63 protein-coding genes (1 of these 63 only partly in view) are annotated in these 54399 nt (G+C 71.9%); 46 read left to right on the top strand and 17 right to left on the bottom strand.

Annotated features, from left to right (window positions below; all coding sequences use genetic code 11):
• From J2X36_RS23340 to minC (J2X36_RS23350), 3 genes are all read right to left on the bottom strand, one after another.
• On the bottom strand, nt 1-95 hold a 95-nt coding region (locus tag J2X36_RS23340), incomplete at its 3' end, for a P-loop NTPase (protein WP_310354346.1).
• Between the two features lie 12 nt (nt 96-107).
• Complete coding sequence (minC, locus tag J2X36_RS23345; RefSeq protein ID WP_132255904.1) at nt 108-800, bottom strand: septum site-determining protein MinC; 693 nt, start codon at nt 798-800, stop codon at nt 108-110.
• Nucleotides 801-1265: 465 nt separating this feature from the next.
• Nucleotides 1266-1922, bottom strand: coding sequence for a septum site-determining protein MinC (minC, locus tag J2X36_RS23350; RefSeq protein WP_245516697.1), 657 nt, complete (start codon nt 1920-1922; stop codon nt 1266-1268).
• Between the two features lie 388 nt (nt 1923-2310).
• Between minC (J2X36_RS23350) and J2X36_RS23355 the strand changes: the two genes are divergently transcribed.
• From J2X36_RS23355 to typA, 4 genes are all read left to right on the top strand, one after another.
• Nucleotides 2311-2610 (top strand): iron transporter, encoded by a 300-nt coding sequence (locus J2X36_RS23355; protein ID WP_132255902.1) that lies wholly within the window; start codon nt 2311-2313, stop codon nt 2608-2610.
• Between the two features lie 33 nt (nt 2611-2643).
• Nucleotides 2644-4248: a PepSY-associated TM helix domain-containing protein gene (locus tag J2X36_RS23360; RefSeq protein WP_310354253.1), complete on the top strand. Its 1605-nt coding sequence runs from the start codon at nt 2644-2646 to the stop codon at nt 4246-4248.
• A complete protein-coding gene (locus J2X36_RS23365; protein ID WP_132255901.1) occupies nt 4245-4592 on the top strand; it encodes a DUF3325 domain-containing protein in 348 nt (115 codons plus the stop codon). Before J2X36_RS23360 ends, J2X36_RS23365 begins: the two co-directional genes overlap by 4 nt.
• 158 nt (nt 4593-4750) lie before the next feature.
• Nucleotides 4751-6577 carry a translational GTPase TypA gene (typA, locus tag J2X36_RS23370; RefSeq protein WP_310354255.1) on the top strand — a complete coding sequence of 609 codons (1827 nt, stop codon included), beginning with the start codon at nt 4751-4753 and terminating at the stop codon, nt 6575-6577.
• Between the two features lie 82 nt (nt 6578-6659).
• Here typA and J2X36_RS23375 read toward each other — a convergent pair whose 3' ends face one another.
• The 8 genes from J2X36_RS23375 to J2X36_RS23410 form a co-directional block, all read right to left on the bottom strand.
• A complete protein-coding gene (locus tag J2X36_RS23375) occupies nt 6660-8120 on the bottom strand; it encodes a PAS domain-containing methyl-accepting chemotaxis protein (RefSeq protein WP_310354257.1) in 1461 nt (486 codons plus the stop codon).
• A gap of 321 nt (nt 8121-8441) precedes the next feature.
• Nucleotides 8442-8615: a hypothetical protein gene (locus J2X36_RS23380; protein ID WP_310354259.1), complete on the bottom strand. Its 174-nt coding sequence runs from the start codon at nt 8613-8615 to the stop codon at nt 8442-8444.
• Between the two features lie 27 nt (nt 8616-8642).
• Entirely contained in the window at nt 8643-8957 is a 315-nt protein-coding gene (locus J2X36_RS23385) for a hypothetical protein (RefSeq protein WP_132255898.1), read from the bottom strand.
• On the bottom strand, nt 8957-9280 hold the full coding sequence (locus tag J2X36_RS23390; RefSeq protein WP_132255897.1) for a hypothetical protein: 324 nt from the start codon (nt 9278-9280) through the stop codon (nt 8957-8959). Before J2X36_RS23390 ends, J2X36_RS23385 begins: the two co-directional genes overlap by 1 nt.
• Nucleotides 9281-9361: 81 nt before the next feature.
• A complete protein-coding gene (locus J2X36_RS23395) occupies nt 9362-10153 on the bottom strand; it encodes an ion transporter (RefSeq protein WP_310354262.1) in 792 nt (263 codons plus the stop codon).
• A 172-nt stretch (nt 10154-10325) separates the two neighbouring features.
• Nucleotides 10326-11303, bottom strand: a complete 978-nt coding sequence (gene cysK / locus J2X36_RS23400) for a cysteine synthase A (RefSeq protein ID WP_132255895.1) — start codon at nt 11301-11303, stop codon at nt 10326-10328.
• 196 nt (nt 11304-11499) lie between these two features.
• Nucleotides 11500-11676, bottom strand: a complete 177-nt coding sequence (locus J2X36_RS23405; RefSeq protein ID WP_165937943.1) for a hypothetical protein — start codon at nt 11674-11676, stop codon at nt 11500-11502.
• Between the two features lie 124 nt (nt 11677-11800).
• Nucleotides 11801-12304: an META domain-containing protein gene (locus J2X36_RS23410; protein WP_132255894.1), complete on the bottom strand. Its 504-nt coding sequence runs from the start codon at nt 12302-12304 to the stop codon at nt 11801-11803.
• A gap of 389 nt (nt 12305-12693) precedes the next feature.
• Here J2X36_RS23410 and J2X36_RS23415 point away from each other — a divergent pair, with 389 nt between their 5' ends.
• Entirely contained in the window at nt 12694-12969 is a 276-nt protein-coding gene (locus J2X36_RS23415; protein ID WP_132255905.1) for a helix-turn-helix domain-containing protein, read from the top strand.
• Nucleotides 12970-12975: 6 nt separating this feature from the next.
• Here J2X36_RS23415 and J2X36_RS23420 read toward each other — a convergent pair whose 3' ends face one another.
• Together J2X36_RS23420 and J2X36_RS23425 are read right to left on the bottom strand one after the other, a co-directional pair.
• Nucleotides 12976-14217: an FAD-dependent oxidoreductase gene (locus J2X36_RS23420; RefSeq protein ID WP_310354263.1), complete on the bottom strand. Its 1242-nt coding sequence runs from the start codon at nt 14215-14217 to the stop codon at nt 12976-12978.
• Nucleotides 14214-15176, bottom strand: a complete 963-nt coding sequence (locus J2X36_RS23425; protein WP_310354264.1) for a LysR family transcriptional regulator — start codon at nt 15174-15176, stop codon at nt 14214-14216. Before J2X36_RS23425 ends, J2X36_RS23420 begins: the two co-directional genes overlap by 4 nt.
• 215 nt (nt 15177-15391) lie before the next feature.
• Here J2X36_RS23425 and J2X36_RS23430 point away from each other — a divergent pair, with 215 nt between their 5' ends.
• From J2X36_RS23430 to ruvC, 8 genes are all read left to right on the top strand, one after another.
• The gene (locus tag J2X36_RS23430) at nt 15392-16450 is read left to right on the top strand and encodes a class 1 fructose-bisphosphatase (RefSeq protein ID WP_310354266.1); all 1059 of its coding nucleotides are present in this window, start codon (nt 15392-15394) and stop codon (nt 16448-16450) included.
• 44 nt (nt 16451-16494) lie between these two features.
• Entirely contained in the window at nt 16495-17355 is an 861-nt protein-coding gene (locus J2X36_RS23435; RefSeq protein WP_132255849.1) for a phosphoribulokinase, read from the top strand.
• 121 nt (nt 17356-17476) lie between these two features.
• Nucleotides 17477-18154, top strand: a complete 678-nt coding sequence (gene rpe / locus J2X36_RS23440) for a ribulose-phosphate 3-epimerase (protein WP_132255848.1) — start codon at nt 17477-17479, stop codon at nt 18152-18154.
• Nucleotides 18148-18909, top strand: coding sequence for an HAD-IA family hydrolase (locus J2X36_RS23445; RefSeq protein ID WP_310354269.1), 762 nt, complete (start codon nt 18148-18150; stop codon nt 18907-18909). The genes rpe and J2X36_RS23445 overlap by 7 nt, the downstream gene beginning before the upstream one ends.
• A gap of 324 nt (nt 18910-19233) precedes the next feature.
• Nucleotides 19234-19980 (top strand): YebC/PmpR family DNA-binding transcriptional regulator, encoded by a 747-nt coding sequence (locus tag J2X36_RS23450; RefSeq protein ID WP_132255846.1) that lies wholly within the window; start codon nt 19234-19236, stop codon nt 19978-19980.
• Nucleotides 19981-20132: 152 nt separating this feature from the next.
• Complete coding sequence (locus J2X36_RS23455) at nt 20133-20357, top strand: DUF2188 domain-containing protein (protein WP_310354272.1); 225 nt, start codon at nt 20133-20135, stop codon at nt 20355-20357.
• Nucleotides 20358-20370: 13 nt separating this feature from the next.
• Complete coding sequence (locus J2X36_RS23460; protein ID WP_310354274.1) at nt 20371-20994, top strand: hypothetical protein; 624 nt, start codon at nt 20371-20373, stop codon at nt 20992-20994.
• 25 nt (nt 20995-21019) lie between these two features.
• Nucleotides 21020-21583, top strand: coding sequence for a crossover junction endodeoxyribonuclease RuvC (gene ruvC / locus J2X36_RS23465; protein WP_132255843.1), 564 nt, complete (start codon nt 21020-21022; stop codon nt 21581-21583).
• Between the two features lie 7 nt (nt 21584-21590).
• Here the strand turns inward: ruvC and J2X36_RS23470 are convergent, their stop codons facing one another.
• Complete coding sequence (locus J2X36_RS23470; protein ID WP_132255842.1) at nt 21591-22226, bottom strand: YceI family protein; 636 nt, start codon at nt 22224-22226, stop codon at nt 21591-21593.
• Nucleotides 22227-22371: 145 nt separating this feature from the next.
• On the opposite strand from J2X36_RS23470, the gene ruvA reads away from it, so the two are divergent.
• Together ruvA and J2X36_RS23480 are read left to right on the top strand one after the other, a co-directional pair.
• Nucleotides 22372-22989 carry a Holliday junction branch migration protein RuvA gene (ruvA, locus tag J2X36_RS23475; protein ID WP_132255841.1) on the top strand — a complete coding sequence of 206 codons (618 nt, stop codon included), beginning with the start codon at nt 22372-22374 and terminating at the stop codon, nt 22987-22989.
• 474 nt (nt 22990-23463) lie between these two features.
• Nucleotides 23464-24147, top strand: a complete 684-nt coding sequence (locus tag J2X36_RS23480; protein ID WP_310354348.1) for a response regulator transcription factor — start codon at nt 23464-23466, stop codon at nt 24145-24147.
• A 75-nt stretch (nt 24148-24222) separates the two neighbouring features.
• On the opposite strand, the gene J2X36_RS23485 is transcribed toward J2X36_RS23480, so the two are convergent.
• Complete coding sequence (locus J2X36_RS23485) at nt 24223-25611, bottom strand: flagellin (protein WP_310354276.1); 1389 nt, start codon at nt 25609-25611, stop codon at nt 24223-24225.
• A gap of 327 nt (nt 25612-25938) precedes the next feature.
• A complete protein-coding gene (locus J2X36_RS23490) occupies nt 25939-26229 on the bottom strand; it encodes a PilZ domain-containing protein (RefSeq protein ID WP_310354278.1) in 291 nt (96 codons plus the stop codon).
• Nucleotides 26230-26435: 206 nt separating this feature from the next.
• Here J2X36_RS23490 and J2X36_RS23495 point away from each other — a divergent pair, with 206 nt between their 5' ends.
• From J2X36_RS23495 to J2X36_RS23575, 17 genes are all read left to right on the top strand, one after another.
• On the top strand, nt 26436-26999 hold the full coding sequence (locus J2X36_RS23495) for a hypothetical protein (RefSeq protein WP_310354279.1): 564 nt from the start codon (nt 26436-26438) through the stop codon (nt 26997-26999).
• Between the two features lie 139 nt (nt 27000-27138).
• Nucleotides 27139-28329 (top strand): DUF1217 domain-containing protein, encoded by a 1191-nt coding sequence (locus tag J2X36_RS23500; protein ID WP_310354281.1) that lies wholly within the window; start codon nt 27139-27141, stop codon nt 28327-28329.
• Nucleotides 28330-28333: 4 nt separating this feature from the next.
• A complete protein-coding gene (gene flgF / locus J2X36_RS23505) occupies nt 28334-29059 on the top strand; it encodes a flagellar basal-body rod protein FlgF (RefSeq protein WP_132255837.1) in 726 nt (241 codons plus the stop codon).
• Between the two features lie 16 nt (nt 29060-29075).
• Entirely contained in the window at nt 29076-30404 is a 1329-nt protein-coding gene (fliI, locus tag J2X36_RS23510; protein WP_310354350.1) for a flagellar protein export ATPase FliI, read from the top strand.
• Nucleotides 30405-30484: 80 nt separating this feature from the next.
• Nucleotides 30485-31723, top strand: coding sequence for a flagellar hook protein FlgE (locus J2X36_RS23515; protein WP_310354283.1), 1239 nt, complete (start codon nt 30485-30487; stop codon nt 31721-31723).
• A 27-nt stretch (nt 31724-31750) separates the two neighbouring features.
• A complete protein-coding gene (gene flgK / locus J2X36_RS23520; RefSeq protein WP_132255835.1) occupies nt 31751-33205 on the top strand; it encodes a flagellar hook-associated protein FlgK in 1455 nt (484 codons plus the stop codon).
• Nucleotides 33206-33210: 5 nt separating this feature from the next.
• The gene (locus J2X36_RS23525) at nt 33211-34263 is read left to right on the top strand and encodes a flagellar hook-associated family protein (RefSeq protein WP_310354285.1); all 1053 of its coding nucleotides are present in this window, start codon (nt 33211-33213) and stop codon (nt 34261-34263) included.
• 62 nt (nt 34264-34325) lie between these two features.
• A complete protein-coding gene (flaF, locus tag J2X36_RS23530; RefSeq protein WP_310354287.1) occupies nt 34326-34673 on the top strand; it encodes a flagellar biosynthesis regulator FlaF in 348 nt (115 codons plus the stop codon).
• Nucleotides 34670-35155, top strand: a complete 486-nt coding sequence (flbT, locus tag J2X36_RS23535; protein WP_310354289.1) for a flagellar biosynthesis repressor FlbT — start codon at nt 34670-34672, stop codon at nt 35153-35155. The genes flaF and flbT overlap by 4 nt, the downstream gene beginning before the upstream one ends.
• A 3-nt stretch (nt 35156-35158) precedes the next feature.
• Complete coding sequence (flgD, locus tag J2X36_RS23540; RefSeq protein WP_310354291.1) at nt 35159-35554, top strand: flagellar hook assembly protein FlgD; 396 nt, start codon at nt 35159-35161, stop codon at nt 35552-35554.
• Nucleotides 35555-35586: 32 nt separating this feature from the next.
• On the top strand, nt 35587-35853 hold the full coding sequence (locus J2X36_RS23545) for a flagellar biosynthetic protein FliQ (protein ID WP_132255830.1): 267 nt from the start codon (nt 35587-35589) through the stop codon (nt 35851-35853).
• Nucleotides 35854-35923: 70 nt separating this feature from the next.
• Complete coding sequence (gene flhA, locus J2X36_RS23550; protein WP_310354294.1) at nt 35924-38029, top strand: flagellar biosynthesis protein FlhA; 2106 nt, start codon at nt 35924-35926, stop codon at nt 38027-38029.
• Nucleotides 38026-38781, top strand: coding sequence for a flagellar biosynthesis protein FliR (fliR, locus tag J2X36_RS23555; protein WP_310354296.1), 756 nt, complete (start codon nt 38026-38028; stop codon nt 38779-38781). The genes flhA and fliR overlap by 4 nt, the downstream gene beginning before the upstream one ends.
• Nucleotides 38782-38785: 4 nt before the next feature.
• Complete coding sequence (locus J2X36_RS23560; RefSeq protein ID WP_310354298.1) at nt 38786-39190, top strand: hypothetical protein; 405 nt, start codon at nt 38786-38788, stop codon at nt 39188-39190.
• Between the two features lie 50 nt (nt 39191-39240).
• Nucleotides 39241-39690 carry a rod-binding protein gene (locus J2X36_RS23565; RefSeq protein WP_310354300.1) on the top strand — a complete coding sequence of 150 codons (450 nt, stop codon included), beginning with the start codon at nt 39241-39243 and terminating at the stop codon, nt 39688-39690.
• Nucleotides 39691-39696: 6 nt separating this feature from the next.
• On the top strand, nt 39697-40026 hold the full coding sequence (locus tag J2X36_RS23570; RefSeq protein WP_310354302.1) for a flagellar protein FlgN: 330 nt from the start codon (nt 39697-39699) through the stop codon (nt 40024-40026).
• Nucleotides 40027-40035: 9 nt separating this feature from the next.
• Nucleotides 40036-40482, top strand: a complete 447-nt coding sequence (locus tag J2X36_RS23575) for a hypothetical protein (RefSeq protein WP_310354305.1) — start codon at nt 40036-40038, stop codon at nt 40480-40482.
• A gap of 80 nt (nt 40483-40562) precedes the next feature.
• Here the strand turns inward: J2X36_RS23575 and J2X36_RS23580 are convergent, their stop codons facing one another.
• Nucleotides 40563-43205 (bottom strand): heparinase II/III family protein, encoded by a 2643-nt coding sequence (locus tag J2X36_RS23580; protein ID WP_310354307.1) that lies wholly within the window; start codon nt 43203-43205, stop codon nt 40563-40565.
• 537 nt (nt 43206-43742) lie between these two features.
• On the opposite strand from J2X36_RS23580, the gene flgB reads away from it, so the two are divergent.
• The 14 genes from flgB to J2X36_RS23650 all read left to right on the top strand — a co-directional run.
• A complete protein-coding gene (flgB, locus tag J2X36_RS23585) occupies nt 43743-44129 on the top strand; it encodes a flagellar basal body rod protein FlgB (protein ID WP_310354309.1) in 387 nt (128 codons plus the stop codon).
• A complete protein-coding gene (flgC, locus tag J2X36_RS23590; protein ID WP_310354311.1) occupies nt 44126-44542 on the top strand; it encodes a flagellar basal body rod protein FlgC in 417 nt (138 codons plus the stop codon). The genes flgB and flgC overlap by 4 nt, the downstream gene beginning before the upstream one ends.
• Before the next feature lie 7 nt (nt 44543-44549).
• On the top strand, nt 44550-44897 hold the full coding sequence (locus J2X36_RS23595) for a flagellar hook-basal body complex protein FliE (RefSeq protein ID WP_310354314.1): 348 nt from the start codon (nt 44550-44552) through the stop codon (nt 44895-44897).
• A gap of 13 nt (nt 44898-44910) precedes the next feature.
• On the top strand, nt 44911-45699 hold the full coding sequence (gene flgG / locus J2X36_RS23600) for a flagellar basal-body rod protein FlgG (RefSeq protein ID WP_310354315.1): 789 nt from the start codon (nt 44911-44913) through the stop codon (nt 45697-45699).
• Nucleotides 45700-45872: 173 nt separating this feature from the next.
• Nucleotides 45873-46256 (top strand): flagellar basal body P-ring formation chaperone FlgA, encoded by a 384-nt coding sequence (gene flgA / locus J2X36_RS23605; RefSeq protein WP_310354352.1) that lies wholly within the window; start codon nt 45873-45875, stop codon nt 46254-46256.
• A complete protein-coding gene (gene flgI, locus J2X36_RS23610) occupies nt 46256-47377 on the top strand; it encodes a flagellar basal body P-ring protein FlgI (RefSeq protein ID WP_132255155.1) in 1122 nt (373 codons plus the stop codon). Before flgA ends, flgI begins: the two co-directional genes overlap by 1 nt.
• The gene (locus tag J2X36_RS23615) at nt 47374-47952 is read left to right on the top strand and encodes a MotE family protein (protein WP_310354318.1); all 579 of its coding nucleotides are present in this window, start codon (nt 47374-47376) and stop codon (nt 47950-47952) included. The genes flgI and J2X36_RS23615 overlap by 4 nt, the downstream gene beginning before the upstream one ends.
• A complete protein-coding gene (gene flgH, locus J2X36_RS23620) occupies nt 47952-48665 on the top strand; it encodes a flagellar basal body L-ring protein FlgH (RefSeq protein WP_132255156.1) in 714 nt (237 codons plus the stop codon). Before J2X36_RS23615 ends, flgH begins: the two co-directional genes overlap by 1 nt.
• Before the next feature lie 23 nt (nt 48666-48688).
• Nucleotides 48689-49177, top strand: a complete 489-nt coding sequence (fliL, locus tag J2X36_RS23625) for a flagellar basal body-associated FliL family protein (protein ID WP_310354320.1) — start codon at nt 48689-48691, stop codon at nt 49175-49177.
• Nucleotides 49177-49953 (top strand): flagellar type III secretion system pore protein FliP, encoded by a 777-nt coding sequence (fliP, locus tag J2X36_RS23630; RefSeq protein WP_207919234.1) that lies wholly within the window; start codon nt 49177-49179, stop codon nt 49951-49953. Before fliL ends, fliP begins: the two co-directional genes overlap by 1 nt.
• Before the next feature lie 79 nt (nt 49954-50032).
• Nucleotides 50033-51736, top strand: coding sequence for a flagellar basal-body MS-ring/collar protein FliF (fliF, locus tag J2X36_RS23635; RefSeq protein ID WP_310354322.1), 1704 nt, complete (start codon nt 50033-50035; stop codon nt 51734-51736).
• Nucleotides 51736-52440, top strand: a complete 705-nt coding sequence (locus J2X36_RS23640) for a hypothetical protein (RefSeq protein ID WP_310354324.1) — start codon at nt 51736-51738, stop codon at nt 52438-52440. Before fliF ends, J2X36_RS23640 begins: the two co-directional genes overlap by 1 nt.
• Nucleotide 52441: 1 nt before the next feature.
• A complete protein-coding gene (locus J2X36_RS23645; RefSeq protein WP_132255159.1) occupies nt 52442-53719 on the top strand; it encodes a MotB family protein in 1278 nt (425 codons plus the stop codon).
• Nucleotides 53716-54399 carry the 5' portion of a chemotaxis protein gene (locus tag J2X36_RS23650; RefSeq protein WP_310354326.1) on the top strand. The gene runs 543 nt beyond the window's last position, so only the first 684 of its 1227 coding nucleotides appear in the window; the start codon lies at nt 53716-53718; its stop codon lies off the right edge, out of view. Before J2X36_RS23645 ends, J2X36_RS23650 begins: the two co-directional genes overlap by 4 nt.

Consider the following 54399-nt stretch of genomic DNA (forward strand, 5'->3'; position numbering starts at 1 on the left):
TTTCCGCTCTGCGCGATGGCGGCCCCGAGGGCCGCCGTGGTGGTCGTCTTACCGACGCCGCCCTTGCCCGATGTGACGACGAGAACCTTAGACATTCTCGTGACTCCTTAATCCAAGCTGGCCATTTTGATTGCGCCGCCGTCGAGCCAGATCTGCGCGGGGCGCCCGCGCAGGCTGGTGCCGATCTCTTCGGCCGTGCGGACGAAGCGATCGATGCCGAGGAGTTCGGGCTCGAACTTGCGGCAGAGAATTCGGGCGCGCGGGTTGCGGGCGGCGCCGGCGATGGCCCGTCCGCGCAGCGCGCCGTAGACGTGGATGGAGCCGCCCGCGAGGATCTCGGCTCCTGAGGAGACCGAGCCCATCACGGTGACGTCCCCGGTCGGGTGCACGATGGACTGGCCCGAGCGGACCGAGCCCTCGATCATCAGCGAGGTCGAGGGCGGGGCCTCGGGCTCGCCCGGCACCTCCGGGATCTCGACGGTGTCGACGGGGCGGCCGCCGACGAGAAGCGGTGGCCGGTCGCCCGGCATCGCGGCGGCCTCAGCCCCCTCGACGCCGAGGATCTTGATGCGGCGCAGCCCGAGATCGGTGAGCAGCGCCTGCAGGTCGTCCTTGCCGGGCTTGAGCGCCGCGACGTCGAGGATGACCGCGCGGCCATCGAAGAGCGTCGGGGAGCGCTTCAGCGCGGCATCGAGATCGGCGAGCCATTCGGCCAGCGGGGTCTCGGGTGCCAGGGCCAGGGCCTTGAAGGCTCGGCCACGCAGCGGAAGAGTTCGGCGGGGAGGAGTCTGGCTGGTCACGGCGGTGAACGATTCCTTACCGGACCATTGACGGTCGATATGGTTACCGAACGGTTAAGATTTTCGCTCGTCCGTTAAAGGAGCGCAGAAAACGCTCAAAAACCGCGCGCCGCCCTGTTTCGGATCGCGGGCAGGCGGTTGATAACGGGCAGAAGGCAGGATCCGAACGTTCGTTGTTCTTCGGGCCGGGCGAGTAATGCCTTCGGCGCGGCGATGCAGAGGCACGGTACACTTCGATACGGCGAGCCGTTTCGCATCGTGGTGCGCCGCGAATCTCGACCCGACATCCGGCAGCGGCCGCCGCTCCATTGTCGAAGGTCGGGATGGTGATCCGCGGATCCTTGGACGAAGCTTGCGCGAAGGACCCTCGGCCGCCCCGGCGGCGCCGCAAGAATGAATCCTTCGTGCGGCCGATGGGAGCCCCGGCGTGCCATTCCGGGACGCTGGCCGACCCGACGCGCGGCCTCAGTCGAGCTTCGTCACCTTGATCGCGTCCTCCACGAGCCGGGCCTCGATCGCCTGGCCGCGCAGGCTCGGGCCGAGGTCGTCCGCGGTGCGGTAGAGGCCGTCGATGGCGATGAGCTCGGGCTCGAAGCGGCGGCAATAGATGCGCGCCTGCGGGTTGCCCGCGGCCCCCGCGATCGCCCGACCGCGCAGCGTGCCGTAGACGTGGATCGAGCCGCCCGCGATCACCTCGGCGCCGGAGGCCACCGAGCCCATCACCGTGATGTCGCCCTCGAGATGCAGGATCGCCTGGCCCGAGCGGACCGGCGTGTCGAGGATCAGGGACCGGCTCGGCGCGGCCGGCGGCTCGGCGGGGGGCGGAGCCGGCGCAGCCGGGTCGGGCGGCTCGATGTCGGCCGCCGGGCGCCCGCCCGAGAGCGGCGGCGGCAGGCCCGCCCCGAGGATGCCCGCGCCCGCACCCTCGATGCCGAGGATCGCGATGTCGCGGGTGGCGAGATCCGCCACGAGGCCGGAGAGCGCCGACCGATCGAGCCCGAGGCCCGAAACGTCGAGGATCACGGGCCGCCCCGCGAAGAAGGCGGGCGAGCGCCTTGCCAGGGCGTCGAGGTCGGTGAGCCAGTCGGCGACGGGCTGCGACGGGGCGAGGACCATGGCCATGAAGGAGCGGCCACGGAAGCGGATCGGAGGGCGAGGCGCGGTCTCGGTCACGGGAATGCCAGGAAGCGGGAGTGCTGCGGGCGCCGAGGGCCCGGTCGGGCGAAGCGATGGCGCGAGCCAGGATTAGGCTTCGTTCCGGCCGGGCTCAAGCCGCGGCAGCGCACGCAAACGAGGATTGCACACCGGACGCGGTGCGCGCCCGCAGCCGTCCCGCGAGCAATCGAGGCTCTGTTCAAGTAAAGATCCGGCTTTAATCCCGACTTTCATATTGGAATGATTCCGAAACATAGACGTTGCGGCGCTGCGCGTCGTCTTGCTACTGCCCTGTCTCGCATGTCGATCAACGCTCGCCGACGGGCACGGAGCCGGCGCGGAGCACGGGGCTGCCATGGGCCAACCTCAACAGGGACGGGGCATCGCGTACCGGATGGGCGTCGCCGGCCGCGTCCTGCTCGCGGCGCTCGGCGGCTACGGGCTCGCCGCGCTGCTCACGGCGCTCCTCTCGGTGACCCTGCCGCTCCCCCGGTCGGAGGCGGTCGCCGCCGCGACCCTGCCGAGCTTCGCCGTCATGGTCGCGGCGGCCATCTTCGTGTTCGCGTCCCGCTCCCTCGCTCGCGCCGCCCTCGGCCTCGGGGCGCTGTGCCTCCTCCTCGGCGGCGGGCTCTGGCTCGTCCAGGGGCAGGCGTGAGGGCGGGCGGGGGCCGGGCATGAGGCAGGCAGGATGAGACAGGGATTCCGCCAGTCGATGGCGTGGCTGCACACGTGGTCGGGCCTCGTGGTCGGCTGGGTGCTGTTCGCGGTCTTCGTCACGGGAACGGCGACCTACTACCGAACCGAGATCACGCAGTGGATGCGGCCCGAGCTGCAGGCCGGGGCGACCTTCGATGCGGGCCGCGCGGCCGATCTCGGCGCGGATTTCCTGAAGGCCAGGGCGCCGGACGCGGTCGGGTGGTTCATCGGCCTGCCCCAGCCCGACAAGCCCCTCATCGAGGTGCATTGGTGGAAGGACCTCGCCGGCCCCTTCCACCACGCGCTCCTCGACCCCGCGACGGGCGCGCCGACGGCGGCCCGGGCGACAGAAGGGGGCGACTTCCTCTACCGGTTCCATTTCGAGCTCAACATGCCCCCGCTCTGGGGGCGCTGGATCGTCGGGATCTGCGCCCTGATCCTGCTCGTCTCCCTCGTCTCCGGCATCATCACGCACCGGCGCATCTTCGCGGATGTCTTCACCTTCCGCAGGACGAAATCCGCCCAGCGCGGCTGGCTCGACGCACACAACGTCACCGGGGTGCTCGCGCTGCCCTTCCACCTGATGATCGCCTATACGGGCCTCGTCACCTTCGCGCTGATGTACGTGCCCTGGGGCGTGACGGCGGCCTACAAGGGCGACGAGATCCGCTTCTTCGTCGAGGCCCAGCTGATGCCGGAGGTCCGCGCGCCCGCGGGCAAGCCGGGCGGCCTCGTCTCGCTCTCGCCCCTGGTGGCGCAGGCGCAGGGGCGCGTCTCCGAGACCCTGGAGCACGTCGCCGTCTACAACCCGGGCGACGCGGCCGCGACGATCGTGACGATCTTCGAGGAGCCCCACGGCCTCGCGCATCTCCACCCGCAGATCGCCTTCGACGGTGCCAGCGGCGCGGAGCTCGGCGCGACCGGGATCGCGAAGGCCGCGACCCACATCTCGGCCTCCTTCGTCGGCCTGCACGAGGCGCATTTCGCGGGACCCTGGCTCAAGGCCCTGTTCTTCCTGTGCGGCCTGATGGGCGCCGCGACGATCGGCACGGGCCTCGTCCTCTGGACGGTCGCCCGGCTGCCGAAGCCGGCCGAGCGGCCGGGCTTCGGCTACCGCCTCGTGCGCGCCCTCAACCTCGGCACGGTGGCGGGCCTGCCGGTGGGGCTCGCCGTCTACTTCCTCGCGAACCGCCTGCTGCCGGTCGGCCTCGAGGGCCGGGCGGAGACCGAGATCCGCCTCTTCTTCGGGGCCTGGGCCTGCGTCGCGCTGGCGGGGCTGCTGCGGCCCCACCGCGCCGCCTGGCGCGAGGCGTTCGGGCTGGCGAGCCTCCTGTTCCTCGCCGTGCCCCTCGTCAGCGCGGCGACGACCGGGCAGCACCCGTTCGACGGCGCGGCCCGCTTCCTCGGCTTCGACGCGGCGATGCTGGCCATCGGCCTGCTCCTCGCCGCCGCATCCTACCGCGCCGGCGCCCCCCGCCGGCGCCGGGCCGGAGCGGCCGAGCCGCGCCCCGCCCCCCGCCCGGCCGCGCACCGTGCCCAAGCGGCCGTCCCGCAGGCGCGGAGCGCGGAGGGTGCCGAGATCAGGCGACGCGCATGACCCCCCTCGTCCTGGCCCTCAACCTCGCCTTGAGCTTCGCCGCCCTCGCGGCGCTGGCGCTGAGCCTCGACCGGCACCACCGCGACGCCTTCCTGGTCCGCGTGCCGAAGGGCCGCGCCCGCACCCTCCGGCTCGCCGGCTGGGCGGGCATCACCGCCTCCTTCGCCGCCGCCGTGTCCTTCGAGGGCTGGAATTTCGGGCCCGTGCAGTGGATCGGCGCGCTCACCGGCGCCGCGCTCCTCGTGGTCGCGCTCCTCGCCTACCGCCCCGGCTGGCTGCGCCCGGCGGCGCTCGCGGCCCTGCCGCTGGCGCTCGCGGCCCTGCCGTTCGCGCTGAAGGGCTAGGCGCCCCGCTCCTCCGGCATGGCCCATCCGCGAGGACGGCCCTTGCCGGATGAGCCCGCACCTTCTATTGCAACGCAACAGCTCGAACCCGTACCCGGCGTGGCCGGCCGCGCCCTGCGGCCCGCCCCGTGACGGGTTCTACCCGCTTCGGATACCCCATGAAGCTGCGCAACATCGCCATCATCGCCCACGTCGACCACGGCAAGACGACGCTCGTCGACAAGCTGCTCCAGCAATCCGGCTCCTTCCGCGAGAACCAGCGGGTCGAGGAGCGGGCGATGGATTCGAACGACCTCGAGAAGGAGCGCGGCATCACGATCCTCGCCAAGGCCACCTCGGTGGTCTGGAAGGACACGCGCATCAACATCGTCGACACCCCCGGCCACGCCGATTTCGGCGGCGAGGTCGAGCGCATCCTCTCGATGGTGGACGGCGTGGTCGTGCTGGTCGACGCCGCCGAGGGCCCGATGCCGCAGACCAAGTTCGTGGTCTCGAAGGCGCTCAAGATCGGCCTGCGCCCGATCGTGGCCGTCAACAAGGTCGACCGGCCCGACGCGCGCATCAACGAGGTCGTCAACGAGGTGTTCGACCTCTTCGCGGCGCTGGACGCCACCGACGAGCAGCTCGACTTCCCGATCCTCTACGGCTCCGGCCGCAACGGCTGGATGGCGAACGCGCCGGACGGCTCGCAGGAGGACGGCCTCGCGCCGATGTTCGACCTCGTGCTGCAGCACGTGCCCCCGGCCAAGACCGAGGACGGCCCGTTCCGCATGCTCGGCACGCTGCTGGAGGCCAACCCCTTCCTCGGCCGCATCATCACCGGGCGCATCGCGTCGGGTACGGTGAAGCCGAACCAGTCGATCAAGGTGCTCGACCGCTCGGGCAAGGTGGTCGAGACCGGACGCATCTCGAAGATCCTCGCCTTCCGCGGCCTGGAGCGCCAGCCGATCGAGGTAGGCGAGGCGGGCGACATCGTCTCGATCGCGGGCCTCGTGAAGGGCACGGTGGCCGACACGTTCTGCGACCCGCAGGTCGACACCCCGATCCAGGCCCAGCCGATCGACCCGCCGACCGTGACGATGTCCTTCATCGTCAACGACAGCCCGCTCGCGGGCACCGAGGGCGACAAGGTCACGAGCCGCATGATCCGCGACCGCCTGTTCAAGGAGGCCGAGGGCAATGTCACGCTCAAGATCGAGGAGGCGGCCGACAAGGATTCCTTCTACGTCTCGGGCCGCGGCGAGTTGCAGCTCTCGATCCTGATCGAGACCATGCGCCGCGAGGGCTTCGAGATCGCGGTCTCGCGCCCCCGCGTCGTCTTCGAGAAGGGCGAGGACGGCGAGCTCCTGGAGCCCGTCGAGGAGGTCGTGATCGACGTGGACGAGGAGCATTCCGGCGTCGTCGTCCAGAAGATGTCCGAGCGGAAGGCCGAGATGCTGGAGATGCGGCCCTCCGGCGGCGACCGCCTGCGCCTCGTCTTCCACGCGCCGACCCGGGGCCTGATCGGCTACCAGGGCGAGCTGATGACGGACACCCGCGGCACCGCGATCATGAACCGCCTGTTCAAGGCCTACGAGCCCTACAAGGGCGAGATCGCCGGCCGCCGCAACGGCGTGCTGATCTCGAACGACAAGGGCGAGGCCGTGGCCTACGCCATGTGGAACCTCGAGGATCGCGGCCCGATGATGATCGAGCCCGGTGCCAAGGTCTACCAGGGCATGATCGTGGGCGAGCACAACCGCGAGAACGATCTCGAGGTGAACGTGCTCAAGGGCAAGAAGCTGACCAACATCCGCACCACCTCGAAGGACGAGGCCGTGCGCCTGACGCCGCCGATCAAGATGACGCTCGAGAAGTCGCTCGCCTGGATCCAGGACGACGAGCTGATGGAAGTCACGCCGAAGTCGATCCGCCTGCGCAAGACCGTCCTCGACCCGAACGACCGCAAGCGGGCCGAGCGCGCCAAGGAGACGGTGAGCGCCTGAGCCCGGAGACCCGCCGTCCCGGATGCCGGGGCGGCGCCGGATGCTGGGGCAGCGTCGGATGCTGGGGCGGCGGCCTCGCGCCTCAGCTCGCCTTGAGGAACGAGTCGATGCTGTTGCGCAGGCGGGCGGAGTGGGCCGCGAGGTCGCCCGACACCGTGCGCACGGCCTCGGAGAGCTGACCGGTGGCGTTCGCCGCCGCCGACACGCCGCCGATATTGGCCGACATCTGATGCGTCGAGACGGCCTGCTCCTCCACCGCGGTGGCGATGGAGCGGGTCAGGTTCGACAATTCCTCGACGGCGTTCGTGATGGTCTCGATCGCCGCGACCGCCTCCCGGGTCGCGCCCTGGATCGCCGAGACCTGCTGCGTGATCTCGTCGGTGGCCTTGGCCGTCTGGGCGGCGAGGACCTTCACCTCGCTCGCCACGACCGCGAAGCCGCGCCCCGCCGCCCCGGCGCGGGCCGCCTCGATCGTCGCGTTGAGCGCCAGCAGGTTCGTCTGATCGGCGATCGACTTGATCATGCCGACGACGTCGTCGACCTTGCGGGCGTTCTCGGCGAGGAGCCGCACGGTGGTGTCGGTCGTCCCGGCCTGCTGCGCGATCTGCTGCGCCCGCTCCGAGACCCGGCCGACCCGCGTCGAGATCTCCTGGATCGCGCCGCTCATCTGCTCGGAGCCGGCCGCCACGGAGGTGGCGCGCGTGCGCGCATCCTCGGCCGAGCGGGTCAGGCCCTCGGCGGAGCCCTGCATCTCCTGCGCGGCGGAGGTCACCGCCTCCACCACCTCGGAGACCTCCCGCGCCATGTTCACCTGCGCGGTGACGATCGACCACGTCAGCATCGGCGCGAGATAGGCCCCGTCCGCCCCGTTGATGGCCGAGACCTGCAAGTGCAGCACCTCCGGCCCGACCTTGATCTTGGTCTTCCAGGGCAGCCGGCTCGAATCGGCGAGCATCTGGCGCTGGTGCTTCGGGTTCTTGTGGAACACGTCGATCGACGAGCCGAGCATCTCGGAGACGCGGATCGGCAGGTGCTGCTCGATCGAGCCGAGCGTCCGCTGCGAGGTCGCGTTGAGATAGTTGATCCGGAAATCGTCCTTCGGGTCCGCCGTCATCACGGCGACGGGCATCTCCTCGATCATCTTGAGGAGGCGCCCGGTCTCGGTCTTCTTGGCCGTGATGTCGCTGGCGATCTTGAGGATCGAGAGGGTCCGCCCGTCCGCCGCGAGGACGGGGTTGTAGGTGGCGCTGAGCCAGACCGTGCGCCCCTCCTTGTTCTGCCGCTCGAACTCGCCTTGCGCGAACTGCCCGTTCTTCAGCCTCTCCCAGAAGGCGGCGTACTCTGCCTGCGCCGCCTCGGCGGGCGCCATGAAGATCCGGTGGTGCTTGCCCCGGATCTCGTCGAGCGCGTAGCCGACGACGCTGAGGAAATTGGCATTGGCCGAGAGGATGGTCCCGTCCGGCGCGAATTCGATGATGGCGAGGGAGCGGTCCAGGGCCTCCATCCGGGCCTGGACGTCGTCGTGGAGGGGCTTGCGAAACATGGGGCGAGACCTCGGGCCGGGCGGATGCCGCCTCCGGACGGGCGGCGGAAGCGGGGCCGGCGCCGCTCGCCCGTTCGGGATCGGGTGGGCCGAACGGGCCGGCCAGCGGCGCCGGGCGAGGTCTATACTGGGGAATCAGGGTAAAAGCGGCGTCGACACTTTGTATCGGAGCGCGACGATCAAGAGCAGATACGGATCGTTTCCGCCGCGATGAGCGTCGGATCTCGCCTCTGCTGATCGGGTCGTGAACCGTTTCGGTTCCACTGGGCCGGATCGCGGTTGCGGAGATCGCGCGAACAGGCCGCGCCGGGCCGGGCGGCGTCAGCCGCTGCCCGGATCCGCCTCGTCCTCGCGCGACGCGCCTCCTCCGCCGAGGCCGGGCTTGCCCTCGGTCTTCTCGTTCGGGTCCTTCACCGCGTCCGGCGCGATGTTGGCGGGCTTGCCCTTCGGCGGGTCGGCCGCCTCGCGATCGCCGCTCTGCTTCTCGTCGCCCATCCTCGTCCCCTGCCTGGTCGCGCCGGCTCAGTCGGCCTCGCGCTCGTAGATCGAGCCGCCGCCCGCGACCTTCCGGTCCGCGTCCGGTCCGCGGGAAGCCTGTTGGTCGGAATGCCCGGCCGAGGAGCCCCCGGGCGTCGGCGGGGCGCGGCCCGGCTCGCCCCGGGCCGCCTGCCATCCCGCGTTGCGCTCGGCGTCCGATCGGCCGCCGCCTTCCGTCCGGGTGATCGCGGCCTGCTCGTCCGTCTGGCGGCCGCCGCCGGCGGGCGGGCCGCCGGGGCTGCCGACATCGGCGTCGGGCTTGCGGGTGACGGTCTCGGTCGGGATGCTGTCGCCGCTCATCAGCGCTTCCCGTCGTCCTGGCCGACAGCGGCCGTGGCGCGGTCGATCGCCTCCTTCGTCCCGGATTCCGTCTGACCGGCATCGCCGAGGCGGCGCAGGTTCTCGGGCGGGGTCTCGGCCTCCGTCGCCTCGGTGGCGTCCTGGCGCGGGAAGCCGCTCGCGAGCCGGGCGCTCTCGGCCTGGCCGGACGGGTCGCTGCGCAGGTCGTGCTGCGTGCGGGCCGGCACCCCGACATCGAGCGGCGACTCGCCGCCGAGGTCCTGGCCGTTGCGGTCGGCGTAGGCGTCGAAATCCTTGAGCGAGTCGCGCTTCTGGTCCGTCATGGCGGTCCTCCTGATGTGGCGGGACAACCCTGCCCGCCGCGCGAGGTTGCGTCGCCCGAGCCGAGCCCTCCCGCGAAGGGCTCAGTCGCCGCCCTCGTCGGGGATGTTGAGGATGTGCCCGCAGGCCTTGCAATGCACGGCGTCGGCCTCGTGCCGCTGCAGGCCGCAGGCCGGGCAGGGGAAGCGCACCCGGTGGGGCCGGAACAGGACCTGTGCGAGGCGGAGGAACAGCGTCACGCCGCAGAGCATGATGACGACCGAGAGGAGGCGCCCGACCGTGCCGGGGAGGGTGACATCGCCGTAGCCCGTCGTCGTCAGGGAGGTCACCGTGAAGTAGAGCGCGTCGACGTAGTTGGCGATCGATGGGTTCGACCAGTGCTGCGTCGCGTAGACGAGGCTCGTCATCACGAAGATGAACACGCCGAGGTTGATGCCGGCCTCGATCACCTCCTCGTTCGCGCGAAAGAACGAGCTGTCGCGCCGAAGTCGCTCCTGCAGGTGGTAGTTCTGGAACAGGCGGAGCGTGCGCAGGATGCGCAGGAAGCCCGCCCCCTCGCCGACGACGGGCGCGAGGAAGGAGAGGATGGCGATCAGGTCGGTCCAGGTCGAGAGGCGGCCGAATTCCCGCCAGGGGCGCGGCGCGATCAGGATGCGGGCGGCGAGGTCCGCCGCGACGCCGAGGCCGAACAGGAGGTCGATCCCTTCGAGGACCGGCATCCGCGGCAGGAACGACGTCACCACGATGAAGGCCACGGTGACGATGTCGAAGGCGAGGAGCCCGTAGCGGAACCGGTGCGCGCGACTGCTCGTCCCCTCGTACAGGGAGCGCAGGGCCGAGCGCAGGCGCCCGAACGACGATGCGGCGGTGGACATGGTGCCCTCAACCCCCGGGGCCGGCGGAGGGATCCCGCTCGGAGCGCGGTCGCGAGGCGTGCGCGAGCCGTCGGGTCCGGTCGGCGGACGAGGCAGGCGCGTCACGAGACGCGCGGGCCCCCGGGGAGGGCAGGGCGGACCCGGCGCGCTCGGCGCCGGGTCCGCCCCGTACTCAGATGCCCTCGAACAGCGCCGAGGAGATGTAGCGCTCGGCGAACGAGCAGGCGACGGTGACGATGCGCTTGCCCTTGAACTCGGGCCGGCTCGCGAGCTCCAGCGCCGCGGCGACGTTGCCGCCCGTCGAGATGCCGCCCGGGATGCCCTCCAGGCGCCCGAGCAGGCGCGCCGTCTCGAAGGCCGTCTGGTTCGAGACCGTGAGCACCTCGTCGATCACCGAGCGGTCGAGGATGCCGGGCACGAAGCCGGCGCCGATGCCCTGGATCTTGTGCGGGCCGGGCTGGCCGCCGGACAGGACCGGGGAATCCTCCGGCTCGACGGCGACGACGCGCAGGTTCGGCAGGCGCGGCTTGAGGACCTGGCCGACGCCGGTGACGGTGCCGCCCGTGCCGACGCCCGCCACGAAGGCGTCGATCTGGCCCTGCGTGTCGTTCCAGATCTCCTCGGCGGTGGTCTTGCGGTGGATCTCGGGGTTCGCCGGGTTCTCGAATTGCTGGGGCATCACCGCGCCCGGGATCTCCGCGAGGAGCTCCTCGGCCTTGGCGATGGCGCCCTTCATGCCCTGCGGCCCGGGGGTGAGCGCGAGTTCGGCGCCGAGGAAGGCGAGCATCTTGCGCCGCTCGAGCGACATCGTCTCGGGCATCACGAGGATCAGCCGGTAGCCGCGGGCGGCGGCCACGAAGGCCAGCGCGATGCCGGTGTTGCCGGAGGTCGGCTCGACGAGGGTGCCGCCGGGCTTGAGGCGGCCGGAGGCCTCGAGCGCGTCGATCATGTTCACGCCGATGCGGTCCTTGACGCTCGCGATCGGGTTGAAGAACTCGAGCTTCAGCAGGATCTCGGCGTCGATGCCGCGCTCCTGCGGGAGGCGGTTCAGGCGCACCAGCGGGGTGTTGCCGATGGTCTCCGTGATGGAGCCGAAGACGCGGCCGTGACCGGGCTTGCCGGAGGGGGACGATACTGCGGAATCGGCCATGGACTTCTCCTGAGCGGCAGTGTTCGCGTTCGGCGCCGCGCGGGCGGCTGCTGCCGTCAGGCCCGACGCGTAACCGAATTCCCGGAACGCGTCGAGGTATATTGTAATTTACAGTATCTCCCTGTTGTTTGCGCGCCGCCGGGTCCTCGCCGGAGAGAATCGGCGCGTCGGCGCGGCCCCGAAACGGGCTGCCTACTCAGGAGAGCAGGCCGAGGCGCAGGGAGAGCAGGGCGAGGGTGCCGAGCAGCGTCGTGCCGGCCGCGATCCAGGCGGCCCCGGGATGGTAGCCCGCCGGCGTGCCGTAGCGCGGCTCGATGCGCGCGCCCGACCGAAGAGCGGCTCCGCCGGCTCGAAACCCGATGATCTGACGCATGCGCCGCCCTGTCCCTCGACCGGGACGAAGGAAGCACCGGGGGCTCTCAAGCCCCCGTGAATCCGGGCGCGGGACCGTTCGGCGTGGTCAACGGGGGCTTAACGGCCACGGCGCCCGCGTGCGCTCAGAGGGAGCGCTCCAGGCGCAGCTCGCCGCTCTGCGTCTTGATGACGAGCTGGGAGCCGACCATGTCCCAGGCGCCTGCTGTGCGCAGCGCCATGAAGAAGCTCTGCTCGGAGGCCGCGAGGCCCTTGTCGCAGGGCTTCTTGGTGATGGCGAGCGGGCCCACCGCGATATGCTGCTCGCGCAGGGGGAAGGCCGTCGCCGCGAAGGTGTTGCAGCCGCCGTAGCCGCGGGCGCGGTACTGCTTGTCGACGATGAAGCTCGGCCGGTCGTTGCCGCCGAAGGACTTCCCGTTCAGGCTGACCGCCGTCCAAGTCGAGTCGAGGGGGAAGATCTTCTCGGTCGGCTTCGCGGAGGGAATGTACTGGGGCTGCTTCTCCTCCCCGCCCGGCCGGCGGTTCTGCTTGCCGAAGCCCGTCACCCCTTGGGCCTGCGCATCCGTCGCCGTGGTCGTCGCCCCGGCCGCGACGGCGCAGGCCAGCGCGGCGATCCAAATCGCTCTCATCGTCTGGCCCCCATCTCTCGCGTGCATCGCGTGGTTTCTCGTCCTCGGGCCGGCCTGATGCCGGCCCCGCCGCACGCCGATGGATCGCTCATCGCGCCGGGCGGAAGCCCGATTCCCGAGACGTGCTGGAGGCCCCATCCGATAAGATTTCAGCACAAATATGGTCAACAGAGCGCGGCACCGGATTTTGCGCCGTCCCCGGCAAAGCTTCGTCCGGCCGGTGACGACCCCTGCCGGGCCGGTGCCCGCGGGATCGGAAACGTTGGCCGCCTCGGCCGTTGTCGAGGGCGGCGCCGCGCGGCACCTTCCGCGGGCGGGCCGCGCAGAGGAGGAGGAGCGAATTGACTGGATCGGACGAGGGCCAGCAGAGCGGGCACGTCGCCGCCCCGATGAGCCCGGCGCAGTCGCGCGCGGCACGGGGGCTTCTGGGCTGGTCGGAGGCGGACCTCGCGGCCAAGGCGGGGCTCGACGCCTCCTTCGTGCGCGCCTTCGAGGCGGGCCAGGGCGATCCCGCCGCCGGGCAGATCGAGGTCCTGCGCAGCGTCCTCATGCGCGCGGGCGCGGTCTTCACGAACGGGAACAGCCCCGGCGTCCGGCTGGAGCAGCGGGCCTCGCCGGACGAGGGCACGCGGCTCGGCGACCTGACCACCGAGAACGACCGCTGAGAGTGCTCAGGCCCGGGCGGTCGCGAGCGCCTTCAGGTCGAAGGCCGGGTCTGCCGCCTGCTCGGGCTGGAGCGGCGTTCCCGCCGCGAGGAGGCGCCGGGCGATCATGTGGTCGCCGGCGCGGTTGACGGACTCGACCGCCCGGAGCGCCCCGTCTCGGAAGCGGAACACCGAGAAGGCGTCCCCCGAGCCGCGCAGGACGCTCGCGTCCTCCGGCCCGGCAAGGCCCGCGATCTGCAGCTTGTGGCGGCCCTGGTCGCTCCAGAACCAGGGCACCGCGCCGTAGGCGGCGGGCCGCCCGGCGAGCCGGCCCGCGAGGCAGCGGCCCTGGTCGATCGCGTTCTGCACCGACTCGATGCGCACCGTGCCGTCCGCGGTCAGCCCCTTCGCGAAGGGCGAGGGGAAGCGGGCGCAATCGCCGAGCGCCGAGATGGCGGGGTCGTCCGTGGCGAGGAAGGCGTCGACGCGGATGCCGTCGGCGACGGCGAGCCCGGCCTCCGCGGCGAGTTCGGCGTTCGGGACGACGCCGATGCCGACGAGGACGAGGTCGGCGGGCAGGATCCGGCCTCCCGCCAGCCGGATTCCGGTCGCCCGCCCGCCCTCGCCGACGACCGCCTCGACGCCGGCCCCGAAGACGAAGTGGACGCCCCAGCCCTCGTGCGCCCGCGCGAAGAAGGCACTTGTCTCGGCCGACACGGCCCGGGCCATCGCACGGGACGCGGCCTCCACCACCGTGACGGAGAGCCCCCGCGCCGCGGCGACGGCGGCGAATTCGAGCCCGATGAAGCCCGCCCCCACCACGACCACGCGCTCCGCGGCCGCGAGCGCCTCCTTGAGATGATCCGCGTCCGCGAGGCCGCGGAGCTGGCGCACGTTCGCGAGGTCCGCCCCCGGAACCGGCAGCGCCCGGTTGCGGGCGCCGGTGGCGAGGACGAGGTGGTCGTAGGCGAGGCTCTCCCCGTCCGCGAGGATCAGGCGGCGGGCCTCCCGGTCGATCCGCGCGGCGCGGGTGTCGGGCCGCAGCGCGATGCGGTGCTCGGCGAGGAAGCTCCCGGAGCGCAGGTTCAGGCCCTCCGCGTCGGTCTTGCCGGCGAGATAGGCCTTCGAGAGCGGCGGGCGCTGGTAGGGCAGGCCGGGCTCGTCGCCGACGAGCACGACGGGATCGGTGTAGCCCGCCTCGCGCAGGGAGGCCGCCACCTGGAAGCCCGCCTGCCCGCCCCCGACGATGACGATCCCGGCTGCGCTCACGCGCTGGCCTCGGCGCGCGGCTCCGCGGGGGCCGCCTCGGGCAGGACCTCGAGGCCCGGCAGCCAGCGGGCGCCGTCCTGCATCAGGTATTCCCAGAAGGCGCGGGCGGCCGGGCTCAGCACCTTGTCGGCCCGGCGCACCGCGTACCAGTCGCGCCGGATCGGCAGCCCCTGCACGTCGAGGGTGACGAGCCGGCCCGATTCCACCTCGGCCGCGACGGTGTGGGCGGAGAGGAGCGCGATGCCGAGGCCCGCCATCACCGCCTGCTTGATCGTCTCGTTCGAGCCGGAATCGATGCCGAGCTTCGCCCGCTTGATGATGACGCCGCTCATGAATTCCTCGAACACCGTGCGGGTGCCCGAGCCCTCCTCGCGCACGAGGAAGGATTCCTCGGAGAGGTCGGCGCGGGTCAGGCCCTGGCGCCCGGCGAGCGGGTTCGAGGGGGCGGCGATCAGCACGATCGGGTGCGGCCCGAAGATCTCGGCCTCGATCGCGAAGTCGCGCGGCGGCCGGCCCATGATCGCGAAGTCGATCTCGTAATTGCGCAGGGCCTCGACCGTGCTGCCGCGGTTGCCCACCGAGAGGTTGATCTCGACGCCGGGATAGAGCTGCACGAAGCCCGCGATCACCTGCGGTGCGAAGTACTTCGCCGTCGAGACCACGCCCATCGTCACGCGGCCGCCGCCGCCGCCCTTCAGCGTCCGCAGGCGGTCGGTGCAGGTTTCCAGCACCGTGTTGATGCTGTCGATCGCCCAGAGCATCTCGCGGCCCGCATCGGTCGGCCTGAGGCCGGTCGGCGTGCGGTCGAACAGGAGGAGCCCCGCCTCCTCCTCCAGCTGGCGGATCCGGGCGTAGAGCGCGGCGGAGGTGACGTTCAGTTCCTGCGCGGCCCGCGTCATCGTGCCGAGACGGGCGACGGCGGCCACGGCCTGGAGTTGCTTCAGGGACAGGTTGCGCATGTCTCGGTTCTAGTTTTTTTGTAGGAGCCCGCAAGTTTTTTTAGAATTCTTTCCCGCGCGGAGTGAAGGCCCCTGGTGTCGCGGCGGAGGCGGGCGGTATCATGCGGGCGCCTTCGCAGCTATGGGTTCGGGCACGGGCGGAGGCGGCGCGGGACGCGGCCCCGTCGGCGGACGCGGCCCCGTCGGCCGCGATGCAGAGGAAGGACGAAGATCCGATGACGACGGGAGGAGTTGGGACGGTCGGTGCGCGGCTCGATGCGTGCTTGGCGCAGGCGGTCGACGAGGATCCGCGCCTCACGGACGTCGCCGCCGTCGTCACGGCCATCGCCGGGGCGGCGATCGACATCAGCGAGGTGATCGGCCGGGGCGCCCTCGGCGGCGACCTCGCGGCGACCGGCAGCCAGAACAGCGACGGCGACGTGCAGAAGGCCCTCGACGTGATCGCCCACCAGCGCGTGACCGAGGCGCTGCAGGCCGCCCCCGTGGCCGAGGTCGCCTCCGAGGAGGCCGAGGACGTGATGCGCCTGAATCCCGGCGCGCCGCTGGCCGTCGCGATCGACCCGCTCGACGGCTCGTCGAACATCGGCGTCAACATGGCGGTCGGCACGATCTTCGGCATCCGCCCGGCCGTGCCCGGCGCCACCGGCCCCGAATCCTTCACGACGCCCGGCACCGCGCAGCTCGCGGCGGGCTTCGTCACCTACGGGCCGGCGACAGCCCTGGTCCTCACCCTCGGCCAGGGCACCCAGGTCTTCGTGCTGGACCGGGCCGAGCGCGCCTTCCGGCTGACGCATCCGGGCCTCGACGTGCCGGTCTCGGCCAAGGAATACGCGATCAACGCCTCGAATGCCCGCCACTGGGATACGCCAATCAAGGCCTTCATCGAGGATTGCCTGCGCGGCGCGGAAGGCCCCCGCGACAAGGATTTCAACATGCGCTGGCTCGGCTCGCTCGTGGCCGACGCGCAGCGGGTGCTGATGCGCGGCGGCGTCTTCCTGTATCCGGGCGACAACCGCAAGGGCTACGCGCAGGGGCGGCTCCGCCTCCTCTACGAGGCCGCCCCGATCGCCATGCTGATGGAGCAGGCGGGGGCGGGCGCCACCGACGGCGAGCGCCGCATCCTCGACATCGAGGCGACGGGCATCCACGAGCGGGTGCCCCTCGTGTTCGGCTCCGAGGAGGAGGTCGCCTGCGTCGCCAAGTATTTCGGCGGCCGCAACCACGCCGCCGGCCGCTCGCCGCTCTTCGGCCAGCGCGGCCTGATGCGCGGCTGAGCCGCCGCCGGTTCCGCCGGAGGGGAACTCACGTCGATCAGCCCATGTCCGCCCGCCATCCCATCATCTCGGTGACCGGCTCCTCTGGGGCCGGGACCACCTCCGTCCGCAACACCTTCGAGCAGATCTTCCGCCGCGAGGACGTGAGCGCCGTCTATATCGAGGGCGACGCCTTCCACGCCTTCGACCGGGAGAGCATGCGGGCGAAGATGGCGGCCGAGCCGACGCTGAGCCATTTCGCGCCCCGCGCCAATCTGCTGCCGGAGCTGGAGGAGGTGTTCCGCACCTACAGCGAATCCGGCAGCGGCCGTACCCGGCACTACGCCCACGACGCCGCGGACGCGGCGAAGTTCGGCGCCCCGCCCGGGACCTTCAGCGCCTGGGAGGATTTCCCGCCGGGCTCCGACCTCCTGTTCTACGAGGGCCTGCACGGCTGCGTCGTCAACGAGAGCGTCGACATCGCCCGCTACGCCGACCTCAAGATCGGCGTGGTGCCGGTGATCAACCTCGAATGGATCCAGAAGCTGCACCGGGACCGCTCGTTCCGCGGCTACTCGACGGAGGCGGTCACCGACGTGATCCTGCGCCGGATGCCCGATTACGTGCAGACGATCTGCCCGCAATTCTCCTGGACGGACATCAACTTCCAGCGGGTGCCGACGGTGGACACCTCGAACCCTTTCATCGCCCGCTGGATCCCGACGGCCGACGAGTCGATGGTCGTGATCCGCTTCAAGGACCCGAAGGGGATCGACTTCTCGTATCTCGTCTCGATGATCCACGACAGCTTCATGAGCCGGGCCAATTCCATCGTGATCCCAGGCGGCAAGCTCGACCTCGCGATGCAGCTCATCCTGACGCCGATCATCATGCAGCTCGTCGAGCGCCGCCGCCGCCTCGCCTGACCCCCTGCGGCACGGGCGCCATACCCGAATGGCGAACTTCCCGTCGGAGGCCGCCTCAAGCATGATGCCGCGGTGCGAGAGACGCCCGCGGTCCCCAACCTTTCAGGACCCCGTTCTGCCCATGACGAGCCCCATCATCGCGCCCTCGATCCTCTCGGCCGACTTCGCCAAGCTCGGCGAGGAGGTGCGCGCCGTCGACGCAGCCGGCGCCGACTGGATCCATCTCGACGTGATGGACGGGCATTTCGTGCCGAACCTCACCTTCGGCCCCCCGGTGATCAAGGCCCTGCGCCGGCACTCGCGCAAGGTCTTCGACGTCCACCTGATGATCGCCCCGGCCGACCCCTACCTCGCCGCCTTCGCGGAGGCGGGCGCCGACATCATCACGGTCCACGCGGAGGCCGGCCCCCACCTGCACCGCTCGCTCCAGACCATCCGGGGCCTCGGCAAGCGCGCCGGCCTCGCCCTCAATCCCGGCACGCCGGCCGCAATGGTCGAGCCCCTCCTCGAGATGATCGACCTCGTCCTCGTCATGACGGTCAATCCCGGCTTCGGCGGCCAGAGCTTCATCGGCAGCGCGCTCGAGACCGTCTCGCGGGTGCGGGCGATGGCGGCGGGCCGCGCCCTCGACATCGAGGTCGACGGCGGCATCGGCCCCGAGACGGTGACCCGGGCCGCCTCCGCGGGCGCCAACGTGTTCGTGGCCGGCAACGCCGTCTTCCGGGACGGGCCGGAGCATTACGCCCGCCACATCGCGGCGATCCGCGCCGGGGCCGGGGGGAGTGCCCTGTCGTGTTGAGGGCCCTGATCTTCGACGTCGACGGGACGCTCGCCGAGACGGAGGACCTGCACCGGCAGGCCTTCAACCGCGCCTTCGCGGATCTCGGGCTGCCCTGGCGCTGGGACCCGCCCCTCTACGCCGACCTGCTGACCGTGATGGGCGGCAAGGAGCGCCTCCTCCACTACATCGAGACCGCCCAGGCCGACGCGGCGGAGGCGCTGCGCGCCCGCCTGCCGGAGATCCACGACCTCAAGACGCGCCATTACGGGGACCTCGTCGTGAGCGGCGCGCTGGGGCTGCGCCCCGGCATCGCCCGGCTCCTGGCGGAGGCGCGCGCCGAGGGCGTCGGGCTCGCGGTCGCCACGACCACGAGCCGGCCGAACGTCGACCGGCTCGTCGAGGTCAACTTCCCGCGGGGCGCGAGCCCCTTCGACGTGATCGCCTGCGGCGACGAGGCGGCCCGCAAGAAGCCCGCGCCCGACGTGTTCGAGCTCGCGCTCCGCCGCCTCGGCGTGGGGCCGGAGGAGGCCGTCGCCTTCGAGGATTCGGCGGCCGGCATCCGCTCGGCCCTCGATGCGGGCCTGCCGGTGGTCGCCACGCGCAGCCGCTACACCGAGAGCCACCGCCTCGACGGCGCCTTCTCGGCCCTCTCCGACCTCGGCGAGCCCGGCCGCCCGCACCGTCACATCGCCGGCCTCGAATGGCCGGGCGGCGTCGTGACGCTCGCCGCCCTCAGGGAGTGGCACGCCCGCCGCGAGACCGCGGCCGCCTGACCCCCGGCGCCGCCGCGTCCCCGCCTGCCTTCCGCGGGAACAGCGTCGCCCCCGCGAGCGCGCCGAGGGCCGCCGCGAGGCCGAGCCGGAGCCAGCCCCCCCGGCCCGCCCCCGGGCGGTTCCCGGCCCCTGGCCCGCCTCCGGCCCCTGGCCCGCCTCCGTCCCTCTCCGATCGCCGCTCGGCCGCCCGTCCCGTCATCGCTCGCGTTGCCTCCCGCCGGGGCGCCGGCCTATAACCGCGCTCTTCCCAACGCGGCGACGTCGAGGATGGGGCCGGGTGGCGGTCGCCTTTCTCCGTCGCGAACGAACCGACAAGGTCACGCCATGGCCGGCCATTCCCAGTTCAAGAACATCATGCACCGCAAGGGCCGGGTGGACGCCGTCCGCTCGAAGGTCTTCGGCAAGCTCGCCCGCGAGATCACGGTGGCGGCCAAGCTCGGCACGCCCGATCCCGCCATGAACCCGCGCCTGCGCGCCGCGATCCTCGCGGCCCGGGCCGAGAACATGCCCAAGGACAACATCGAGCGCGCCATCAAGAAGGCGGCCGGTGGCGAGGGCGAGAATTACGAGGAGATCCGCTACGAGGGCTACGGCCCGGGCGGGGCCGCCCTCATCGTCGAGGCGCAGACCGACAACCGCAACCGCACCGCCTCGGACGTGCGCTCGGCCTTCACCAAGTCCGGCGGCAGCCTCGCCGAGACCGGCGCCGTCGCCTTCCTGTTCGACCGGGTCGGCCTCGTCGCCTTCCCGGCGTCCGTGGCCGATGCCGACACGATGCTGGAGGCCGCGATCGAGGCGGGCGCCGACGACGTGCGCTCGGACGAGCACGGCCACGAGATCACCTGCGCGCAGGACGCCTACGGCGAGGTGACGAAGGCGCTCGAGGCCCGCTTCGGCGAGCCGAGCCGCACCGCCCTCGTCTGGAAGGCGCAGACCACGATCGAGGTCGACGACGAGACCGGCGAGAAGCTGATTCGCCTCGTCGAGGTGATCGAGGACCAGGACGACGTCCAGAACGTCTACGTCAACTTCGCCCTCTCCGAGGCGCTGATGGCGAAGCTCGCGGCGTGATGGGCCGTCCCCGCGCCGCCGCGTTCCCCGCGCTGGCGCGGGCGATCACAGGTTCGTAGGGGCCGAGGCGGGCCGCGGTCGGGGACTTGCCTTCCGCGGCGCGTAGGACAAAATTCGGACCCGGCTCAGGTGAGAACGGCCCGGCGACCGCGATGAAGAAGGCCCAGCACGTCATCTCGCGTCCCGGCGGCCGCTGGAGCGTCCGCGCGTCGGGGGCGGCGCGCGCCTCCCGCATCTTCGCCACGCAGGCCGAGGCGATCCGCTACGCGCGCGAGCGGGCTCGCGAGGAGGGGGCGGATCTCTACGTCCATCGTCGGGACGGCACGATCAGCACCCGGGATCGATACGGCGTCGGATCGGAGGCGGCGCGCGGCTGAAGGAACGCGGCGCGTGCCGTTCGAGACGAACGTCTTCGTCAACTGTCCGTTCGACGATGCCTATCTGCCGCTCCTGCGGCCGCTGCTCTTCTGCGTGCTGGATCTCGGCTACGAACCCAGGATCGCCCTGGAGCGCCTGAATTCGGGCGAGCCGCGCATCGAGAAGATCGTCGCGCTCATCCGCGAATCTCGGTTCGGCATCCACGATCTGTCGCGGATCCAGGCGACGCGCAAGGGCGAGTATTATCGGCTGAACATGCCGTTCGAACTGGGACTCGATGTCGGCTGCCGCCTCTACGGCGCCGAGGCGTTCCGCTCCAAGAAGTGCCTGATCCTCGAGGCCGAGCGATACCGCTCTCAGGCCGCCCTGTCCGACCTGTCGAACTCCGACATCGCCGTGCACGGCAACGAGCCGCTCAGCGTGCTCAGCGAGGTCCGGAACTGGCTCGCGACCGAGGAGAACCTGAGCGCTCCCGGCCCTTCGGCGATGTGGGACCGGTTCAACGACTTCGTCGCCGACAACTACGATGCCTTAACGGAGCGCGGCTACTCGGACCGGGATGTCGAGCGACTGCCCATCCCCGAACTGCTCACGGGAATGCGGCAGTGGGTGGCGGCGCATCCTGCGAACCGCTAGGGTCCGCCGCATCAGGAGAGACCCCATGAATGCCCCCGTCCGCATCCTCGGCATCGATCCGGGCCTGCGCCGCACCGGCTGGGGCGTGATCGAGGCGGCCGGTTCCAAGCTCGCCTATGTGGGCTGCGGCGTCATCACCTCGGACGGGGACCTGCCGTTGGCGCTGCGCCTGCGCGAGCTCTACGAGGGCATCACCCGCACCGTCGAGGCGTTCCGGCCCGACGAGGTCTCGGTGGAGGAGACCTTCGTCAACAAGGACGCGCAGGCGACGCTGAAGCTCGGCCACGCCCGCGCCGTCGCCCTGCTCGTGCCGGCGCTCGCCGGCGTCCCCGTCTTCGAGTACGCGGCCAACCTCATCAAGAAGACGGTCGCGGGCTCCGGCCACGCCGAGAAGGTGCAGATCCAGGCGATGGTGAAGTTCCTGCTGCCCAAGGCCGAGTTCAAGCTCGCCGACGCGGCGGACGCGCTCGCCATCGCTATCACCCACGCCAACCATCGCGGCGCGCACGCCCTCAAGAGCCGGCACCTGCCGGCGGGCGTCGGCGGCCCGGCGGCGGCCCGGATCGCCGCCGCGCTCGCCCGCGGCTGAGGGCCGGCTACTCCACCGCCTTGAACTCGCCCTCGAGGCGCAGCGACACCTCGTCGCCGAGCACGGGCAGGAAGGCGTTGATGCCGAAATCCGAGCGCTTGAGCACCGTGCGCCCGTCGAAGCCCACCGTGTACGTCTTGTCGACGGGGCTGATCCCGGCCTGGTTGAAGGTCGCGTCGAAGGAGACGGGCTTCGTCACGCCGCGCAGGGTGAGGTCGCCGTTGACCCGGGCCGTGGTCGGGCTCGTCGGCTCCACCGAGGTGGAGGTGAAGGTCGCGGTCGGGAATTTCGCCGCGTCGAAGAAGTCCGGCGTCTTCAGGTGCTGGTTGAGCTTGTCGTTGAGGCCGTTGACGCTGTCGATCCCGATCGTGACCGTGATCCGGCTCTTTCCCGGCTCCTTCGGGTCGAGTTGGGCCTGCGCCGCCACGTCGGTGATCTGGCCGTAATAGGTCGAGTAGCCGAGGTGGCTCACCGACCACGTGATCTTGCCGTGGGCGGGATCGAGCCGGTAGGCGCCGGGGCGCACCTGCGTCGGGTCGGCGGTCGGCGCCCCCGCATTCTCCGCCGCGGCGGGGCCGGCGAGGATGAGGGCGGCGGCGAGGCCGGCAACGGCACGGAAGGGGAGGGGCGCGGTCTGGCGCATCGGGCTGTCGCTCGAATCGTCGGGTGGCTCTGCCCCGGTCGGGGCGCGGACCTTGATTTCACGAACCCACCGGCGGCTCAAGGCCGCGTTGGCGACAGGACCCGGAACCCTGTAGGGCATCCGGCAGGACGGGACGGACGGCTCGATGATCGGGAAGCTCAGGGGCTTGGTGGATTCCTACGGCGAGGATTTCGTCATCCTCGACGTGAACGGCGTCGGCTACGTGGTGCATTGCTCGGCCCGCACGCTGCAGCGGCTGCCGCAGCCCGGCGAGGCGGCGGAGCTCTCGATCGAGACCCATGTCCGCGAGGACATGATCCGCCTCTACGGCTTCCGCTCGGACGCGGAGCGGGAGTGGTTCCGCCTGCTCCAGACCGTGCAGGGCGTCGGCAGCCGCGTGGCGCTCGGCGTGCTCTCGGTGCTCGAGCCGGCCAACCTCGCCACCGCCATCGCCACGGGCGACAAGGGCGCCATCGCCCGCGCCCCCGGCGTCGGGCCGCGGCTGGCCGCCCGGCTCGTCGCCGAACTCAAGGACAAGGCGCCCGCCTTCGCTCCCATCGACCCCGCCCTGATCGCGCTCACCGGGGCGGTCGAGGACCGCACCGCGCCCCAGCCGGTGGCGGACGCGATCTCGGCGCTCGTCAATCTCGGCTACCCCCAGGTCCAGGCCTCGGCCGCCGTCGCCGCCGCCATGAAGGGCGCGGGCGAGGGCGCGGAGGCGAAGACCCTGATCCGCCTCGGCCTGCGCGAGCTGGCCCGCTAAGCGCAGCCGGCCCGCTCGGCACAGCCGGCCCCGCTCTTCGCGGCCGGCCCCCGAATCGCTCTTCGAGGTGGCGCCTCCGATCGGGGCCGCCAGGGCGTTTCGGGCCGGGCCGGGCCGCGTCCCCCGACCCCACCTGTCCCGACCCTGCCTGCCCCGACCCCGCCTGACCGCAATCCCTGAATGCAGCCCCCCCGGAGCCTGCCGAGTTCTGGCTGCAATCGCGTTGCGCGCCGGCCACACGCCCGCCGGCCGGCCTCCCGGTTAACGACTCGTTAACCATTTGGGCCGGAAAGCTTGCTTACGCAACCGTTAACGGAACGGTTTGCGATCCGGCCGGGGCCAGTATAGCCCACGCATTTCGCAAGCAGACACCCCGGCCATCGGTATCAGACTGCAAGTATTCCTCACAAGAACGGCCGCGCGTCCCTGCGTGAAGGCCGCGTGACGACGCTTGCCGATTATGGGGGGGTGAGGGTGTACATTGTCGTCGACGAGCGGCACAGCGTTGCCGCGCATTACGTTGCTGGGTTCGGTGAGGAGGGCGTGCCCGCCCGCAGCCTGCCCGCACCGGATTTCCGGGCCTGGCTCGACACGGCTCCGGCCCGGGACCTCGCCACGATCGACGGCTTCGTGCTCGGCGATTGCGCCGACCGCGCCACCTGCACCGCCGCGCTGCGCACCCTCTCGCGGGCGCCGATCATCGCGCTGAACGAGACCCGCTCCCTGGAGCAGACGCTGGCGCTCTTCACGGCCGGCATCGACGACGTGGTGCGCAAGCCCGTCCATGTCCGCGAGATCCTCGCCCGGGCGAGCGCGATCCGCCGCCGCATGAACCGGGGCGAGACCCGCGTCAGCGCGACGCCCGACCCGGGCGCTCGGCTCAGGGTCTACACGGACGGCCGCGATCCGGAGATCGACGGAACGAGCCTGATGCTGCCCCGGCGCGAGCGCACCATCCTCGAATACCTCGCGAAGAACCGCGGCCGCCCGGTGACGAAGAGCCAGATCTTCAACGCGGTCTACGCGCGCCACGAGACGGAGGTCGAGGAGAGCGTGGTCGAGGGCCACATCTCGAAGCTGCGCAAGAAGCTGCGCCAGCGCCTCGGCTACGATCCAATCGAGGCCAAGCGCCTCGCCGGCTACACCTTCTTCGGGTGAGGGCGCTCAACGAGAAAGGCCGCGCCCGTCCGGGCGCGGCCTTCGTCTCGCGGACCCGGCCTCGCCGGGATGATCCTACCGGAACAGCGAGAGCACGTTCTGGCTGCTCGAATTGGCGATGCTGAGCGCCTGGATCGCGAGCTGCTGCTGCGTCTGCAGGGCCTTCAGCTTCGTCGATTCCTCCTCGACATCCGCGTCGACCAGGATGCCGACCGTGCGGTCGTTGGCCTTCATCAGCGTGTCCACGAAGGTCTTCTGGCCGTCGATCTGGGTCTTGTTGGCGCCGAGCTTGGTGCCCGCATCCGTGACCTGCCCGATCGCCTTGTCGACCGCGTTGATGATGGCCCGGAGGTCGTCGTCGCCCTTGGTGCCGACGAGCTTCGAGATGTCGAACTTCGCGACCGTGAAGGCGCCCGACATGCCGGGCGCCGTGTAGGTGCCGGCATCGCTGTCGAGGATGCCCTTGCCGATCGTGGTGCCGGCATTGGTGCCGCTGGCCTGCAGGCCGGTGATGCTCGCGCCGCCGAAGCCGAAATCGATCGAGTTGTTGGCGGTGGTGTCGATCTGGAGCTTCGCGGTCGAGGCCGCGGCCGTGGTCTTGAACGTCAGGCGGCCCTGGGAATCGAGGCTCGCCGAGACCTTGTTCTTCAGGGTGGCGTCGCCCGCGATGGTATTGTTGATCGCGTCGACGAACTCCTCGGTCGTCACCTTCGCGGTATCGCGGACGGCGGCCGTCAGGCTCGCCTTGTCGAGCGTGATCGTCGCGTTGCCGGAGGCCAGCGTGATCGTCAGTTCGGCCACGGCGGAGGTGAAATCCGCGGTCCCGCGGGTGCCGACGGCCGCGCCGGGGCGGAAACCGGCCGTGCCGGTCAGCGACTGGCTCGCGACGACCTGCGCCTCGGTCGCGGGCTTCGTGATGCTGGTGCCGGTCGCGTCGTAGAGCTTGATGCTGCCGACATCCACCTGGACGTAGGAGAAGTCGATCGTCCCGCTCGCGTTGCGGGAGAAGCCGGCCACGACCTGCTGCTTGTCCTGGTAGGTGGTGGCACTGGAATCCACCGAGATCCAGTTCTGGCCGCTGGAGACCGAGGAATCGGCGGTGGCCTTCATCTTGTTCTGGATGGCGGCTACCTCGGTCTGGACCTTGCCGCGGTCGACCCCGGGCGTCAGGGCGGTCTGCAGCTTGGCCCGCACGTTCTGCAGGTCGGTCAGGATCGAGTTGAGGCCGTTATAGGCGGTGTCGACCGCCGAGGAGCCGAGGCCGAGCGAGTCCTTGACGGCGCCGAGCGAGGCGTTGTCGGTGCGCACCGTGGTGGCGATCGACCAGTAGGCGGCGTTGTCGGAGGCGTTCGAGACGCGCTGTCCGGTCGAGACGCGGTTGCTCGTCATGTCGAGCTGCTGGTTGATACCCTTCAGGGTCGTCAACGCGGTCATCGCGGAGATGTTGGTCAGGAGGCTGGTCACGGGAGACTCTTCCGGTGCTGGCGAGTTGGCAGGGCGGGTTCGGGGGCCGGGCTCTCACCGGGATAGCGGAACGGCCGACCGTCTCGGGCACGCCGAGGGGGCCTCGCGCTGACGCACTACACGTCCGGACTCGCACCGGATCAGCGGAAACGACATCATGTCCCTGGGTCCGGAGGACCCGTCCGCTGTGCCTGCATCGGCTACCATTCTCATGCCTGAGAATTCCTTCGCCGATGCCGCGACTATGCGGACGCCCCGTTATCAAGCGATTAAGCGGGCGGAGCCGGACGCGTCCCGCCGCCCGCGCCTGTGGATGGGCCGGGCTTCCTAATCCGCGCCATCCTCGAAGGTGAGGCCCGCGAACTCGCCCCGCCGCCAGCGCAGCCGCGCCCGGTGCGTCGTCAGGGCGTCCCCGGCGATGAGGAGGTCGAAGCGCTCGGGCAGCGCGATGCGCGGCGCGAGGCGGATCCGGGCGCCGGCGCGCGACAGGTCGTGGATCGTGCAGGCGACGAGGCGGTCGGGGCCGGCCACGATCCGGCCCTGCTGGATCACGCGACGACGCTTCACCGCGCGTGGACGCTCTCCCGCGCGCCCGGCGCGCTCCTCAGGATCTGCCATCCCACTGATCCGGTTACCGATTCCCGCCGCGCGGGAGGCGTCCCGCGCGGTCCATCCGCATGTTCGCGATCAACGTCCCGTCGTCCGGGCGAGGATCGCTTCGCGAGCGCGACCATCGCCGCGGCGGACGCATCGTTAACCGGCCGTCAAGCATCGCGCTTCACGCTCCGTTAGGAAGAAGGTCACGCCCGGACACGCATCGTCCCATGTCGCGCCCCGCCGTCAAGCCCTCCGGCGTCGTCCCCCCGACCCGGGCGCAGCGCCCCCTCGCCGGCACCGTCACCCGTCGGCGAGCCCGCGAGGCGGCGGTGGAGCGGGCGGCGCTCGCCGGCATCGGGCTCCTCGCCCTGACGGTCGGCGCGCTGGCCGGCTACGCCATCTCGACGGGCGCCCGGCCCTACGCGACGCGGGACGTGCTGCCCGCCCAGGCCGGCCCCTTCGCCTGGAAGACCGGCGTCGCCGCCGCCCGCCCGGTCGCGCCCGACCTCGACCCCCTCACCACCGGCTCGCTGCCCGAGCGCCCCATCGCCGAGCGGCCCGTCGCCGAGCGCCCGACCCTCCCGCCGCGGCCCGTCCCGGCCCCGCCGAGCGGCTACGTCCTGAGGCAGGTCTCGGGGGGGCAGGCCCTCCTCGAAGGCCGCGACGGGCTGCGGCAGGTCGCGGTCGGCGGCGTCCTGCCGGGAGCCGGCCGGGTGCTCACCATCCGCGACACGGGCGCCGGCTGGGTCGTCATCACCACCGAGACCATCATCGGCCCGGCGCTGCTGTGACGGCCGCCCGTCGGCGACAGCCCCGGGCAAGGCTCGGGGCCTAGAGCGGGGGACGCCCCATCCGGCCCCTCGCGAGCGCGCAAGCCATGGCCGTCGCCCCCACCTCCCCGACCTCCCGCCCGCCCCTCGAGGCGCGCCCGTGACCGACACGCTGACGAGCTACCGCCTGATCGCGCGCGATCTCGCGGCGTCCACCAAGCGGACATCGGCCGATCCGGTCGTCGCGCGCGACACGCGCTACTACGCCGCCACGATCGGGTCCATGGCGTCGGCCGACGCCTTCCTCGCCGACCGGCGCCTCTACGGCTACGCCATGAAGGCGTTCGGCCTGGAGGACATGATCTACGCCAAGGCCTTCATGCGGAAGGTCCTCACCGAGGGCGTCGCCCCCGGGAGCTTTGCCAACCGCTTGGCCGACGACCGCTACGTCGCCTTCGCGAGCGCCTTCGACTTCACCCGAGGATTCTCCGCGCGGGGCACCGACGCGGCCCTGAAGAACGGGGCCCCGATCCCCGCGGCACCCGCCCGGCTCGGCGCCGCCTCCGGCCTTCCGGACACGACGGACCTGTCCGGCCGGGGGGAAGCGAGCTTCACGCTCGCGACGCAGGTCGACGCGCAGACCACGCGGTCCCTCACGATCCGGCTGAACGGGACGACGCTCGCCGGCATCGCCGCGGACCCGTCGCGGGTGAGCCCCGGCGAGATCGCCACCGCGGTGGCGGCGCAGATCGAGGCATCCGGCGAAGCCGGGCTCAAGGGCTTGGTCCAGGTCGGGCTCGGCCTGAAGAATACGCTGTTCTTCGAGACCACCGCCGCGACCCGCCCGCTCACCGGCGCCTCCTACCCCGCGGGCGGCGCGAACCGCACCCTCGCGATCCGCAACGCGGCGCCCTCGGAGGAGGGCCGGAAGGCGGTGGATGTCGGCTTCGGCACGATGCTCGGTCCCGACGCGCAGGTTCGCTCCGTCACCGACGCCTACCTGCGCCAGACCCTGGAGACGGAGGCCGGCGAGGCGGATACGGGTGTGCGCCTCGCCCTCTATTTCGCCCGCAAGGCCCCGAGCCTGACGAGTGCCTATCAGATCCTCGGCGATCCGGCCCTCGCCCAGGTCGCCAACACCATGCTCGGCCTGCCCGCCACGAGCGGGGTCGTGACGAGCGAGGCGCTCGCCCGCCGCGCGAGCCTGATCTCCGCGAAGATCGACCTCGCGAGCTTCCGGGATCCGGCCAAGCTCGACGCCTTCGTGCGGCGCTTCGCGGCGACCTGGGACGCGCGGAACGGCGCGACGCAGGCGCCGGTGCTCGCCCTGTTCGGCGTCTCGGGGAGCTGAGGGCGTGCAGAACGGCCTCTACGTCGCCCTCTCCAGCCAGCTCGCCCTGGAGAAGCGCCTCTCCACCACCGCGAACAACGTCGCCAACATGGCGAGCGCGGGCTACCGGGCCGAGGAGACGAAGTTCTCGGCCCTGCTGGCACAGGCGAGCCGGGGCGCGGTCGCCTTCGTGGGCTCGGGCGACACCTACATCTCGCGGGCGGCCGGGCCGACCACGAAGACGGATTCGCCCCTCGACGTCGCCGTGCAGGGCGATGCGTGGCTGAGCGTCGGAGGCGCGGCCGGGCCGATCTACACCCGCGACGGCCGCATGACGATGGATGCGGCGGGCCAGCTTCGAAACCTCGCGGGCCAGCCCGTGCTCGATCCCGGCGGTTCGCCGCTCCTCCTCGACCCGCAGGCCGGGCCGCCGACGATCGGGCGCGACGGCAGCCTCTTCCAGGGCACCAATCAGGTCGGCGCCCTCGGCCTCTTCACCCTCGACCCGAAGGCGGCGCTGGCGCGGGCGGCGACGAACGCCGTCGCCTCCAGCCTGCCCGGGCGGCCGGTGCAGGACTTCACGGCGATCGGCGTGGTGCAGGGCTACGTCGAGGGCGCGAACGTGAATCCGATCCTGGAGATGACGAAGCTCATCACCATCCAGCGCGCCTTCGAGAGCGCCGCCAGCATGACGGCCGAGGCGGAGAGCTCGCTTCAGGGGGCCATCAAGACCCTCGGGCCACAGGGCTGAGGCGATGGCTGAGGCGATGGCGGCCGACGCGATCGAGCGCCTGGAACTGGCGATGGCGGGCGCGCTCGGCGAGGGCGCCCTCGTGCGCGTCGGCGGCCCGATCCGCGAGGTCACGGCGAGCGCCTGCCGGATCGGCGGCGTCGCCCCCTTCGTGCGCCTCGGCGACCGCATGGGTTTCGAGGCGCAGGGCCGGCTCCAGGTCGGCGAGATCGTGCGGGTCGACGAGGCGGGCGCCACGCTGAAGGTCTTCGAGAGCCGCATCGAGGCCGGCCTCGGGACCCCGGCCTTCCGGCTCGGTCCCGCGGATCTGAGGCCCGCGGCGAGCTGGAAGGGCCGCGTCGTCGACGCCCTGGGCCGGCCGATCGACGAGGCCGGCCCCCTGCGGCCGGGCGAGCGCGCGGCTGCCCTCGATGCCGATCCGCCCGCCGCCTTCGCGCGGGCCCGGGTGCGGCGCCCCCTCGGCACGGGCGTGCGCGCCCTCGACCTGTTCACCCCGCTCTGCGCGGGCCAGCGCATCGGCATCTTCGCCGGCTCCGGCGTCGGCAAATCGACGCTGCTCGCCATGCTGGCGGGGGCTGACGGGTTCGACAGCGTCGTCGTCGCCCTCGTCGGCGAGCGCGGGCGGGAGGTCCGCGAGTTCCTCGAGGGCCCGATCGCCGCGCAGCGCGCGCGCTCCGTCATCGTCGTCTCGACGGGCGACGAGAGTCCGATGATGCGTCGCCAAGCGCCGAAGGTGGCGCTCGCCGTCGCCGAGAGCTTCCGGGACGCCGGCGAGTCGGTGCTCCTCATCGTCGATTCGGTCACCCGCTACGCCCATGCCGCCCGCGACGTGGCGCTCGCCGCCGGCGAGCCGGCGGTGGCCCGAGGCTACCCGCCGAGCGTGTTCTCCGATCTGCCGCGGCTCCTCGAACGGGCGGGGCCGGGCGTCGAGGGATCGGGGAGCATCACGGGCGTCTTCTCCGTCCTCGTCGACGGCGACGACCACAACGATCCCGTCGCCGACAGCATCCGCGGCACCCTCGACGGGCACGTCGTCCTCGACCGGTCCATCGCCGAGCAGGGGCGCTATCCGGCGATCGACCTTCTCGGCTCGATCTCGCGCCTCGCGGGCGAGGTCTGGACGCCCGAGCAGCGCGACCTCGTGCGTAAGCTCAAGGCGATGATGGCCCGGTTCGAGGAGACCCGGGACCTGCGCCTGATGGGCGGCTACCGCGCGGGCACCGACGCTGACCTCGATCAGGCCGTCGCCCTGGTGCCCCGCATCTACGAGGCGATGCGCCAGGAGCCGGGCCAGCCCCCGAGCCGGGACGCCTTCCTCGAACTCGCCCAATCCCTGCGGGGCTGAGGCCCGGCTGCCCCCCTCAGCCCCGCGCAAGCCAGCCCGGGCCTAATGCGCCCCACGACAGGTCCCACCGAGGTGTCCGCATGAGTCTCATCGGCGTGCTCCGCACCGGCGTCTCCGGCATGAACGCGCAGTCGAACCGCATCTCGACGGTGGCGGAGAACATCCAGAATTCCGGCACGACGGGCTACAAGCGCACCTCGACCGAGTTCTCCTCGCTGCTCCTCGAATCGGCCGATTACGGCAATTACAATTCGGGGGCGGTCGAGACGGCGATCCGCCGCTCGGTCGGCGAGCAGGGGCCGATCGCCTTCACCAACTCGAAGACCGACATCGCCATCCAGGGCAACGGCTTCTTCGTGGTGCAGGACACCAACAAGGGCTCCTACCTGACCCGCTCGGGCAATTTCGTGGTCGACGGGCCGACCGGCAACCTCGTCAACGCGGGCGGCTTCACGCTGATGGGCTACAGCCTCGCCAACGGCGAGCCGAGCCCGGCGCTCAACAGCGTGCAGGACATGGTGCCGATCAACGTCTCGCAGATCGGCACCCAGGCGCGTCCCTCGAACGCGGGCTCGATCGCCGGCAACCTGCCCTACGACGAGCCGATCCTGCCCGCGACCCCGGCCCCGGTGCCGGTGGGGGCGGCCTATTCGAAGAAGACCTCCCTCGTCACCTTCAACAATCTCGGCCAGGCGGTGACGCTCGACATCTACCTCGCCAAGACCGCCTCCGACACGTGGTCCGTGAGCATCTACGACGCCTCGGCCAAGCCGCCCTACACCCTGCCGAGCAGGCCGCTGACGACGAGCAATCTCACCTTCGGCGCGAACGGCAAGCCGCCCTTCGGCACCACGACCACGGTGACGGTGCCGAACGGCCAGCCCGTCAAGATCGACCTGAGCAACGTCTCCCAGCTCGCGGGCGCCTACGCCCTGAACGGGGCCGCGAACGGCTCGGCGCCGACCTCGGTGACGGGCGCCGAGTTCGGCACCGACGGCACGGTCTACGCGATCTACGCGGACGGCACCCGGGCCGCCGCCTACAAGGTGCCGCTGGCCGACGTGCCGAGCCCGGACAATCTCGAGCCCCGCGCCGGCAACGTCTACACGATGAGCCCGAAATCCGGCGACCTGCTGATCGGCTTTGCCGGGCTCAACGGCCGCGGCACGATCAAGGCGGGCGCGCTGGAACAGTCGAACGTCGACGTCAGCACGGAGCTGACCGCGATGATCGAGTCGCAGACGGTCTACACCGCCAATTCCAAGGTGTTCATGACCGGCAACGAGCTGCTCGAGACCCTGATGAACCTGAAGCGCTGATTCCGGACCGCTTGAGGAAATCGACCGATGGGCCTCTCGCTCGCCCTCAACACCGCGCGGACCTCGCTCGCCGCCGCGTCGAACCAGATCGCGGTCGCCTCCCGCAACATCGCGGGGGCGAGCGACGCGTCCTACTCGCGCAAGGTCGCGACGCTGATCACGGGCGGCGGCGCGGTGCGTGTCGTGGTCGCGCGGGCGGGCGACGCGGCCCTGTTCGCGCGCAAGCTCGACGCGACCGCGGCCTCGGCCTCGCGCGCCGCCCTGCTCGACGGCCTCAAGGCCCTCTCGCAGACGGTGGGAGACACGAGCGAGGCGACCTCGCCCGCCGCGCGTCTCGGTGCCCTCAACGCCGCGCTCCAGGCCGCCGCGAACCAGCCCGACACGGCCGATCTCCTGCGCAACGCCGTCGATGCCGCCCGCGACCTGGCCGGCAGCCTCAACGCGGCGGCGGAGGCGGTCCATCGCGTGCGCCGCGACGCCGACGCGGCGATCGCCGCCTCGGTCGCACGGATCAACGACCTCCTGACCCGCTACGAGTCCGCCAACCGGGCGGTGATCAAGGGCGTGGCGAACGGAAGCGACGTCTCGGACGGCCTCGACGACCGGGACCGGATCGTCGCGCAGCTCTCCGAGGAGGTCGGCCTCACCACGGTCGAGCGCGAGGGCGGCGACCTCGCGCTCTATACCGACGGGGGCGTGCCCCTGTTCGAGCGCACCGCGCGCCCCGTCTCCTTCGCCGCGACCGCGGCCTTCGCGCCCGGTACGGCCGGCTCCGCGGTGACGATCGACGGGGTGCCGGTGACGGGAGGCGCCTCGCCGATGCGCCTGGCCTCGGGCCGTGTCGCCGGCCTCGCTTCGCTCCGCGACGACCTCGCCCCGCAATACGAGGCACAACTCGACGCCATCGCGGGAGCCCTCGTCGACGCCTTCGCCGAGGCCGACCGGACGGCGCCGGCCGGCCCGCGCCGGCCGGGCCTGTTCACGCTCGGCGCTGCCCTGCCCAGTCCGGGCTCGGCCGCGCCCGGCTACGCCGCCCGCATCCGGATCAACCCGGCCGTCGACCCGCGGCAGGGGGGCGACCTCGGGCTCCTGCGGGACGGCGGCATGAACGGCGCCGCGTACCGCGACGACACGACGGGCGATACGGCCTATTCCGGCCGCCTGCGCGCCCTCGTGACGGCGCTCGGCGCCGAGCAGGCCTTCGATCCCGGCCCCGACCTCCGGGGCAGCGCCACGCTTCCCGCCTTCGCCGCCGCCTCCGCCGGCTGGCTGGAGGGCCTGCGCAAGGGGGCGTCCGCGCAGGCCGAGTACCAGAGGACGCTCCTCGGGCGCGCCACCGAGGCCCTCTCGAACGTGGCCGGCGTCAACGGGGACGACGAGACGGCCCAGACCCTGCAGCTGGAGCGCTCCTACACGGCCTCCGCCAAGCTCCTGACCCTGGTCGACGACCTCCTGCGAACCCTCCTCGAAGCGGTGCGATAGGGCCCATGATGACCACGAGCTTTATCTCGAGCCTCAGCCTCTGGAACGCGTCGCGCGACGGGGTCCCGCGGCTCCAGGCCGGGCTGGCCAACGCCACCCGGGAGATCGCCGAGTTGCGCCACGCCGATATCGGCCTCGCCCTCGGAGCCCGGGTCGGCGAGAGCCTCGTCCTGCGCCAGCGCACCGCCGAGCTGGAGGCCCTGCGTGACGGCAACGGCGTCGCGGCCTCGCGGCTGACGGCGAGTCAGGCCGCCCTCAAGCAGATCCAGTCGGCGGCCGACGCGCTGCAGACGACCCTGATCGGCCTCTCCGACGGCCAGCGGGCCGGGGCCGCCGCCGGCACGGCGGCGAGCCAACTCGCCGCGCTCACCGCGGCGCTGAACACCTCCGTCTCCGGCCAGTACGTCTTCGGCGGCACCCGCGCCGGCGCACCCCCGGTCGCGACCTATGCGGGCAGCCCGGCCTCCCCGGCGCGCGCGGCGGTCGAGGCGGCCTTCAGGGACCATTTCGGCTTCGCGAAGGACAGCCCCCGCGCGGCCGGCGTGACGGCCTCCGACATGAAGGCCTTCCTCGCCACGAGGCTCGAGCCGCTCGCCTCGGAATCCTCCTGGACGAGCCTCTGGTCGCAGGCGTCGAGCCGCAACATCGACAGCCGGATCTCGCTCAGCGAGACGATCGAGACCTCCGCGAACGCCAACGCCCCCGCGCTGCGCAAGCTCGCCATGGCCTACGTGATCGCCTCCGACCTCAACCTCGCCCCCATGCCGGTCGAGGCGCAGGCGGTCGCCACCGCCCGGGTGATGACGCTCCTCGGGGAGGCGAGCGCCGGGCTCGTCGCGATGCAGGCCGATCTCGGCCGGGCGCAATCCCGGATCACCGACGCCAACAGCCGCATCGCGTCGCAGACCACGCTGCTCGCCGCCGAGATCAACCGGCTCGAGGCGGTCGATCCCGCCGAGGCGAGGTCCCGCGTCGACGCGGTGACCACCCAGCTTCAGATGTCCTACGCGCTGACCGCCCAGCTCCGCCAGCTCAGCCTCGTCGCCTTCATCGCCTGAGATTCCGCGCCTGCGCGCCCCGCCGCGCGACGACCACACGAGCCCACGAGGCACCGGCCCGCATGTACCGCTTCTCCTATTCCGAGATTCTCGAGGACGCCCCCGAGACGGGCCGCGAGCGGGAGCGCTACGCCTTCGACCGGGCCCTCTCCCTGCTGCGCGACGTCGAGCGCCAGGGTCTCAAGGGCGCGGAGCGCACGGAGGCGGTCGGGCTCGTTCAGGACCTCTGGAACGTCCTGATCGCCGACCTGCTCAACCCGGAGAACGGCCTGCCGGAGGGTCTGCGCGCCGATCTCGTGGCGATCGGCCTGTGGACCATGCGCGAGGTCGGCGAGGTGCTGAGCGCGCCCGAGCGGAGCCTCGCCGCGCTCATCGACGTGAACAGCTCGATCCGGGAGGGCCTGCGATGAGCCGGGCCATGCACCTCTCCCTGCGGGCGGGCGAGCGGGTCTTCATCAACGGCGCCGTGCTGCGGGTCGACCGCAAGGTCTCGATCGAGCTCCTGAACGAGGCGACCTTCCTGCTGGAGGGGCACGTGCTGCAGGCGGACGACGCCACGACGCCGCTGCGCCAGCTCTACTTCGCCGCGCAGACGATGCTGATGGATCCCGCCCATGCCGGCCCCGCCCGCGCCCTCTACGCGAGCCTGCAGGACGGGATCCTCGCCGCGACGCGCGACCCCGTGATCCACGAGCGGCTGCGCGCGGCGCAGGCCCTCGTCGAGGCCGGGCGCCCGTTCGACGTGCTGAAGCTGCTCCGCGCCCTCTACCCGGCCGAGGCCGCCCTGATGCCCGACGGGGAGGGGGGCGCTCTCCTTGCGAGCCCGGCCCTGCCGCCCGCCCCGCCCGTGCGCCGGCCGAAGCGCCCCGCGGGCGCCCGCAACGAGGTGTGACCCATGGACGTCCCCGCCACCCAGGCGACGACCGCGGCCGCGGCCAAGGCCGCCGGCACCGTTGCCTCGAAGCTCAACGCCGACGCGTTCCTCACCCTGTTCATGACGCAACTGAAGAACCAGGACCCGACGAAGCCGATGGATTCGACGGAATATGTCGGCCAGCTCGCCACCCTCTCCCAGGTGGAGCAGGCGACGAAGACGAACCAGAAGCTCGACTCGCTCCTCGCCTCCAGCTTCCTCGATCAGGCGGAGGCGATCATCGGGCGCACCGTCACCTCGGCGGACGGCGCGGTCTCGGGCACGGTCCGGTCCGTGCGCATCACGGGCGACGGCGCGCTCGCCCGCCTCGCGGACGGGCGCGAGATGCTCCTCGCCTCCGGCATCGTGGTGTCCTAGTCGCCCCGCGCGCAGCCGATCGAGGTCCTGTCATGAACGAGGTCGACGCCCTCGAACTCGTGCGCTCCGCGATCTGGACGGTGATCGTCGCGGCCGGCCCCGCGGTCGGCGCGGCGATGCTCGTCGGCATCCTCGTGGCGCTCGTCCAGGCGCTCACGCAGGTGCAGGAGGTGACCCTCACCTTCGTGCCGAAGATCCTCGTGATCCTGCTCGTGCTCCTCGCCACCGGCTCCTTCGTCGGCGCGCAGATCTACGCCTTCGCCGAGACCGCGTACGGGCGCATCGGAACGGGGTTCTGAGGGCGCCCATCCTCGCGCAAGCTTGGCCCCCCACAACCGCTCCGGCCTGGGAGCGGAGGGTGAGGGCGCCATGGCGGTGAGCGGGGCGGTGAGCGGGGCGGTGGGCGGCCTGTCCGCCGCGGAGCAGAGGTCGCGGCGGGATTTCGGCTTCGCGGCCGGCATCGTCTGCATCCTGGCGGTGCTGTTCCTGCCGGTGCCGGCGATCCTGATCGATGTCGGGCTCGCCTTCTCGATCGCGCTCTCGGTCCTGATCCTGATGGTGGCGCTCTGGATCCGCAAGCCGCTCGAATTCTCCGCCTTCCCGACCGTCCTCCTGATCGCGACCCTGCTGCGGCTGGCGCTCGGCATCGCCACGACGCGCCTGATCCTGGCCAACGGCCAGAAGGGCGTGGACGCCGCCGGCCACGTCATCCAGGGCTTCTCGCAATTCGTGATGAGCGGCGACTTCGTGATCGGGATCGTGGTCTTCGTGATCCTGATCACGGTCAACTTCCTCGTCATCACCAAGGGCGCGACCCGCATCGCGGAGGTGGGAGCCCGTTTCACCCTCGACGCCATCCCCGGAAAGCAGATGGCGATCGATGCCGACCTCAATGCGGGGCTCATCGACGACAAGGAGGCGCAGCGCCGCCGGCGGGAGCTGGAGGAGGAATCCGCCTTCTTCGGCTCGATGGACGGCGCCTCGAAATTCGTGCGCGGCGAGGCGGTGGCCTCGCTCATCGTCATCGCCGTCAACGTCTTCGGCGGCATCATCATCGGCACGACGCGCCACGGGATGCCGCTCGCCCAGGCCGCCGACATCTTCACCAAGCTCTCGGTCGGCGACGGCCTCGTCTCGCAGATCCCGGCGCTCATCGTCTCGCTCGCCGCGGGCCTCCTCGTCTCGAAGGGCGGCACCCGCGGCACGGCCGAGGAGGCGGTGCTCGGCCAGCTCGGGGCCTATCCGCGTGCGCTCATGGTCGCGGCCGCGCTGATGGGCCTGTTCGCCCTCGTGCCGGGGCTGCCCTTCCTGCCCTTCGTGGCCCTGGGCGGGCTCCTCGGCTTCGTCGCGACCATCATCCCGAAGCGGCTCGCGGCGAAGCAGGCGCTCGCCGCCGCGACGGCCGCGGCCGAGGCGGAGGAGAAGGCCGCCGCCGCCCGGGAATCGGTGAAGGAATCGCTCAAGACCCCCGAGATCGAGCTCCTGCTCGGGCGCCAGGTCGCGGCCCAGCTCCAGGCGAGCCACGCCGAGCTCTCCCACCGCGTCGGCAAGATGCGCCGCAAGTTCGCCCGGCAATACGGATTCGTCGTCCCCGACATCAAGCTCTCGGACAGCATCGTCCTGCCGCCGAAAAGCTACCAGATCCTGATCCACGGCACGGTCGTGGCGACGCAGGAGCTGCGCCCGGGCGAGATGCTCGTCGTGATCGGCGACGGGCCCCGCCCCGACGTGCCGAGCGACGAGGCCCGCGAGCCCGCCTTCGGCATGAAGGCCCTGTGGGTGATGGATTCCTACGCGGCCGAGGTGCGCCGCACCGGTTTCGAGCCGATCGACGGCGCCTCGGTCCTGCTGACCCACCTCTCCGAGGTGATCCGCAACAACCTGCCCCAGTTTCTGTCCTACAAGGACATGCGCGGCCTGCTCGACCGGCTCGACCCCGAGTACAAGCGGCTCCTCGACGAGATCGCGCCGTCGCAGATCTCGCATTCGGGCCTGCAGGCGGTCCTGAAGCTCCTGCTCTCCGAGAGGGTCTCGATCCGCAACCTGCACCTGATCCTGGAGGCGGTGGCCGAGATCAGCCCGCATGTCCGGCGGGCCGAGCAGATCGTCGAGCACGTGCGGATGCGGATCGCCCAGCAGATCTGCGGGGACCTCTCCGAGAACGGGGTCCTCAACGTGCTGAGGCTCGGGGCGAACTGGGACCTCTCCTTCCACCAGAGCCTGAAGCGGGACGCCAAGGGCGAGGTGATCGAGTTCGACATCGACCCCCGCCTCGTCGAGCAGTTCGGCACGGAGGCCGCCGAGGCGATCCGTGCCCGCATGAAGGAGGTGCCCGGCTTCGCCCTCGTCACGGCGCCGGACGCGCGCCCCTACGTGCGCATGATCATCGAGCGCCTGTACCCGACCCTGCCGGTGCTCTCGCATCTCGAGATCGCCCGGGGCGTCGAGATCAAGTCGCTCGGCACGGTCTCGTGAGCCCGCTCGCGCCCGAGACCGTCCTCGGCGTGTTCCTGATCGTCTGCCGGGTCGGGGGCTGCCTCCTCGTGGCGCCGGGCTTCTCCAGCCCGCGCGTGCCCCAGCAGGTGCGCCTCCTCGTCGCGCTCGCCGTCTCCCTCGCCGTCGCGCCGCTCGTCCTGCCGCTGTTCCGGGACCGGCTCGCCGGGCAGGCCCCGGCGCAGACGCTCCTCTGGATCGCCACCGAGACCCTGACGGGGCTGCTGATCGGATTCCTCGGCCGCGTCTACCTCGTCGTTCTGGAGACGGTGATGAACGCCGCCGCCGTGATGGTCGGCTTCGGCAGCATGCCGGGCACGCCCGTCGAGGGCACGGACCCGGTGCCCGCGGTCGAGTCGCTGATCCTGCTCACCGCGACCGCGCTCCTCTTCGCCGCGGATCTGCACTGGGAGCTGTTCCGCGGTCTCGTCGATTCCTACGGCCGCATCCCGCCGGGGGAGGGGATCGGCACCCAGGTCCTGCTCGTGCGGATCGTCGATCAGGTCGGCGACGCCTTCATGCTGGGCCTGAGGATCACCGCGCCGTTCGTGATCTACGCGATCCTCGTGAACCTCGCGGCGGGCTTCGTGAACAAGCTCACGCCGACGATTCCCGTCTACTTCGTGGCGACGCCCTTCGTGATGTTCGGCGGCCTCCTCCTCCTGCACGGCATCGCCGGCGAGTTCCTGACCGAGTACCTCGCGGCCTACGCCCGCTGGCTGCAGAAGGGCTGAGCGGGTGACGCGTCCGGGAGATCGCCTGAAGCGGGCCGAGCGCCTGATGGGCGTGCAGGAAGCGATGCGCCGGCTCGCCGAGCGGGACCTCGCGGAGGCCCGGGCTCGGGTCCTCGCGCTGGAGGCGGAGCGCGCCGCCCTCCTCACCGCGCTCGGCGGCGCCGCCCAGGCGGCCCTGCCGCTGGAGGCGGCCGCCCGGCGCCTGCGCAGCCTCGCGGCACAGGCCACGGAGGCCCGAGGCCATGCCGAGGCACGGGAGGCGGCGCTGCGCGAGGCCGGCCTCGCCGAATGCCGGGCCGGGGCGCAGGTCGAGCGCCACGCCCGGGAGCACCGGCGCGCGCAGGAGCGGCGCGAGATCCTCGACCGGCTCGACGCGATCACCGCCCGCGGCAACGCAAGCCTCCCGTAAGCCAGGACGCCTACAGAACCACGACTCCGCTCCGCGCGAGGAGGCGCCCGATGAGCATCAGCCCGCCCACCGACATCGTCCTCGACGTCGCGCGCGCCGCCGAGCCCGCCCGCGCGGAGGCCGCCGCCGCCAAGCTCGCGCTGCCCGGCGATCCGGCGGCCTTCACCGATGCCGTGCGCGCCGCGAGCGCCGCCCTGCACATGCCCCTCGACGCCCGCGGCACCCTGACCGGCCTGCAGAACGGGACCGCCCTGTCCGGCCCCTCCACCGACCCCTACCGGAAGTTCGAAGGATTGGTCCTGCAGCAATTCGTCGAGGCGATGATGCCCGAGAAATCCGAGACCGTCTTCGGCAAGGGCCATGCGGGCGGCATCTGGAAGTCGATGCTCGCCGAGCGGATCGGCGAGCAGATCGCCAAGGCCGGCGGCGTCGGCATCGCGCGGATGCTGGACAAGGCCCATCCCGCGGCGTCGCCGGCCGCAACCGCGCAGAAGGTCTGACCCCGGATGCTGCTCGCCTGCCTGAGCCGGCTCGAGGCCACGATCGAGGCCGAGACCGAGGCGCTCCTCGCGCGCCGCGCCGTCGATCACGCGGCCGTCAACCACCTGAAGAGCCAGAGCCTCCTGGAGCTCAGCCGGCTCTCCCGCGGCCTCGACCCGGCCGGTCTCGACGCGGTGGCGGCGATCCACCTCGCGCGCCTGCGCGACAAGCTCGCCCGCAACCAGGAGGTCGTGGCCATGCACCTGCGCGCGGTCGAGGAGATCGGCGAGACGGTGGCCGCCGCGGAGCGCGCGGCGGAGTCGGACGGCACCTACGCCCCCCGGGTCGGGCTCTGAGGCGGCTCCATGCGCGTGCTCGTCACCGGCCTCTGGATCTGCGCCGTCACCATCCTCTCCTGCTACGGGGCAGTGACCTGGGGCGGCGGCTTCTTCGCGAAGAAGACCGAGCCCTATCTCGAGGGCCTGCAATATCAGAAGCTCGCACCGATCAACATTCCGATGATCGCAGACGGCAAGGTGCAGGGCTACGTCGTCACGGTTCTGGTCTTCACTGCGGACGCGAAGCTGATGCACACGCTGCCGGTGCCGCCGAATGCGTTCGTGATCGACGAGGCGTTCCGGCAGATCTACTCCGACCCTGCGATCGATTTCCGGAAGCTCGCCAAGTACGACATCAACAAGCGCCTCGCCGAGATCCGGGCCAGGGTCAACGCGCGCCTCGGCTCGGACGTGGTGAAGGACGTGCTCGTGGACGAGATGAACTTCGTCGCCAAGCGCGAGCTGCGCTCGTAGCGCATTCGCGAACGGGCGATCCCGGTTCGCGCGAAGAGGATGCGCTCATTCGAGCGATGGGAGCGTGACTTGGCGCGGCCTCACACGCCGGCGAGGAACCGGCCCAGCACCTCGCCTGCGAGAAGCCGCGCGAGGCGCTCCTCCGCGCCGCCCTCCGTCGCGATCAGGAGGCCGCCGCAGACGGCGCCCTGCCCGCTGAAGGCGTAGCGGAGCGCGCTGCCCGGACGAAGCCCGCCGCCGACCCGGGCGAGGAAGCCCTGCATCGCCCCGGGCCGGCCGTCGCGGCCGCACAGGATCTCGACGCCGGCGGCCCTGCCCGTGATCGTCAGGGGCACGAGCCCGAGGCGCCGCCCCTCGGCCTGGGCGAGGACACGCCGCGGGTCCGACAGGGCGAGCACCGCGTCCGGCGCGACATGGACACGGGCCGCGAAGGCGATCGGCCCGGACCCCGCGAAGCGGTCGATCACCGCGATTCCCGCGAGATCGTCGAGGAGCAGGAAGGTCCGGACATGGCGCAGGTCCGGCCCGTGCACATTCGTGAGGATCGCGTGCGCGCTCGCCCCGTCGAGGGGAAGCGACCCGAGGAGGCGCCCGAACCCGGCCGCCGTCTCCCGGCCCTCCGGGATTGCCACGTTGTGGGCCCGGGCCGAGAGGAGATAGTGGCGGGCCGGGCCGGTCTCGGCCTGTTCCGAGCCGCCGGCCTCGACGATCCAGGGCCGGGATTGCGCGGCGAAGACGAAGGAGCCGCAATCGGCGTGGTCCTGCGGCGATTGCCCGGCGAAGGTGCAGGCGAAGTGGCTCCAGCCCCGGTCCAGGCCGCCGGCCCGGGCCGAGAGGGTGCCGCCCGCCGCGTCGAGCATCGCGCCGGGCCTCGGCGCCCCGGTGCCGCGCGCGTCGCTGAAATCCCGCAAGGCCGAGAGGCGGGTGATCCACGCCCCGTGGTCGATCCCCGGCGGGCTGTCGCCGAAGGGCGGCAGGCGGCCGCCGGGGTCGAGGAGGGCGGCGAGGCCGGGCAGCGCCGCCGCGACGGCCTCGGCGATGGCCGGGCCCGGCTCCTCCCCGTCGAGCGCGGCGGCGAGGGCGCGGCCGAGGGTGAGGAGTTCGAGGCGCCGGTGCAGGGAGGGCTCGGCGAGCGCCGCGGAGAAGCCCTCCCCGAGCGCGAACCGGGCGAGCGCGTCCCAATAGGCGGCCAGCGGCAGGCGCGGCAGGGTGCGGGCGATGCCGAGCAGCGCGCCGGCGGCCCGCATCTGCAGCGGGGAGCGGCTCAGCGTGTTCTGCCCGACGATCTCGGCGATGGCGAAGCCGTGGCGGACGATCTCGCCGACGAGCGCGATCGCCGCCTCGGCCTCGACCGGCCCGGCCAGGAGCGCGCCGAGCACGTCGGCCCGCGTCGCGAGCGCGTCCGGGTGAAGGCTCAAGGGGTCGGCCGGCTGGCCCCAGGGATTGGCGCGCGACCAGCCGAGGGCGAGGTCGAGGGCCTGGGACCGGCCCGCCTCAGCCGGCCCGGGCAGGGCCGCGAGCCACGAGAGCGATTGATATTCCAGGCGCCAGGGGACCGAGCGGAATGGATCCTCTCCCCAGTCGGGCGCCGCGGGCAGCGGCCAATCCGGCGCACCGGCAAGGCGCAGGACGAGGGCTTCGCCGGCGCGCGTAGCGGCCGGCCCCGCCGGCCCCTGCAGGGCGCGTTGCGCCAGCAGGATGCGGGGCGCCGCCTCGGGAGGGGAGATCCAGGCGGCTTCCGCCCCGGGCGGCAGGCCGAGGGCCTCGGCGAGGCGGGCGAGGAAGGCGGGCGCGTCGAGCACGTCGTCGCCGCACAGGCTCTCCAGACGCAGCCCGTCCTCCAGAGCGATCTCGGGGGCGGCGAGGAGTTCGACGCCGGTCCCGGCCGGCGCGTCCTCCCAGCGCTCGAAGCCGATCTCGACCGCGGCGGCATCCGGCGGCGGCTTCAGGTTCAGGGTGAAGCGCCGCGCCTGCTGGTGGGCCGCGAGGTTGATCACCGCCCCGAAGCCCGGCACCGAGACCGTGTCGGGATAGGGCGGGGCGACGGGCACGCCGTCGGCGTCCGCGTAGGCGATGCGGGCGCGGGCGGCGTGCTCGTCGGGGCGGCTTGCATAGATCTGCCCGCGCAGGACGAGCCCGGCGCCCGGCACCAGGGCGAGGCGCAGCGGCTCGGCCGTCGGCCCGAGTCGGCGGTGCGGGCGCGCCTCGGCGGCCTCCGCCCCGTCGAGGCCCTGCCGCAGCGTCGCCGCTCCGATCGTGAAGGGCCGGGTGTTGCGCCAGGAGCGGAATGTCACGGCGAGGTTGCGGGCCGGGGCGGGAACCGGGAAGGCGATGCGCAGGGCGGCCGTGCGGGTGCGCTCGCTCCCCTCCGGCTGGTAGGCCGGCCCGGTGATCCAGGCGCTGTGCGGGTCGAGCAGGCTGCGCGCGAGGCCCGGCACGTGGTCGAGATCGAGGCCGGACCCGTCGGCGGCGAGGAAGTCGAATCCGACGAGGGCGAAGTCGAGGGCGTTGCCGGCCTCCTCCTCGGCATCCCAGGCGATCCGCGCCGCCAGGCTGCACCATTCCCCCGCCCGCAACCCCTCGAAATCGAGCACCGCCCGAGACCAGCGGTTCCTGGCCGCGATCACGTGCTCGCCCGGGGCGGGGCCGGGCGCCGCCCCGCCGGCGTGGCGGGCCGAGACCGGCAGCAGATCCGTCGCGGCAGGCGGCTCTTCCGGAAGCATGGCTCGGGAATGGGAGGGGGAACGGGGTGTCGGGCGAGGAGGCAGCTTAGCCCGGAATGCGTCCGCGGTGCCATGGTCCGGCACTGCCACGATCCGGCCGCCACTCGCGCGATCGATGCGAGGGACATTCACTTCCGCGTGGGCATTCCCATTCAAACATCCTCGTCCTTGCACGGGGCCAGGAGGCACGGCGGACACCCTCTCCCGTGTCGGGAGAGGGTTGGGGTGAGGGGCCCCGGGCTGCGGACGAACAACGACACCCTTCCTGGCAGGTCGCAACCCTCACCCGGTCCCTCTCGGAACGAGAGGGGACCCGTGTCCGATAGGCCGACGTCGGGCCTCGCCCGAACGGACCATGCATCTGACAGCCCGAACGGGAGAGGAGGCGCACTGATCGGAGGCCGACAGGCGCCCCCCTCCGCCTGAGGCGCTGCCCGCGCCAGCCTCGGGCAAGGTTGCGCCCCTAGACCGCTCCCATTGGATGACCCGCTCCGGGGCATCCCCGGCCAGCGGGCCGAAGCATCGGGAGGGGCAAGGATGGCGGGCGTCTATCTGTTCGATCTCGCCTCCCAGCAGGCCCGCTACCTCGCGGTGCGGCAGGCGACGATCGCCGGCAACGTCGCCAACGCCAACACCCCGGACTACCGGGCGCGGGACGTGGTGCCCTTCGCGCAGGTCCTCGCCCGCACGGGCCTGGAGATGGCGGCGACCGCGAGCGCGCATCTCGACGGCGAGGGTCTGCGCATCCCCGTCCGCACCGCCGAGTCCCGGGACGGATGGGACGTTCTCGAGACGTCGAGCTCGGTGAGCCTCGAGCAGGAGATGCTCAAGGCGAGCGACGTCTCCCGCGAGCACAGCCTGAACGCGGGCGTCGTGAAATCCTTCCACCGCATGCTCATGGCGGCCGTGAGGGGCGGCGCATGATCGATCCCCTCCTCTCCGCGAGCCGGCTCGCCAGCGCCGGGCTCGAAGCGCAGGCGCTGCGCATGCGGGTGGTCTCCGAGAACCTCGCCAACGCCCAGTCGACGGGCGAGGCACCGGGCGCCGACCCCTACGCCCGCAGGACCGTGACCTTCCGGGCGGAGCTCGACCGCGCGGTCGGCGCCGCCTCGGTGCGGGTGCGGGGGATCGGCACCGACACCACCCCGTTCCGGACCGAGCACGACCCCTCGAACCCGGCCGCGGACGGGAACGGCAACGTCAAGCTGCCGAACGTGAACATGCTCGTCGAGATGGCCGACATGCGTGAGGCCAACCGCTCCTACGAGGCCAATCTCCAGGTGATCAAGCAGGCCCGCGCCATGGTCGCCAGCGTCATCGATCTTCTGAGGACCTGAGACACCGATGATCGAGGCACTCGCGTCCCTCTCCGCCTTCGACAAGGCCGCCCTCTCCCGCGCCACGACGGCGCCGGCCGCGAGCGCCGGCCTCTCCGCCGCACCCGGCCTGACGGGCGCCGCCCCCGCCGGCAGCCCCGCGGATTTCGGGGAGATCATGGCCCAGTTCGCCTCGGGCGTGCGCACCTCGCTGCGCACCGGCGAGGCGGCCGCGATCGCCGGGATCCAGGGCAAGGCCACGGCCCAGCAGGTCGTCGAGGCCGTGATGTCGGCCGAGCAGAGCCTCCAGACGGCGGTCGCGATCCGCGACAAGGTCGTGTCCGCCTATCTCGAACTGAGCCGCATGGCGATCTGAGGAGAGACGAGAGATGCGAGCCCTCGCCATCGCCGCCACGGGCATGTCCGCCCAGCAACTCAACCTCGAAGTCATCGCCAACAACATCGCCAACCTGAACACGACCGGGTTCAAGGGCGCGCGGGCCGAGTTCACGGACCTGCTCTACCAGGCCGAGCGCCTGCAGGGCGTGCCGAACCAAGCGGGCCAGGAGGCGATCCCCGAGGGCGCCATGCTCGGCCTCGGCGTGCGGGCGGCGGCGATCCGCAACCTGCACCGCCAGGGCTCGCTCGCGAACACCGCCAACCAGCTCGACCTCGCCATCAACGGGCGCGGCTACTTCCAGATCACGAACCCGAACGGCGAGATCAACTACACACGCGCCGGCTCCTTCAACAAGAACGCCGCCGGCCAGCTCGTCACGCTCGAAGGCTACACGGTCGATCCCGCGATCCTGATCCCGCCGAACGCCGTCGACGTGGTGATCAACCAGTCGGGCCAGGTCTTCGCCAAGATCGAGGGCCAGGTCCAGCCGCAGAACATCGGCCAGATCACGCTCGCGAACTTCGCCAACGAGGCGGGGCTGGAGCCGCTGGGCAACGGGCTCTACCGGGAGACGCCGGCCTCGGGCCAGGCGGTCGTGGGCAATCCGGGCGACGCCAGCTACGGCAAGATCCAGCAGGGCTATCTCGAAGGCTCGAACGTCGATCCCGTCAAGGAGATCACGAACCTGATCACGGCGCAGCGCTCCTTCGAGATGAACTCCAAGGTGATCCAGGCCTCCGACGAGATGGCAGCCACGATCTCCAAAGGCATCCGCTAGCGAGCCGACCCCCCCGCCGCGCCGTCGCGCGGCTCGAGCCTTCCCGCCGCGGGCGCGCGCCCAGCGCCGCCGCAGATCCCTGGCGTTGTCCGATGCTCATCCCGCCTGCCCGCCGCCTCGCCCTCGCCCTCGCCCTCGTCGCCGACCCCGCCGCGGCGAGCCCCGAGGCGCTCATGCTGCCGGTGCCGACCGTCACGATCTATCCGGGCGACACGATCAGGGAATCGATGCTGCGGTGGCAAACCTACCCGCAGACCTTCCGGGCGCGCGCGGCGGTGATCGACGCGCCGCTCGCGATGGTCGGGCGCACCGCGCGCCGCACGCTGCTGCCGGGCGAGCCGGTGCCGGTCAACGCGGTGGACGATCCCCGCCTCGTCAGCCGCGGCGCGCCGACCCAGATCGTCTTCGAGGAGAACGGCCTCGTCATCACCACCGTCGGCGCGCCCCTCCAGAACGGCGGCCTCGGCGAGACCATCCGCGTCCGCAACACGGATACGGGCCGCATCGTGCTCGGCACCGTGATGGCGGACGGGCGCATCCGGATCGGCACCCCGTGATGCGCGCGCGCCTGATCGCCCTCCTGCTCGGGCTGCTGGCCGGCCTCGGATTCGGGCTTCTGGCCGTCCCGGCCCGTGCGGGCACCCGGATCAAGGACATCGCGACGCTGAAGGGCGTGCGCGACAACCAGCTCTTCGGCTACGGCCTCGTCACCGGCCTCCAGGGCACGGGCGACACCCTGCGCAACGCGCAATTCACCGAGCAATCCCTGCAATCGCTCCTCGACCGGCTCGGCATCAACGTGCGCGACGCGCGCCTGCGCACCCGCAACATCGCGGCCGTGATGGTGACCGCCGACCTGCCCCCCTACACAGGCCAGGGCTCGCGCATCGACGTCACCGTGACGTCGCTCGGCGACGCCACCTCGCTCAAGGGCGGCACCCTGCTGATGACGACGCTGACGGGCGGGGACGGGCTCGTCTACGCCGCCGCGCAGGGGCCGCTCGCGGTCTCGGGCTTCACGGTGCAGGGCCAGGCCGAGCAGCTGACGCAGGGCGTGCCGACCGCCGGGCGCATCCCGAACGGGGCGCTGATCGAGCGCGAGGTGCCGGGCAGCTTCCGCGACCTGCCCGAGCTCGTCTTCGAATTGAAGAACCCCGACTTCAAGACGGCGATCCAGATCGCCGACGCGATCAACGCCTACGCGACGGCCCGCTTCCGGCAGCGCATCGCGAGCCCGCGCGACCAGCGGGCGGTGGCGATCCAGCGGCCACGCGAGATCGCGCAGACCCGCCTCGTCGCCGAGATCGGCGACCTGACGATCGAGCCCGACACCCCGGCCCGCGTCGTTGTCGACCAGCGCACCGGTACGGTCGTGATCGGCCGCAACGTGCAGATCTCGACCGTCGCGGTCACCCACGGGAACCTCACGGTCCGGGTCACCGAGACGCCGGAGGTCTCGCAGCCCGCGCCCTTCTCGCGCGGCGAGACGAATGTCGTGCCGCGCACCGAGGTGTCGGCCCGCGAGGAGCCGGGCAAGCTCGCGATCCTGCGCGGCTCCGACCTGCAGACGCTGGTGCGCGGCCTCAACTCGGTCGGGCTCAAACCCACCGACATCATCGCGATCCTGCAGGCCGTGAAGACCGCCGGAGCGCTCCAGGCGGAGCTCGTCGTGCAATGATCGCGATCATCGTTCTCTGGCTCACGTTCGTGATCCCGTCATCCGCCGCGGGCGCACCCGCCGGCGACCCGGCGCGGGACTCTGCCCTCAGGGCGATCGCCGCCCGCGTGGCCGCCAAGGAGGCGGGCGCCCAGGATTTCGTGAAGGAGCCGCCCAGGGCCGGCTACTGCGCCAACATCGCGGATGCCGCGGCCGATGCCCGCTTCGCCTGGCAGAAGGAGCAGCTCGCCGCCCTGGAGCGCCAGGTCGAGGAGCGCATCCAGCGCCTGGAGGAGAAGCGCGCCGAGTACGAGACGTGGCTGCGGCGCCGCAACGACTTCCTGGCCCAGGCGGATGCCGGGATCGTCGCCGTCTACGCCAAGATGAAGCCGGACGCGGCGGCGCCGCAACTCGCCAACATGCCGGAGGACGCGGCCGCCGCGATCCTGACGAAGCTCAACGCCCGCGCGGCGAGCGCCATCCTCGCCGAGATGGAGGCCTCCCGCGCCGCCGGGCTCGCCCGGCGGATGACCGAAACGGGCCGCAAGGCGGAGGGCGCCCCGGCGCCTGCCCCCAAGGACAACGGAAGATCGTGATGACGCGCCTCGTCCCGGGCGGCCTCGCCATCCTCGCCGCGGTCGGCCTCGGCGCCTGCCAGAGCCGCCTCGACGAGTTCGGCCGGCCGCCGGTCCTCACCCCGATCGGCACCGGCCTGACGGCGCCCCGCGGTCCCCTGCCGACGAGCTTCGGCGCCTACGGGCCGCGCCACGGCTACCACTCGACCTTCTCGCCCGCGAGCGCCGAGCTCTATCAGGATCCGCGGGCGCGGGCCGTCGGCGACGTGATCACGGTCAGCATCGTCATCAACGACAAGGCGCAATTCGACAATGCGAGCGAGCGCTCCCGCAGCCAGAAGTCGAGTCTCGGCTTCGATTTCGGCTACGGCGTCAGCGGTCTCAAGGACGCCGCGACCGCGGACACGGGCATCCGCTCCGGGACCGAGACCAAGGGCCAGGGCTCGATCGACCGCTCGGAGAACCTGCGCCTCTCGGTGGCGGCGATCGTCACGGAGGTCCTGCCGAACGGCAACGTCCTGATTTCCGGCTCGCAGGAGGTGCGGGTCAACAACGAGGTGCGGGTGCTCAACGTCGCCGGCATCGTCCGGCCGCGCGACATCTCCCGGCGCAACACCATCGACTACGACAAGATCGCCGAGGCTCGCATCTCCTACGGCGGCCGCGGCCGCCTCACCGACGTGCAGGGCCCGACGGTCGGCCAGCAGATCTTCGAGGCCGTCGCGCCGTTCTGAGGCGCGCGAGGGGGTGGGCGACGATGGCGGACGGCAGGCAGGCGGCCCCGAAGAAGGGGGGAAGGGGTTGGATCGGGGCGCTCGCCCTCGTCACCCTCGTCGCGGTCGGCACGGGCGGGGCGCTCGGCGTCTATCTCCTGTCGAGCGTCGAGAAATCCGTCGACGCCAAGAAGCGGGACGAGGCCGACAAGGCGGTGAAGGTCCTGACCTACACGGGCGACCTCGCCCTGCGTAGCGTCGGCTCGGTGGTGACGAACCTCGCCGAATCCGGCGATTCCTGGGTCCGGCTCGAATCCTCGGTCGTGTTCCGGGCCGGCAGCCTCCCGAATCCCGACGTCACCCTGGCCGAGATCCGTGCCGACGTCACCGCCTATCTGCGCACGGTCTCGATGGCCCAGATCGAGGGCGCGAGCGGCCTGCAGCACCTGCGCGAGGACCTGAACGAGCGCGTGGCCCTGCGGACGAAGGGCGCAGTTCGGGAACTGATCGTCGAAGCGGTGGTGGTGCAGTGATGCAGCCCCGAATCCGGTCCCTGCTCGGATGGCTCCTCGGTGCTGCCCTCCTGTTCGCCGCCACGGGCGCCCAAGCCCAGGGCGCTCCGTCCGCGACCGGCATCCCCGGCCTCGACGCGCTGCTGCCGCCCGGCAACGGGGCGGCAAGCGGGCGCATCCTCCAGCTCGTCGCGCTGCTCACCGTCCTGTCGCTGGCGCCCGGGCTCCTCGTGATGATGACGAGCTTCACGCGCTTCGCCGTCGCGCTCTCCTTCCTGCGCTCGGGGCTCGGCCTGCAGAGCACGCCCGCGAACCTGTTCCTCGTCAGCCTGTCCCTGTTCATGACCTTCTACGTCATGGCGCCCACCTTCGACCGGGCCTGGAACGAGGGCGTGAAGCCGCTCCAGGAGAACCGGATCAGCGAGGAGGAGGCGTTCGGCCGGATCGCCGACCCGTTCCGCGAGTTCATGGCCTCGCAGGTCCGCCCGAAGGACCTGCAGACCTTCACGGATCTGGCGAGCCGCACCCTTCCCAGGGCCGAGGCCGGCGAGAAGGTCGATCTGCGCATCCTGATCCCCGCCTTCATGATCTCGGAGCTTCGCCGGGGCTTCGAGATCGGCTTCCTGATCGCGCTGCCCTTCCTCGTGATCGACCTGATCGTCTCCACCATCGTGATGTCGATGGGCATGATGATGCTGCCGCCGACGGTGATCTCGCTGCCCTTCAAGGTGCTGTTCTTCATCCTGATCGACGGCTGGAACCTGCTCGTCGGCGGGCTGGTGCGGTCGTTCTTCTGAGCCGCGCAATCCCCGCGCAAGGCTGGCCGGCGAGAACGCTCACAGAACGTCGTCAGACCAGTCGCGGGATTGCGCCAGGATGTCCGGTCGCGAGCAAGCCGAGAGGCTGTGGAGCAACATCGTCGAGCTGGGGCCGCGCCGGCTCGCGGCCCTGGGGCTGATCGGCCTCGTCGTGTTCCTGGCCGTGGGCCTCGGCGCCTACTACCTCAGCCGCCCCGCGCAGGAGCCGCTCTACACGGGCCTGTCCCGCGAGGACGTCGCGCGCATCGGCGGCGTGCTCAAGGATTCGGGCATCCCCTTCGATGTCAGCGCCGACGGCACGGCGGTGCTCGTCGCCTACGGCAACACCGCCCAGGCCCGGATGCTGCTCGCCGAGAAGGGCCTGCCGCAGAGCGCGAAATCGGGCTACGAGCTGTTCAACGATCTCGGCTCGCTGGGCATGACCTCCTTCATGCAGGAGGTGACGCGGGTTCGCGCCCTCGAGGGCGAGCTCGCCCGCACCATCCAGGGCATGAAGGGCGTGCGCGCCGCCCGGGTCCACATCGTTCTGCCCGACCGCGGCTCCTTCCGGCGCGACCAGCAGCCGCCCTCGGCCTCCGTGGTGGTGCGCACCGAGCCCGCCGACGACGTCAGCGGTGCGCAGGCGATCCGCCAGCTCGTCGCCTCGGCGATCCCCGGCATGAAGCCCGACCGCGTCACCGTCATCGGCGCGGACGGAACCCTGCTCCTGTCCGGCGACGACAACAGCCTCGCACCCTCCGGCAAGATGGCGAGCCTGGAGAAGGTCGTCGGGCGCGAGGTGCAGGACAATATCCGCCGCACGCTGACCCCCTATCTCGGCCTTGGCAATTTCGAGGTCAGCGTCGCCGCCCACCTCAACACCGACAAGACGAGCACCAACGAGACGATCTACAATCCCGACCAGCGGGTCGAGCGCTCGACCCGCTCGGTGCGCGAGAGCGAGAACAGCCAGAACCGCAACGCCCAGCGCCCGACGAGCGCGCAGCAGAACCTGCCCGACCAGCGCACCCGCTCGGACGGCAACGACCAGTCGAGCAGCGAGACCTCCAAGAAGGAGGATCTCACCAACTTCGAGATCTCGCAGAAGACCATCCAGACGGTGAGCGACGGCTACGCCATCCGGCAGCTCTCGGTGGCGGTGCTCGTCAACCGCGCCCGGCTCGCCGCGCTCGCCGGCCCGGACGCCCCGAAGGCGGGGATCGACGCGCAGATCGCCGAGATCGAGCAACTCGTCGCCTCGGCCGCAGGCTTCAGCAAGGAGCGAGGCGACAACGTGAAGGTCGCCGCCGTCGGCTTCGTCAACGACGGCCAGCCGCTGGAGCCCGTCCCCCCCTTGAGCCTCTCCGAGGTGATGCTGCGCCAGTCGGCCACGCTCATCAACGCAGCCACCATCCTCGTCGTGGCGGGCCTCCTGATCTGGTTCGGCCTGCGGCCGGCGCTCCGCGCCATCCTCGCCGTGCCGGAGGCGGCGCAGGCCGGGAGCGCGGCCCTGGCGCCGCCCCCGGGCAACCCGGCGCTGCCGCCCGGCGTCGCGGCAGCGATCGCGGGCCTCGCGCCCGAGGCCGGCGCGGCGCTCGCGGGGCCCGGCGCCGCGGATGCGCCCCAGCTCGGCGCGCCCGCCGCCATGGCGAGCCTCATCGAGGACATGGCCGACAAGATGGCCCGCTCGCCCCAGAAGCGGCTGGAGCAGATGATCGAGATGGACGAGGAGCAGGTCGCGGCCATCCTCAAGCGCTGGCTGATGCGTGAGGAGCCCGCCTGATGCAGGCCGTCCTCGCCCGCTGCCTGCCGGATTTCTCGGGCTCGGCGCCCGTCCCGCCGGCACCGCCCGGTCCGGCGCCCGCCTGCCCAACGGCTCCGCTTCCCGGCCCGGCCATCGACACCTTCGCCGATGCCTGGATCCGAGTGCCGCGTTCCGCCTCCGCGCCCCCGGCTTCGGCCGAGACGCCGGAGGACCGGGAGACGCTGCTGCGCGAGGCGGAGGCGCGGGGCCGGGCCCTCGGGCTCGCCGACGCCCGGGCCGAGGCGGAGGCGAGGCGCGCGTCCGACGAGGCAGCCTTCGCGGCCCGGTTCGAGGCCGCGCGCCGCCGCTGGACCGAGACCGAGGCCGAGGCGCTGGCCGCCGGATTCTCGGCGGCGTTGCGTGCCCTGGATTCCGGGCTGACCGAGCGGATCGCCCGGCTCCTCGTGCCCGTCCTCACCGACGCCCTGCGGCGCCGGGCCCTCGCCGAACTCGGTGCCGCCCTGGCGCGGCTGCTCGCGGATCCGCACCACGCCGCGATCCGGGTGAGCGGGCCGCAGGATCTTCTCGACGCGCTCGCTGCGCGGCTCGGCCCGCTCGGCGCCTCGGTCGCCTTCGCGCCGGCCGCTCTGGCCGAGGTGCAGGTCAGCGCCGACCAGACGGTGATCGAGACGCAGCTCGGCGCCTGGACGCGGCTCCTCGCGGCCGCGATCGAGGAGGCGTGAGATGGCGGAGGCCGGCCACCCCGAAATCATCATCGTCAAGCGTCACGGCGACCACGAGGACGGCCACCATGGCGGGGCCTGGAAGATCGCGCTCGCCGATTTCATGACCGCGATGATGGCCCTGTTCCTCGTGATGTGGCTCATCAACTCGACGAGCAAGGAGCAGAAGCAGACCATCGCCGAATACTTCAACCCGGTGAAGCTCGCTGAGGTCACCCACGACCGAAAAGGTCTGCGCGACCCGCACGACACGCCCTCCGAGCCCGGCGCCGAGGGCGGCAAGGCCGAGACGAGGGGCGAGGGCAAGGCCGAGGCGAAGGGAGACAGGGCCGAGGCTGCCGGCGCTCCGGGCAGCCGCGCCCGCGAATCCGCGCTGTTCCAGGACCCCTATGCAGTGCTCGCCAAGCTCGCGGTCGAGGCCGAGCGCGCCGAGGTCGCGAGCGCGGACGCGATCGGGCTCGAGACAGGCCAGCCCGGCATCAGCGGCGGCGAGGCCGCCCGCGACCCGTTCGACCCGCTCTATTGGCAGGTCGAGCCCCTGCCGCGGCACCGCACCGACCGGCCGGGCGCCGTCAACACCGCGGCCCCCGCACCGAGCGAGGCGCGCCTCGACGTGCGAGGGCAGGTGGTGCGCGAGCAGGCCGCCCCGCCGCGGGACAAGGCAGCCAAGGACAGGAAGGAGGGTGGGTCGGGAGCGAGCCTCAGGCTCGCCTCCGCCGAGCCGATGCCGATCCCGCCGAAGGAGCCGCCCGCGAAGGAGATCGCGAAGGCGCCGGATGGCACGGGCGCGGCGGACGCGAAGTCGCCCGAGACCGCCGCGATGGCCGACCTCAAGGCGGAGATCGCCAAGGCGGTTCAGCCGCTCGCCGTCGCCGCGCCCGCGCCCCGTGTCGAGGTGCGGCGCACGGGCGAGGGCGTGCTGATCAGCGTCACCGACGAGATCAATTTCAGCATGTTCGGCATCGGCTCGGCGGAGCCCTCACCCAAGGTGGTGCGGGCGCTGGAGCGCATCGCGCGCGTGCTGAGCGCGCGCCCCGGCCGCATCGTCGTGCGCGGACATACCGACGGCCGCCCCTTCCGCTCCGAGACCTACGACAATTGGCGCCTGTCCTCGGCGCGGGCGCAGATGGCCTCCTACATGCTGGTCCGGGGCGGCCTCGACGAGGCGCGGGTCGAGCGGATCGAGGGCTACGCCGACCGCCAGCCCCGCAACGCCGCCGATCCGAAGGCCGCCGAGAACCGCCGCATCGAGATCCTGCTGCGGGCGCAGCCGGAATGAGGGCGCGCCCAGACCCGCGGCTCGCCGCCCTTCTCTCGGCTCTCCTGCTGGCCGTGCCGGCCTCGGCGGCCGGCGACGGGCACGGCGCTCCGGCGGCGCCCGTCGAGCCGCTGCCCGTCGGACCCCGGGGCCTGCCGGTCGAGCTGGTCCGGACCCTCCAGCTCCTGCAGGACCGGATCGCGAAGGGCTCCACACAGGCGCATCTCGCCCAGCGCCAGCTTCTCGGGCACATCGAGGAGCGCCTGCTCGCCCTGGAGCCGGGCACCTGGGCCGCCCCCGAGAACCTGCGCGCGGCGGTGACCTTCGCGCTGGCGGGCGGCGGCCCGCGCGTTCTGCGCGGGATCCTCGAAGGCGGCACGGCGGCCGAGAGCGAGACCGGCCTCGTCCTCGGGTCGATCGCCTATCTCGACGGACGCGAGGGGGAGGCCCGCGCCCAGCTCGCCCGCTACGACGCGCGCACGATGAGCCCGGGGCTCGCCGGGCAGCTCGCCCTGACGCAGGCCGCGCTCGCCGTTCGCGAGTCGCCTCGGCAGGCCATCGAGCTTCTCGACCTTGCCCGCCTCCTCGCCCCCGGCACGCTCGTGGAGGAGGGGGCCCTGCGCCGCGAGATCTTCGTCCTGGCTCAAGGGGGCGATGCCCAGCGCTTCGAGGCCCTGTCGATCCAGTACCTGCGCCGCTTC

Source organism: Methylobacterium sp. BE186 (assembly GCF_031457035.1).
In the GTDB taxonomy this organism is placed as follows: domain Bacteria; phylum Pseudomonadota; class Alphaproteobacteria; order Rhizobiales; family Beijerinckiaceae; genus Methylobacterium; species Methylobacterium segetis.

Bases quoted from the DNA above. Each gene is read 5' to 3' on its own strand.
- J2X36_RS23575 (WP_310354305.1), top strand. From the start codon at position 40,036: ATGCGCGTGCTCGTCACCGGCCTCTGGATCTGCGCCGTCACCATCCTC.
- J2X36_RS23355 (WP_132255902.1), top strand. From the start codon at position 2,311: ATGGGCCAACCTCAACAGGGACGGGGCATCGCGTACCGGATGGGCGTC.
- J2X36_RS23415 (WP_132255905.1), top strand. From the start codon at position 12,694: ATGAGCCCGGCGCAGTCGCGCGCGGCACGGGGGCTTCTGGGCTGGTCG.
- J2X36_RS23365 (WP_132255901.1), top strand. From the start codon at position 4,245: ATGACCCCCCTCGTCCTGGCCCTCAACCTCGCCTTGAGCTTCGCCGCC.
- rpe (WP_132255848.1), top strand. From the start codon at position 17,477: ATGACGAGCCCCATCATCGCGCCCTCGATCCTCTCGGCCGACTTCGCC.
- J2X36_RS23470 (WP_132255842.1), bottom strand. From the start codon at position 22,226: ATGCGCCAGACCGCGCCCCTCCCCTTCCGTGCCGTTGCCGGCCTCGCC.
- J2X36_RS23580 (WP_310354307.1), bottom strand. From the start codon at position 43,205: ATGCTTCCGGAAGAGCCGCCTGCCGCGACGGATCTGCTGCCGGTCTCG.
- J2X36_RS23380 (WP_310354259.1), bottom strand. From the start codon at position 8,615: ATGGGCGACGAGAAGCAGAGCGGCGATCGCGAGGCGGCCGACCCGCCG.
- J2X36_RS23405 (WP_165937943.1), bottom strand. From the start codon at position 11,676: ATGCGTCAGATCATCGGGTTTCGAGCCGGCGGAGCCGCTCTTCGGTCG.
- J2X36_RS23545 (WP_132255830.1), top strand. From the start codon at position 35,587: ATGAACGAGGTCGACGCCCTCGAACTCGTGCGCTCCGCGATCTGGACG.
- flgB (WP_310354309.1), top strand. From the start codon at position 43,743: ATGGCGGGCGTCTATCTGTTCGATCTCGCCTCCCAGCAGGCCCGCTAC.
- J2X36_RS23435 (WP_132255849.1), top strand. From the start codon at position 16,495: ATGTCCGCCCGCCATCCCATCATCTCGGTGACCGGCTCCTCTGGGGCC.
- J2X36_RS23455 (WP_310354272.1), top strand. From the start codon at position 20,133: ATGAAGAAGGCCCAGCACGTCATCTCGCGTCCCGGCGGCCGCTGGAGC.
- J2X36_RS23360 (WP_310354253.1), top strand. From the start codon at position 2,644: ATGAGACAGGGATTCCGCCAGTCGATGGCGTGGCTGCACACGTGGTCG.
- flbT (WP_310354289.1), top strand. From the start codon at position 34,670: ATGAGCCGGGCCATGCACCTCTCCCTGCGGGCGGGCGAGCGGGTCTTC.
- J2X36_RS23525 (WP_310354285.1), top strand. From the start codon at position 33,211: ATGATGACCACGAGCTTTATCTCGAGCCTCAGCCTCTGGAACGCGTCG.
- J2X36_RS23410 (WP_132255894.1), bottom strand. From the start codon at position 12,304: ATGAGAGCGATTTGGATCGCCGCGCTGGCCTGCGCCGTCGCGGCCGGG.
- ruvA (WP_132255841.1), top strand. From the start codon at position 22,372: ATGATCGGGAAGCTCAGGGGCTTGGTGGATTCCTACGGCGAGGATTTC.
- flaF (WP_310354287.1), top strand. From the start codon at position 34,326: ATGTACCGCTTCTCCTATTCCGAGATTCTCGAGGACGCCCCCGAGACG.
- fliL (WP_310354320.1), top strand. From the start codon at position 48,689: ATGGCGGACGGCAGGCAGGCGGCCCCGAAGAAGGGGGGAAGGGGTTGG.
- J2X36_RS23640 (WP_310354324.1), top strand. From the start codon at position 51,736: ATGCAGGCCGTCCTCGCCCGCTGCCTGCCGGATTTCTCGGGCTCGGCG.
- minC (WP_245516697.1), bottom strand. From the start codon at position 1,922: ATGGCCATGGTCCTCGCCCCGTCGCAGCCCGTCGCCGACTGGCTCACC.
- J2X36_RS23395 (WP_310354262.1), bottom strand. From the start codon at position 10,153: ATGTCCACCGCCGCATCGTCGTTCGGGCGCCTGCGCTCGGCCCTGCGC.
- fliF (WP_310354322.1), top strand. From the start codon at position 50,033: ATGTCCGGTCGCGAGCAAGCCGAGAGGCTGTGGAGCAACATCGTCGAG.
- flgG (WP_310354315.1), top strand. From the start codon at position 44,911: ATGCGAGCCCTCGCCATCGCCGCCACGGGCATGTCCGCCCAGCAACTC.
- fliP (WP_207919234.1), top strand. From the start codon at position 49,177: ATGCAGCCCCGAATCCGGTCCCTGCTCGGATGGCTCCTCGGTGCTGCC.
- J2X36_RS23390 (WP_132255897.1), bottom strand. From the start codon at position 9,280: ATGACGGACCAGAAGCGCGACTCGCTCAAGGATTTCGACGCCTACGCC.
- J2X36_RS23425 (WP_310354264.1), bottom strand. From the start codon at position 15,176: ATGCGCAACCTGTCCCTGAAGCAACTCCAGGCCGTGGCCGCCGTCGCC.
- flgC (WP_310354311.1), top strand. From the start codon at position 44,126: ATGATCGATCCCCTCCTCTCCGCGAGCCGGCTCGCCAGCGCCGGGCTC.
- flgH (WP_132255156.1), top strand. From the start codon at position 47,952: ATGACGCGCCTCGTCCCGGGCGGCCTCGCCATCCTCGCCGCGGTCGGC.
- J2X36_RS23375 (WP_310354257.1), bottom strand. From the start codon at position 8,120: ATGTTTCGCAAGCCCCTCCACGACGACGTCCAGGCCCGGATGGAGGCC.
- J2X36_RS23430 (WP_310354266.1), top strand. From the start codon at position 15,392: ATGACGACGGGAGGAGTTGGGACGGTCGGTGCGCGGCTCGATGCGTGC.
- typA (WP_310354255.1), top strand. From the start codon at position 4,751: ATGAAGCTGCGCAACATCGCCATCATCGCCCACGTCGACCACGGCAAG.
- flhA (WP_310354294.1), top strand. From the start codon at position 35,924: ATGGCGGTGAGCGGGGCGGTGAGCGGGGCGGTGGGCGGCCTGTCCGCC.
- J2X36_RS23570 (WP_310354302.1), top strand. From the start codon at position 39,697: ATGCTGCTCGCCTGCCTGAGCCGGCTCGAGGCCACGATCGAGGCCGAG.
- J2X36_RS23490 (WP_310354278.1), bottom strand. From the start codon at position 26,229: ATGGCAGATCCTGAGGAGCGCGCCGGGCGCGCGGGAGAGCGTCCACGC.
- flgI (WP_132255155.1), top strand. From the start codon at position 46,256: ATGCGCGCGCGCCTGATCGCCCTCCTGCTCGGGCTGCTGGCCGGCCTC.
- J2X36_RS23645 (WP_132255159.1), top strand. From the start codon at position 52,442: ATGGCGGAGGCCGGCCACCCCGAAATCATCATCGTCAAGCGTCACGGC.
- J2X36_RS23385 (WP_132255898.1), bottom strand. From the start codon at position 8,957: ATGAGCGGCGACAGCATCCCGACCGAGACCGTCACCCGCAAGCCCGAC.
- J2X36_RS23595 (WP_310354314.1), top strand. From the start codon at position 44,550: ATGATCGAGGCACTCGCGTCCCTCTCCGCCTTCGACAAGGCCGCCCTC.
- J2X36_RS23615 (WP_310354318.1), top strand. From the start codon at position 47,374: ATGATCGCGATCATCGTTCTCTGGCTCACGTTCGTGATCCCGTCATCC.
- flgD (WP_310354291.1), top strand. From the start codon at position 35,159: ATGGACGTCCCCGCCACCCAGGCGACGACCGCGGCCGCGGCCAAGGCC.
- fliI (WP_310354350.1), top strand. From the start codon at position 29,076: ATGGCGGCCGACGCGATCGAGCGCCTGGAACTGGCGATGGCGGGCGCG.
- J2X36_RS23450 (WP_132255846.1), top strand. From the start codon at position 19,234: ATGGCCGGCCATTCCCAGTTCAAGAACATCATGCACCGCAAGGGCCGG.
- cysK (WP_132255895.1), bottom strand. From the start codon at position 11,303: ATGGCCGATTCCGCAGTATCGTCCCCCTCCGGCAAGCCCGGTCACGGC.
- flgK (WP_132255835.1), top strand. From the start codon at position 31,751: ATGGGCCTCTCGCTCGCCCTCAACACCGCGCGGACCTCGCTCGCCGCC.
- ruvC (WP_132255843.1), top strand. From the start codon at position 21,020: ATGAATGCCCCCGTCCGCATCCTCGGCATCGATCCGGGCCTGCGCCGC.
- J2X36_RS23515 (WP_310354283.1), top strand. From the start codon at position 30,485: ATGAGTCTCATCGGCGTGCTCCGCACCGGCGTCTCCGGCATGAACGCG.
- J2X36_RS23495 (WP_310354279.1), top strand. From the start codon at position 26,436: ATGTCGCGCCCCGCCGTCAAGCCCTCCGGCGTCGTCCCCCCGACCCGG.
- flgA (WP_310354352.1), top strand. From the start codon at position 45,873: ATGCTGCCGGTGCCGACCGTCACGATCTATCCGGGCGACACGATCAGG.
- J2X36_RS23565 (WP_310354300.1), top strand. From the start codon at position 39,241: ATGAGCATCAGCCCGCCCACCGACATCGTCCTCGACGTCGCGCGCGCC.